At 73.5% G+C, this 55,903-nt stretch carries 53 protein-coding genes (2 of these 53 only partly in view); 35 read left to right on the forward strand and 18 right to left on the reverse strand.

What is annotated here, in order from left to right; genetic code table 11:
- Positions 1 to 327: the 5' portion of a DUF1697 domain-containing protein gene (locus GA0074704_RS08865; protein WP_088970055.1), read on the reverse strand. 213 nt of this gene lie to the left of the window's left edge; the window shows 327 of its 540 coding nt (coding positions 1-327); the start codon lies at positions 325 to 327; its stop codon lies off the left edge, out of view.
- Positions 328 to 435: 108 nt separating this feature from the next.
- Here GA0074704_RS08865 and GA0074704_RS08870 point away from each other — a divergent pair, with 108 nt between their 5' ends.
- Positions 436 to 1,536, forward strand: coding sequence for a hypothetical protein (locus GA0074704_RS08870; protein WP_088970056.1), 1,101 nt, complete (start codon positions 436 to 438; stop codon positions 1,534 to 1,536).
- 16 nt (positions 1,537 to 1,552) lie between these two features.
- On the opposite strand, the gene GA0074704_RS08875 is transcribed toward GA0074704_RS08870, so the two are convergent.
- Both GA0074704_RS08875 and GA0074704_RS08880 read right to left on the reverse strand, forming a co-directional pair.
- Positions 1,553 to 2,035: a hypothetical protein gene (locus GA0074704_RS08875; RefSeq protein ID WP_088970057.1), complete on the reverse strand. Its 483-nt coding sequence runs from the start codon at positions 2,033 to 2,035 to the stop codon at positions 1,553 to 1,555.
- A 253-nt stretch (positions 2,036 to 2,288) separates the two neighbouring features.
- Positions 2,289 to 2,852, reverse strand: a complete 564-nt coding sequence (locus tag GA0074704_RS08880) for an SOUL family heme-binding protein (protein WP_088970058.1) — start codon at positions 2,850 to 2,852, stop codon at positions 2,289 to 2,291.
- Between the two features lie 217 nt (positions 2,853 to 3,069).
- On the opposite strand from GA0074704_RS08880, the gene GA0074704_RS08885 reads away from it, so the two are divergent.
- Positions 3,070 to 3,477, forward strand: a complete 408-nt coding sequence (locus GA0074704_RS08885; protein WP_231926795.1) for a hypothetical protein — start codon at positions 3,070 to 3,072, stop codon at positions 3,475 to 3,477.
- Between the two features lie 115 nt (positions 3,478 to 3,592).
- Here GA0074704_RS08885 and GA0074704_RS08890 read toward each other — a convergent pair whose 3' ends face one another.
- The gene (locus GA0074704_RS08890) at positions 3,593 to 4,375 is read right to left on the reverse strand and encodes a D-Ala-D-Ala carboxypeptidase family metallohydrolase (protein ID WP_088970060.1); all 783 of its coding nucleotides are present in this window, start codon (positions 4,373 to 4,375) and stop codon (positions 3,593 to 3,595) included.
- A gap of 219 nt (positions 4,376 to 4,594) precedes the next feature.
- Between GA0074704_RS08890 and GA0074704_RS08895 the strand changes: the two genes are divergently transcribed.
- Both GA0074704_RS08895 and GA0074704_RS08900 read left to right on the forward strand, forming a co-directional pair.
- Positions 4,595 to 5,236 (forward strand): DUF6642 family protein, encoded by a 642-nt coding sequence (locus tag GA0074704_RS08895; protein WP_088973551.1) that lies wholly within the window; start codon positions 4,595 to 4,597, stop codon positions 5,234 to 5,236.
- 48 nt (positions 5,237 to 5,284) lie between these two features.
- A complete protein-coding gene (locus tag GA0074704_RS08900; RefSeq protein WP_088970061.1) occupies positions 5,285 to 5,749 on the forward strand; it encodes a PPOX class F420-dependent oxidoreductase in 465 nt (154 codons plus the stop codon).
- Positions 5,750 to 5,752: 3 nt separating this feature from the next.
- Here GA0074704_RS08900 and GA0074704_RS08905 read toward each other — a convergent pair whose 3' ends face one another.
- Both GA0074704_RS08905 and GA0074704_RS08910 read right to left on the reverse strand, forming a co-directional pair.
- Positions 5,753 to 6,394: an NAD(P)-dependent oxidoreductase gene (locus GA0074704_RS08905; RefSeq protein ID WP_088970062.1), complete on the reverse strand. Its 642-nt coding sequence runs from the start codon at positions 6,392 to 6,394 to the stop codon at positions 5,753 to 5,755.
- 46 nt (positions 6,395 to 6,440) lie between these two features.
- Positions 6,441 to 7,673, reverse strand: coding sequence for a serine hydrolase domain-containing protein (locus GA0074704_RS08910; RefSeq protein WP_088970063.1), 1,233 nt, complete (start codon positions 7,671 to 7,673; stop codon positions 6,441 to 6,443).
- Positions 7,674 to 7,746: 73 nt separating this feature from the next.
- On the opposite strand from GA0074704_RS08910, the gene GA0074704_RS08915 reads away from it, so the two are divergent.
- On the forward strand, positions 7,747 to 8,340 hold the full coding sequence (locus tag GA0074704_RS08915) for a pentapeptide repeat-containing protein (RefSeq protein ID WP_088970064.1): 594 nt from the start codon (positions 7,747 to 7,749) through the stop codon (positions 8,338 to 8,340).
- 7 nt (positions 8,341 to 8,347) lie between these two features.
- Here GA0074704_RS08915 and GA0074704_RS08920 read toward each other — a convergent pair whose 3' ends face one another.
- Positions 8,348 to 11,182 carry a hypothetical protein gene (locus GA0074704_RS08920; protein ID WP_088970065.1) on the reverse strand — a complete coding sequence of 945 codons (2,835 nt, stop codon included), beginning with the start codon at positions 11,180 to 11,182 and terminating at the stop codon, positions 8,348 to 8,350.
- A 143-nt stretch (positions 11,183 to 11,325) separates the two neighbouring features.
- On the opposite strand from GA0074704_RS08920, the gene heR reads away from it, so the two are divergent.
- From heR to GA0074704_RS08945, 5 genes are all read left to right on the forward strand, one after another.
- The gene (gene heR, locus GA0074704_RS08925; protein ID WP_088970066.1) at positions 11,326 to 12,087 is read left to right on the forward strand and encodes a heliorhodopsin HeR; all 762 of its coding nucleotides are present in this window, start codon (positions 11,326 to 11,328) and stop codon (positions 12,085 to 12,087) included.
- Between the two features lie 143 nt (positions 12,088 to 12,230).
- Positions 12,231 to 13,175, forward strand: a complete 945-nt coding sequence (locus tag GA0074704_RS08930) for a hypothetical protein (protein WP_157743631.1) — start codon at positions 12,231 to 12,233, stop codon at positions 13,173 to 13,175.
- A 70-nt stretch (positions 13,176 to 13,245) separates the two neighbouring features.
- Entirely contained in the window at positions 13,246 to 13,683 is a 438-nt protein-coding gene (locus tag GA0074704_RS08935; protein WP_088970068.1) for a nitroreductase family deazaflavin-dependent oxidoreductase, read from the forward strand.
- Positions 13,684 to 14,403: 720 nt separating this feature from the next.
- Positions 14,404 to 14,769, forward strand: coding sequence for a hypothetical protein (locus GA0074704_RS08940; protein WP_088970069.1), 366 nt, complete (start codon positions 14,404 to 14,406; stop codon positions 14,767 to 14,769).
- A gap of 97 nt (positions 14,770 to 14,866) precedes the next feature.
- Positions 14,867 to 15,181 (forward strand): hypothetical protein, encoded by a 315-nt coding sequence (locus tag GA0074704_RS08945; RefSeq protein ID WP_088970070.1) that lies wholly within the window; start codon positions 14,867 to 14,869, stop codon positions 15,179 to 15,181.
- 48 nt (positions 15,182 to 15,229) lie between these two features.
- Here GA0074704_RS08945 and dacB read toward each other — a convergent pair whose 3' ends face one another.
- Positions 15,230 to 16,810: a D-alanyl-D-alanine carboxypeptidase/D-alanyl-D-alanine endopeptidase gene (gene dacB / locus GA0074704_RS08950; protein ID WP_088970071.1), complete on the reverse strand. Its 1,581-nt coding sequence runs from the start codon at positions 16,808 to 16,810 to the stop codon at positions 15,230 to 15,232.
- A 66-nt stretch (positions 16,811 to 16,876) separates the two neighbouring features.
- The gene (locus tag GA0074704_RS08955; protein WP_088970072.1) at positions 16,877 to 17,602 is read right to left on the reverse strand and encodes an MIP/aquaporin family protein; all 726 of its coding nucleotides are present in this window, start codon (positions 17,600 to 17,602) and stop codon (positions 16,877 to 16,879) included.
- Positions 17,603 to 17,703: 101 nt separating this feature from the next.
- On the opposite strand from GA0074704_RS08955, the gene GA0074704_RS08960 reads away from it, so the two are divergent.
- Positions 17,704 to 17,985, forward strand: a complete 282-nt coding sequence (locus GA0074704_RS08960; RefSeq protein WP_088970073.1) for an iron-sulfur cluster biosynthesis family protein — start codon at positions 17,704 to 17,706, stop codon at positions 17,983 to 17,985.
- Here GA0074704_RS08960 and GA0074704_RS08965 read toward each other — a convergent pair.
- Positions 17,969 to 19,054: a beta family protein gene (locus GA0074704_RS08965; protein ID WP_088970074.1), complete on the reverse strand. Its 1,086-nt coding sequence runs from the start codon at positions 19,052 to 19,054 to the stop codon at positions 17,969 to 17,971. The genes GA0074704_RS08960 and GA0074704_RS08965 overlap by 17 nt on opposite strands.
- Before the next feature lie 198 nt (positions 19,055 to 19,252).
- Between GA0074704_RS08965 and GA0074704_RS08970 the strand changes: the two genes are divergently transcribed.
- The 5 genes from GA0074704_RS08970 to GA0074704_RS08990 all read left to right on the forward strand — a co-directional run bounded on the left by GA0074704_RS08970 (position 19,253) and on the right by GA0074704_RS08990 (position 24,528).
- On the forward strand, positions 19,253 to 20,605 hold the full coding sequence (locus GA0074704_RS08970; RefSeq protein ID WP_088970075.1) for a cellulose binding domain-containing protein: 1,353 nt from the start codon (positions 19,253 to 19,255) through the stop codon (positions 20,603 to 20,605).
- A 220-nt stretch (positions 20,606 to 20,825) separates the two neighbouring features.
- Complete coding sequence (locus GA0074704_RS08975) at positions 20,826 to 21,230, forward strand: hypothetical protein (RefSeq protein ID WP_088970076.1); 405 nt, start codon at positions 20,826 to 20,828, stop codon at positions 21,228 to 21,230.
- Between the two features lie 61 nt (positions 21,231 to 21,291).
- Complete coding sequence (locus GA0074704_RS08980) at positions 21,292 to 22,089, forward strand: hypothetical protein (RefSeq protein ID WP_088970077.1); 798 nt, start codon at positions 21,292 to 21,294, stop codon at positions 22,087 to 22,089.
- A 204-nt stretch (positions 22,090 to 22,293) separates the two neighbouring features.
- Complete coding sequence (locus GA0074704_RS08985; RefSeq protein ID WP_088970078.1) at positions 22,294 to 22,686, forward strand: cupin domain-containing protein; 393 nt, start codon at positions 22,294 to 22,296, stop codon at positions 22,684 to 22,686.
- 57 nt (positions 22,687 to 22,743) lie between these two features.
- Positions 22,744 to 24,528 (forward strand): glycoside hydrolase family 15 protein, encoded by a 1,785-nt coding sequence (locus tag GA0074704_RS08990; protein WP_088973552.1) that lies wholly within the window; start codon positions 22,744 to 22,746, stop codon positions 24,526 to 24,528.
- A gap of 7 nt (positions 24,529 to 24,535) precedes the next feature.
- Here the strand turns inward: GA0074704_RS08990 and GA0074704_RS08995 are convergent, their stop codons facing one another.
- Together GA0074704_RS08995 and GA0074704_RS09000 are read right to left on the reverse strand one after the other, a co-directional pair.
- Positions 24,536 to 25,723, reverse strand: coding sequence for a threonine synthase (locus GA0074704_RS08995; protein ID WP_088970079.1), 1,188 nt, complete (start codon positions 25,721 to 25,723; stop codon positions 24,536 to 24,538).
- Between the two features lie 18 nt (positions 25,724 to 25,741).
- A complete protein-coding gene (locus GA0074704_RS09000; RefSeq protein WP_088970080.1) occupies positions 25,742 to 26,803 on the reverse strand; it encodes a DNA polymerase ligase N-terminal domain-containing protein in 1,062 nt (353 codons plus the stop codon).
- A gap of 58 nt (positions 26,804 to 26,861) precedes the next feature.
- Here GA0074704_RS09000 and GA0074704_RS09005 point away from each other — a divergent pair, with 58 nt between their 5' ends.
- Entirely contained in the window at positions 26,862 to 27,647 is a 786-nt protein-coding gene (locus tag GA0074704_RS09005) for an aldo/keto reductase (RefSeq protein ID WP_088970081.1), read from the forward strand.
- 67 nt (positions 27,648 to 27,714) lie between these two features.
- Here GA0074704_RS09005 and GA0074704_RS09010 read toward each other — a convergent pair whose 3' ends face one another.
- A complete protein-coding gene (locus GA0074704_RS09010; protein WP_088970082.1) occupies positions 27,715 to 28,878 on the reverse strand; it encodes a GH12 family glycosyl hydrolase domain-containing protein in 1,164 nt (387 codons plus the stop codon).
- 298 nt (positions 28,879 to 29,176) lie between these two features.
- Between GA0074704_RS09010 and GA0074704_RS09015 the strand changes: the two genes are divergently transcribed.
- The gene (locus GA0074704_RS09015; RefSeq protein WP_088970083.1) at positions 29,177 to 30,283 is read left to right on the forward strand and encodes an FAD-dependent monooxygenase; all 1,107 of its coding nucleotides are present in this window, start codon (positions 29,177 to 29,179) and stop codon (positions 30,281 to 30,283) included.
- Between the two features lie 137 nt (positions 30,284 to 30,420).
- Positions 30,421 to 32,178, forward strand: a complete 1,758-nt coding sequence (gene ctaD, locus GA0074704_RS09020) for an aa3-type cytochrome oxidase subunit I (RefSeq protein WP_088970084.1) — start codon at positions 30,421 to 30,423, stop codon at positions 32,176 to 32,178.
- 331 nt (positions 32,179 to 32,509) lie between these two features.
- On the opposite strand, the gene GA0074704_RS09025 is transcribed toward ctaD, so the two are convergent.
- From GA0074704_RS09025 to GA0074704_RS09040, 4 genes are all read right to left on the reverse strand, one after another.
- Positions 32,510 to 33,754: an MFS transporter gene (locus tag GA0074704_RS09025; RefSeq protein ID WP_088970085.1), complete on the reverse strand. Its 1,245-nt coding sequence runs from the start codon at positions 33,752 to 33,754 to the stop codon at positions 32,510 to 32,512.
- A 65-nt stretch (positions 33,755 to 33,819) separates the two neighbouring features.
- A complete protein-coding gene (locus GA0074704_RS09030; RefSeq protein ID WP_088970086.1) occupies positions 33,820 to 34,401 on the reverse strand; it encodes an isochorismatase family protein in 582 nt (193 codons plus the stop codon).
- A gap of 15 nt (positions 34,402 to 34,416) precedes the next feature.
- Positions 34,417 to 35,703 (reverse strand): nicotinate phosphoribosyltransferase, encoded by a 1,287-nt coding sequence (locus GA0074704_RS09035; protein ID WP_088970087.1) that lies wholly within the window; start codon positions 35,701 to 35,703, stop codon positions 34,417 to 34,419.
- Between the two features lie 17 nt (positions 35,704 to 35,720).
- Complete coding sequence (locus tag GA0074704_RS09040) at positions 35,721 to 38,399, reverse strand: helix-turn-helix transcriptional regulator (RefSeq protein WP_088970088.1); 2,679 nt, start codon at positions 38,397 to 38,399, stop codon at positions 35,721 to 35,723.
- A 195-nt stretch (positions 38,400 to 38,594) separates the two neighbouring features.
- Between GA0074704_RS09040 and GA0074704_RS09045 the strand changes: the two genes are divergently transcribed.
- The 16 genes from GA0074704_RS09045 to GA0074704_RS09120 all read left to right on the forward strand — a co-directional run bounded on the left by GA0074704_RS09045 (position 38,595) and on the right by GA0074704_RS09120 (position 54,790).
- Positions 38,595 to 40,166 (forward strand): hypothetical protein, encoded by a 1,572-nt coding sequence (locus GA0074704_RS09045; RefSeq protein WP_231926796.1) that lies wholly within the window; start codon positions 38,595 to 38,597, stop codon positions 40,164 to 40,166.
- Between the two features lie 115 nt (positions 40,167 to 40,281).
- Positions 40,282 to 40,572 carry an ATP-dependent Clp protease adapter ClpS gene (clpS, locus tag GA0074704_RS09050; RefSeq protein ID WP_088973554.1) on the forward strand — a complete coding sequence of 97 codons (291 nt, stop codon included), beginning with the start codon at positions 40,282 to 40,284 and terminating at the stop codon, positions 40,570 to 40,572.
- A 61-nt stretch (positions 40,573 to 40,633) separates the two neighbouring features.
- Positions 40,634 to 41,134, forward strand: a complete 501-nt coding sequence (locus tag GA0074704_RS09055; RefSeq protein WP_172880882.1) for a DUF2017 domain-containing protein — start codon at positions 40,634 to 40,636, stop codon at positions 41,132 to 41,134.
- Between the two features lie 55 nt (positions 41,135 to 41,189).
- Entirely contained in the window at positions 41,190 to 41,678 is a 489-nt protein-coding gene (locus GA0074704_RS09060) for a Mov34/MPN/PAD-1 family protein (protein ID WP_088970090.1), read from the forward strand.
- 67 nt (positions 41,679 to 41,745) lie between these two features.
- Positions 41,746 to 42,159, forward strand: a complete 414-nt coding sequence (locus tag GA0074704_RS09065) for a MoaD/ThiS family protein (protein ID WP_231926797.1) — start codon at positions 41,746 to 41,748, stop codon at positions 42,157 to 42,159.
- 11 nt (positions 42,160 to 42,170) lie between these two features.
- Entirely contained in the window at positions 42,171 to 43,136 is a 966-nt protein-coding gene (locus GA0074704_RS09070; protein WP_088970091.1) for a PLP-dependent cysteine synthase family protein, read from the forward strand.
- Positions 43,137 to 43,372: 236 nt separating this feature from the next.
- Entirely contained in the window at positions 43,373 to 44,119 is a 747-nt protein-coding gene (locus GA0074704_RS09075) for an MBL fold metallo-hydrolase (protein ID WP_088970092.1), read from the forward strand.
- 93 nt (positions 44,120 to 44,212) lie between these two features.
- Positions 44,213 to 45,352, forward strand: a complete 1,140-nt coding sequence (locus tag GA0074704_RS09080) for a glycosyltransferase family 4 protein (protein WP_088970093.1) — start codon at positions 44,213 to 44,215, stop codon at positions 45,350 to 45,352.
- Complete coding sequence (locus GA0074704_RS09085; protein WP_088970094.1) at positions 45,349 to 46,539, forward strand: glycosyltransferase; 1,191 nt, start codon at positions 45,349 to 45,351, stop codon at positions 46,537 to 46,539. The genes GA0074704_RS09080 and GA0074704_RS09085 overlap by 4 nt, the downstream gene beginning before the upstream one ends.
- A gap of 59 nt (positions 46,540 to 46,598) precedes the next feature.
- Complete coding sequence (gene rph, locus GA0074704_RS09090; RefSeq protein ID WP_088970095.1) at positions 46,599 to 47,327, forward strand: ribonuclease PH; 729 nt, start codon at positions 46,599 to 46,601, stop codon at positions 47,325 to 47,327.
- Positions 47,324 to 47,941, forward strand: coding sequence for an RdgB/HAM1 family non-canonical purine NTP pyrophosphatase (gene rdgB, locus GA0074704_RS09095; RefSeq protein WP_088970096.1), 618 nt, complete (start codon positions 47,324 to 47,326; stop codon positions 47,939 to 47,941). Before rph ends, rdgB begins: the two co-directional genes overlap by 4 nt.
- 258 nt (positions 47,942 to 48,199) lie before the next feature.
- Positions 48,200 to 49,468 (forward strand): alginate lyase family protein, encoded by a 1,269-nt coding sequence (locus GA0074704_RS09100; protein WP_088970097.1) that lies wholly within the window; start codon positions 48,200 to 48,202, stop codon positions 49,466 to 49,468.
- Positions 49,469 to 49,818: 350 nt separating this feature from the next.
- Entirely contained in the window at positions 49,819 to 51,315 is a 1,497-nt protein-coding gene (locus tag GA0074704_RS09105) for a hypothetical protein (RefSeq protein ID WP_088970098.1), read from the forward strand.
- The gene (locus tag GA0074704_RS09110; RefSeq protein WP_088970099.1) at positions 51,315 to 52,271 is read left to right on the forward strand and encodes a glycosyltransferase; all 957 of its coding nucleotides are present in this window, start codon (positions 51,315 to 51,317) and stop codon (positions 52,269 to 52,271) included. Before GA0074704_RS09105 ends, GA0074704_RS09110 begins: the two co-directional genes overlap by 1 nt.
- 7 nt (positions 52,272 to 52,278) lie before the next feature.
- The gene (locus GA0074704_RS09115) at positions 52,279 to 53,643 is read left to right on the forward strand and encodes a lipopolysaccharide biosynthesis protein (RefSeq protein ID WP_088970100.1); all 1,365 of its coding nucleotides are present in this window, start codon (positions 52,279 to 52,281) and stop codon (positions 53,641 to 53,643) included.
- A 4-nt stretch (positions 53,644 to 53,647) separates the two neighbouring features.
- A complete protein-coding gene (locus GA0074704_RS09120; protein WP_088970101.1) occupies positions 53,648 to 54,790 on the forward strand; it encodes a polysaccharide pyruvyl transferase family protein in 1,143 nt (380 codons plus the stop codon).
- Positions 54,791 to 54,840: 50 nt separating this feature from the next.
- Here the strand turns inward: GA0074704_RS09120 and hutH are convergent, their stop codons facing one another.
- Positions 54,841 to 55,903, reverse strand: partial view of a histidine ammonia-lyase gene (gene hutH / locus GA0074704_RS09125; RefSeq protein ID WP_088973555.1) — the 3' portion only. The gene runs 476 nt beyond the window's last position; the window shows 1,063 of its 1,539 coding nt (coding positions 477-1,539); its start codon lies off the right edge, out of view — the gene reads right to left on this strand; its stop codon occupies positions 54,841 to 54,843.

A 55,903-nucleotide genomic window follows, 5' to 3' on the forward strand; every position in this document is an offset into this window, starting at 1 on the left:
CTGTTCGGCGAGGAACGCCACCAGCAGCCGGGTCGGGTCGTCCTGGTCCGGGTACGGGTTGCCGTCCACGATGGCCGCCAGCTCCGCGGCGGTACGGATCAGCACCGGCACGCGCAGCCCGAACTCGTCGGCGATCGCCTTCTCGATGCCGCCGGCCACCTTCGCCGGGTCGCGGGTGGGGCTGCCGAGGATCACGTTGCCGGACTGGAGGTGGGTCTTCACGTCCTCGTGCCCGAGGTCGGTGACCACCCGGCGCAGGTCGGCCATGGCGATCCGGGTGCTGGCGCCGACGTTGATCCCGCGCAGCAGGGCGACGTACCGATCCATGCCGTCAGCCTAGGCAGCCGCGCGCCGGCCGGCACGATCGCAGCGCCGGGCGCGGGCCGCCCGTTCGCCGGCCGGCCGCGCGGGCTCCGACCGACTACCGTCGTGCCCATGCGCGCTGACCTGCGGTACGCCACCGGGCTGGCCCTCGCCGGACTCGCCGCCGTCTGGTGGGCGGTCGGCGTGACCGAGCTGCAACCGCTGACCGAGCCGCTCGGCCCGTGGTCGGAGCGGCTGCTCGGCGGCCACCCCTACTGGGCCCGGGAGCTGCGGCTCAGCACGATCTTCCTGGCCGTCCTGGCGCTGGTGCTGGCCGCCGGTGGGGACCACCGGTGGACCCGGGCGGCCGTGCCGCTGGGCGGAGTGTGGGTGGTCGCCGACATCGCCGTCGACCGGGTCGACCCGCAGGGCGTACCGGCGACCGTGCTGCTGGTCGCCGTGGCCTGGGCGGGGATCGCGCTGGTGGTACTCCTGCTGGGGCGGAGGTGGGGGCGGCCCGGCGCGGTCGGCGGCTGGCGGGAGCGGCGGAGCCTCACCGGCGCCGCGTGCGTGGCCGCGGCCCTGCTGGCCACCGCGGCCTCGCTGACCGCACCGACCGGCCGGGAGCAGACCCTGGACCCGGCGGCGTACGTCACCGGGGTCCTGGCCCTGGGCCTGACCCTGGGCTGCGCGCTTGCCGCCGCCCCCGGCGCCGGCCGGGCCCGCACCGGCATCGCGGCCGGTGCGGGCGTCGTCGCGCTGGTCCTGCTCTGGCTGGCCCGCACCCGGGTCTACGACCCGAGCGGCGTCCAGTTCGGCCAGGGTGAGGCGTCGGACCGGCCGCTGATCGCCGTGCTCCTGGGTGTCGTGGCGCTGACCGCCCTGCCGCTGGTGGCCTGGGACTGGCCGGGGGGCCGGCCGCACTGGCGACGGCACCTGCTGGCCGCCGTCGGCGTGCTGCTCGGCCTGCCGGCCGTGGCCCTGCTGGCCGGCGTCGCGGTCAGCGGACTGAGGCTGGGGGCGCTGGCCACCGCGCTGGCCGGCAACGTGGTGGTCAGCGGCCCGGACGGCACCGGTGACGTGCTCTTCTCCGTCGTCGGGCTGCTCACCGGCCTGGTGATGGCGCTGCTGCTGGCCTGGCCGAACGCGCTCGGCTACCGCCGGCCGGCCGCGACCGCGGCGCCGGCCGGACCCACCGGGCCGCCACCGCCGACCGACGCCGGCCTCGGCTGACCCTCTCGGCGGTGGGTCACCACGCCGAGCGGCGGCGGTAGCCGGCGACCACCACCAGCGCGGTGCCGAGCGCCAGGGCGGCTCCACCGGTGCCGCCGAGCAGGTGCAGCGACGTGATCGACGGGCCGGTACGCGGCAACTGCGGCCGGGCGCCGGGACGCCCGCCCCACTGGCCGTACGCCCCGCCCGGGCCCTGGCCGGGCGTGGCACCCGGGCCGGTGCCCTGGCCGTACGCCTCGCCGGGGCTGGTGCCCTGGCCGATCTCGTCCGGTCCGGCGGTGCCGCGTCCGGCCCCCGGGGGCAGCCCGTCGGGGCCCAGCGGGTCACCCTGGTCCGGGTCGACCGGCTGGCTGCTCTCCAGCAGCCCGGTCAGCGCCGGTGCGGCGTTCTGGCCGGCCTCCTCGGGGGCGGCGACGGCGGCCGGCGGGTTGGTCAGCGACAGGCACAGGCCCACGGTCGCGGCGGCCATGTACAGGGTGCGGTTGCGGGTCGGGTTCATCAGCGGGTTCCTCGAACGGGGGACGACGTGTCCCCACCATTCAAGGAGTTTCGCGCCTATTGTCCCTTTCGTTCCCGGGGGCGTTCACCCGATCGGGTGGACGCCGCAGGCGCGCGGGACGCGAACATCGTTGCGAGCGAGATACCTCAGAGTCATTTTGATACCTCTGAGGCATCACGCTCACAGTTCTTGTCGCGCCGCCCGCCGTCCGACGGCCTCACCGCAACCCGCAGTCGCACCGTCGGCCGACCCGTCACTGGGCGACCGGCAGCACCACCTCGTTGCGGCGCAGGAACCACGGCTTCCACGGCGGGTCGAAGCGGGCGTAGCGGACCGCGCCGGTGGGGCTCAGGCCGGCGGCGGTGACCGCCCGCCCCAGCGCGGTGGCCCGCGCGTCGAACCGCCGGGCCGACCAGCGGCCGGAGAACCGGTCGACCGCGGCGAGCTGCTCGGGCACCTCGCGGACGGTGATCCGCGGGTCCTCCGGCTCGGGTGCGGTCGCGGCGGTCAGCTCGGCCGGCAGCACGAACCGCACCAGCCAGCAGTCCGGCTGGTCGCCCTCCTCCTGGACCACCGGCGCGGTCATCGCGATCTTCTCGGAGCCGCCCGGCTCCTGGACCACCGGCGCGGTCATCGCGATCGACCGGCGGGACCGGTTGGCGCCCCCGATGTAGCCGGCGAGCGGCCGGAACGCCTCGTTGCCGGCCTGCTCGAACGCGCCGGACACCCGGACCTCGGCCACCAGGTGCGCCGGGTAGCGGCGCAGCTCGAATCCGGGGTGCCGGGAGAGCACCTGGTACGGCTGCTGCTCGGTCATGCGCGCTCCCGGTGCCTACGGTGGGTCACCCGTCACGCTACCGCCGCCGGGCCCCGCCGGCTCGTCGACCGCGATTGAACCGTCGACCGTCACCGTCCGTACCACTGGCCGAGGATGCGGGACGGCGGGTCAGCCGTCACCGCTGCCGAGCTGCGGGAGGCCTGCCGTGCGAGTTGGTGAGCAGTCTACGGATCCCATCGACCTGATCCTGGGTGAGGTGCCGGTACCGGCACCGCTGACCCCCGAGGACGTCCGGCTCGCGGTGCGGGCGGTCGTCGTGCACGCCGCCGAGGAGTGGCCCAACGGGCCGCTGTGCCGCAACGACGGCGCCGCGTACCCGTGCCGCCTGCACCGCTGGGGCCGGCGGGTGCTGGAGAACCACGGGCTCAACCAGCGCCAGATCGAGGCGCTGATCCGGCACGGCAACCCGTTCGTGCACGTACCCTTCCCGTTCGTCCTGACCGGTGCGGCGCCCGTGCGCGCGGACCGTCCCATCCCCTCCAGCCTGCGCGGCCAGGCCGGCCGGGGCGCCGCACCAGGGGTGCGGCCCGCAATCCGGCCCGGCGGTCCCGGACGGCCGGTGGCGCCCGCCGCCACCACGCCGCGCTGGCCCCGGGCGAGCTGACGACCGCGCCGGATCGCGCCGCAGCGGCACCTCGGGGGTACGCCCGAGAGCTCGCCCGGGCCGACGCCGGTCCGACCCGGGATCCCCCACCCCGGGTCGGGCCGGCGTCCCCCGCTCACCTGCCGCGGATGCCGCAGTCCGGCGCGGACCAGCTGGTCGTGTTCGAGGAGCGGTCGTCGTTGTTCTCCCGGCGGGAGTCGCCGTGCACGTGGTCGTCATGGTTCGGGTAGCCCGGGCCGTAGAGCCCGCTGAAGCCGTGGTTGCGGGCCTCCCGGGCGATCCGGCAGAGCGACGCGCCACGGGAGGTCACGTCGGCGGCGTTGCCGTAGAGGTGCTGGCTGTCCCGCACGCCCCCGGTCCGGCTGTTGCAGGACGTGCTGCGGAAGCCGCTGATCACCCGCAGCGGCCGGTCGCCGAGGCTGTGACGCAGCGCCTCCAGCTTCCACATGGTGCGCAGGGCGTTGGCCCGGGTCCGGGCGGTGGAGAGCGGCCCGCCGTCGAAGCCACTGCCGCCGCAGCCGTCGTCCAGCTCGCCGTAGGAGAAGTGCCGTGGCGTGCAGTCGTCGTCCTGCAACTCGTAGATCTTGCCGAACGTCTGCGGTCCGGCGATCCCGTCGACCCGCAGGCCGTACGCGGCCTGGAACCGCCGGACGGCGGCGACGGTCTTCGGCCCGTACCGGCCGTTGACCTCCACGACGTCGCGGTAGCCCGCCCAGCCGGCGACCCGGATCTGGAGCTGGCGGACGTCGTCGCCGGAGCGGCCCGGCGACAGGGTGCGTTTCCAGGTGTAGCAGCCGTCCGCGTGGGCGGCCGGCGCCCCGACCACGGTGGCGATCGCGGCGCCCGGCAGGGCCAGGGCGAACGCTACGGCGACGCGCTTGCAGATGCTGACCCGCACAGGAGTCCTCCCGGTAGGAGAGCGTGGAACGGGGCGGCCCGGACCGGTCTGTCCCGTCCCTCCACCTTCGCAAGCATCTAGTGTTGTTGGCGGCTAATACCGGAATAGTCCTCATAATCTGCGTTTCCTGGGCGTTCGCTGGCAATTGTGGGCCTCCGCCGTCCCGTCGGTGCCCCGGAGTAACCTCACCGGCGGGCTGACGGACGCGCGGAGGTGACGGTGGCTCGGGGAGGCGTCTTCTGCGTCGAGGGCCAGTGGCACCGCGACCTCAACGAACGGGGCTCTGTGCTGCCCACCCTCGAGCTGCTGGAACGGCTCGGCCGGATCCGGTTCATCCACAAGGACGCCGCCACCCGCGACGAGCTCTTCTACTTCCTCGACCGCTGGCTGCTCAAGCAGTACGCCGACTACCGGGTCGGGTTCTTCGCCATGCACGGCGAGCCCAGCCGGCTCTGCCTCACCGACTGGGACTCGGTCGACCTGACCGACGTCGCCGAACGGATGGCCGGTCGCTGCGACGGCCGGCGGCTCTACTTCGGCAGCTGCTCCGTGCTGCGCGCCCCCGACGCGGTGCTGCGCGACTTCCTCGACGTCACCGGCGCCGCGCTGATCTGCGGCTTCACCCGCGAGGTCGACTGGGTGGAGTCCGCCGCCTTCGAGACGGTGCTGCTCGACGTGCTCGCCAACGGCCAGCGCCACAACGCCGCCGAGCTGCGGATGGGCTCGGCGCACTGGGCGCCGCTCGCGTCGTACCTCGGCTTCCGGGTGATCTACGCCAACGGCCGGGCCTGGCGGCCCACCGTACGCCCGCGGGTGCCGGCCCAGCCCACCGCGCGCCGCGCCGCCGGCCGCCCACGCTGACCGCCCTCGGCCCGGCGGTTGTCCGCCCGGCCTGGTAGAACCGGGGGCATGGCACGCAGCATCGCGACCAACACCAAGGTCGACCGGGACGCCCTCACCGAGTTCCTCCGCCCCCGGCACAAGGTCATCCTGATGACCACCCGCGCCGACGGCCGCCCCCAGTCCTCGCCGGTCTCCTGCGGCGTCGACGCGCAGGGCCGGCTGGTCATCTCCACCTACCCCGAGCGGGCCAAGGTGACCAACATCCGGCGCAACCCGCAGGTCTCGGCGTGCGTGCTCTCCGACGACTGGAACGGCCCCTGGGTGCAGGTCGACGGCGCCGCCGAGGTGCTCGACCTGCCCGACGCCCTGGACCCGCTGGTGGAATACTTCCGCAGCATCTCCGGCGAGCACCCCGACTGGGACGAGTACCGGGCGGCAATGGTCCGCCAGGGCAAGTCGCTGATCCGGGTCACCGTCGAGCACTGGGGGCCGATCGCCACCGGTGGCTTCCCCGCCCGCCTCGCCGACTGAGCCTCAGTACGCGGCGGTGAACCGCATGTTCTCGAAGCGCGGGTTCTCGATCTCGTCGACCACCGCCACCGCCAGGTCCTCGTAGGTCAGCACCGACCGGCCCTGCGCGTCGGTCACCGGCTCCTCGGTGCCGGTCCGGTAGTGGCCGGTGCGCTCACCCGGATGGAACTCCAGCGGCGGCGGGGAGACGTACGTCCAGGTCACCCCGTCGGCCGAGGAGCGGTACCAGGCCAGCGCGTCGGCCTGCCCCAACGCGGACTCCCGGTACTCCGCCGGAAAGTCCGGCTCGTCCAGGAACGGGGTGCCCTTCGCCGTCAGCAGGGTCGAGCCGCCGCCGACGTGGATGATCCGCGGCGCGGCCGGGACGTCGCGCAGCACCGTGGTCAGGGTCTGCGCCGCGTCCCGCCACAACGCCCGCTCACCGCCGCCCACCGCCACCACCATGACGTCCGCGTCCGGCGCCAGCTCCCGCACGCTGCGCGCCGAGGTGACGTCGCCGGTGACCACGCGTACGCCCGCCGGCAGGTAGCTGGTCGCCTCCGGGCGGCGCACCGCCGCGATCACCCGGTGCCCCCGGTCGAACGCCTCCGCCGTGATCCGCGACCCCGCGGTGCCCCCGGCACCGAACACCACCACGTTGCTCATGGCTCCCAGGCTAGGGAGGCCGACGGCGGCGGCGGGCGGTAACGGCTCAGTCGACCAGCGCGGAGTAGACCAGCTGGCGCAGCTGCGAGCGCAGCGGGTACGTGCTCGACGGCATCAGCTGGGTGAACAGCAGGGCCGTGACCTCCTCCACCGGGTCCACCCAGAACGCCGTCGAGGCCAGCCCACCCCAGTAGTACTCGCCGACGCTGCTCGGCACCCGCGCCGGCACCGGATCCTGCACCACGGCGAAGCCCAACCCGAAGCCGATCCCGTCCATCACCGTCTCGGCGAACCCGGTCGGGGCGAACGACGCCAGGTCCTGGCCGCCGGGCAGGTGGTTGCGGGTCATGAAGCGCACCGTGCGCGGGGAAAGCAGCCGCACCCCGTCCAGCTCGCCGCCGCGCAGCAGCAGCTGGGTGAACCGGTGGTAGTCCGCCGCGGTGGAGATCAGACCGCCGCCGCCGGAGAGGAAGAGCGGCTGCGCCAGCGCCGCGCGGCCGATCCCGTCGGCCCGCACCAGGCGCCCGGTCGCCGGGTGCGGGGTGTAGAGGGCGGCCAGCCGCTTCGCGTCGGCCTCCTCCACCCACCAGCGGGTGTCCGACATGCCCAGGGGCCGCAGGATCCGCTCGGCGAAGAACCGGTCCAGGGACTGCCCGGAGACCACCTCGACCAGCCGGCCCAGCACGTCGGTGGCCACGCTGTAGTTCCAGCCAGTGCCCGGCTGGAACATCAGCGGCAGCTGCGACAGCCCCACCGACGCCGCCGCCAGATCCTGACCCGGCGGCACCCACAGGTCGTACCCGGCCGCCCGGTACAGGCCGTCGATCAGCGTGCTCTGCGCGAAACCGTAGGTCAGGCCGGCGGTGTGGGTGAGCAGGTGCCAGACCCGGATCGGCTCGACCGCCGGCACCGTGTACGGCTTGAGCAGCGAACCCTTGTCGAAGACCCGGACGTCGGCGAACTCCGGCAGCCACCTGCTGATCGGGTCGGTCAGCTCGAACCGGCCCTCCTCCCACAGCATCATCGCCGCGACCGAGGTGATCGGCTTGGTCATCGAGTAGATCCGCCACAGGGTGTCCGGCTCCACCGGGGTGCCGGCCTCCACGTCCCGCTGGCCGTACGTGCTGGCGTGCGCGATCTCGCCACGCCGGGTCACCACCACCTGCCAGCCGGCCAGCCTGCCGTCGTCGACGTACCTGCCGAAGTGCTCGTCGATCCGCGCCAGCCGCGCGGGGTCGAAGCCGATCCGATCCGGGTCGATGGTTCGTGCCACAGTCACCCGCCGAACCTACCGGCCGGTACGCCGCTCCGGGAAGAGTGCCGTTGTCGGTGGTCGCCGCTAGCCTGGGCCGATGCCGGAGACGACCGAGGACGCCACCTTCCACGACGAGGACTGGTATTCCGAAGAGCTGGTCGACCGGCACTTCGTCCGCTGCTCGTTCCAGCGCGTCGACCTGACCGAGGCGCTCACCCGGGGCGCGGTCTTCACCGAGTGCGACTTCGGCAACGTGAAGTTCAACGCCTCCCGGCACGCGGACTCCGCGTTCACCCGCTGCACCTTCCGACGGTGCAACTTCTTCGACGCCGAGTTCACCGGCTGCAAGCTGGTCGGCAGCGCCTTCACCGACTGCGACCTGCGCCCGCTGCGGGTCGACGGAGGCGACTGGTCCTTCACCACGCTGGTCCGCGCCGACCTGCGCGACGCGGTGCTGACCGGCGTACGCATGCGCGAGGCCGACCTGACCGGCGCCGATCTGACCGACGCCACCGTCACCCGGGTGGACCTCTCCGGCGGGCAGCTCGACGGGGCCCGGCTGACCGGCGCCGACCTGCGCGGCAGCGACCTGAGCGCGCTGGACCCGACGACGGTGGAGCGGGCCGGGGCGCTGGTGGACCCGGAGCAGGCGGTGGTGCTGGCCCAGGCGCTCGGCTTCCGGATAGGCTGACCGGCCGTCACGGCTCGGTCTGCTCGTCGGCAGGATCGACCGACCGGACGTTCATGCCGACGTCCCGGAGCAGATCGACCAGCTCCTGCCAGCTGCCGGCGTAGAGCATGCACAGCCGCGAGTAGTCGTCCGCGGAGAACGGCTCGTCGCGCACGTCGCGGCCGCGCAGGTACTCGGTGGTCGCCTCGTCCCGGCGCCGGCCGATCGCGGCGATCGCCGAGCCCCTGACCCGCAGTTGGTCGAGGATGTCCTCGACTTCGTCGCCGGTCAGTTCTCCCACCCGCACCGCCAGGTCCGGCCGGTCGTCGCGCAGCGCGTCCAGACCGTCGATCACCAGGTCGTCGTAGATGGCGATCGGTGGCGGAAAATGCTTCTCCGCGGTGGTCACCAGCCTCGCCGCCTGGGTGACCAGGCGACCGAACTCGGCGCGGTCCTCCCAGAACAGCCCCCCGTCCTGGGCGATCCGCTGCACGACCCGCCACGTGTCGGTGTCGAGTCGCACCAGGCGGCGGAACTCGTGGAAGTCCATCTTGCTGCCCTTGTCCCGTCGACAGTGCCAGTTGCTCTCCAGCAGCCTGGCACCCTCCACCAGCAGCCGCTTGGTGTACGCGGCCACCCGTACCCGGCTGACGTCCTCCGGTCGCAGCAGGACCGGTTTCATCGGTTGGTACGCGTCCTGCTGGAAGAACCGGAACTCCACGTGGTTGCGCAGCCGGGCCAGGTCGGGATCGCTGCTGGCAATCCACGTCCGCAGCCGGGACGCGGTACCCGACTTGGTGTCGGACTGCACACCGAGCCGTCCGGCCAGACCGCTCTCGGTGCGCATCAGCGCCGCTCGCAGGCTCTCCACGGCCCGGTACGTCAGCGCCTCGACATCCGGCTGCGGCGCACTGTCCCGCACGCACGGTCCGAGGGCCCGACTCCGGTCGCTCACGGTGGTGTAGCCGCACAGTGCGAACGCGGACACGCAGCCGGCCGCGTAGTAGTCGAGGTAGTCCAGGGGTATCAGCCTGTTCCTCCGGCGCTGCGCGCGGCCGACGACGTAGTCCAGCAGGTTGGGGCTGGCCGGCCAGCCGACGGCGAGGGCACGGGCGGCCTTGCGCCGCCGGCCCCACACCCACCACGCGCTCAGGCATCCCGCGTCGGCGAGCGTGAAGACCATCTCCGGCGGAGTCCGCCACTCGTCGGTCTCCTCGTCACGCCGCTGACGGAACAGGGCGTGCATGAACCGCAGCGGGACCCAGACGTCCCGCAGCATTCGCAGCCGCCGCCAGCTGACCCCGGTCTCGCCACCGAGCCGCAGCACCCGGACGAGGCGGGCGTCCTCGTAGAGCCGGTGCGCCTCCTGCCAGGACGCGAGCAGCAGCAGCACCCGGGCGCTGCGGGGGTCGTTCAGCATCCGCCGCACGGTCGACTTCGCCTGGTCGCGGATGCCGTCGGCGGTCCGGTCGAGCACCGCTGGCCAGTACCGCTCGGCCATCGCCGCACAGAGGCGCTCCCGGTTCTGGGCCCGGGCCTTCTCCCGGCCGGAGTGCGTCTCGTCCGGCTGGAACACCACGGGTGGCGGCCCGGGCGGGAAGAGGTCGTCGACCACCCGGTCGGCGTAGCCGAGCGCGCGGGCGTACTGCAGGCGCAGCTTCACCCACTCCGGATGCCGGCGACTCAGGCGCCAGGTGGTGGCCGCGTACCGGAGCGGATGCAGCAGCCGCTGCCGCTTACGGGACCAGAGCGCCCCGGTGTAGCGCCCCTCGAGTTCTACGATGCCGAGCGCGCCCTGATAGGTCTCGAGCGCGTCGAGGAACAGGCCCAGGTCCTCCTGGACGCTGCCGACCATCAGCCGGATGTCGATGTTGAACGGGTCCAGCAGCAGTGCCTCGCGGTACCACCAGAGCGCGTCGTCCAGCTGCTGGGCGTCGTGTCGCTTCTTCGCCTCGTTGTACGTCTCGAACAGCTGCGCCGGCATGTCCCGCCCCCGCCACTTGCGCCACGGCGGGGTGTTCGCCAACTGGGTGACCGGCACGATCTTGGCCATCGCCCAGTAGGCCGCCTTGCAGGTGGCGTCCTCCCAGCTGTAGCCCCACTCGGTGGTGGTGGCGCTCCCGCTCGCGCCGACGAGCGAGGTCACCGTGACAGAGAGGCCGTACTGCGGCTTCTGCGTTCGCATCTGCAATGTGCCCTTGATCTGGTACGCCTTCTTCGGCCAGAGCCGGCCCATCAGTTTCATCAGGACGCCCGGGTCGAGAAGGTTGCCCCCGCCCTGGCCAAGGACGTCGAAGAAGCCCTGCGGCGGGGGATCGGACGGTCCGGCGTACGGCGGGTAGACGCTGGTCTCGGCGATCTGCCGGCAGAACCGGCTGCGTAGGTAGGTCCTCTGGTTGTCGGGCTCACCAGTGCCGTTGTCGAATTCCTGCACGTCCACCGGGCCCGGCCGGTACACCCAGCTGTCCTGGCGCCACCGGCGCCACACCATGAAGGTCACCACCAGCACGAACGAGGCCACCAGCCGCTGCCAGACGGCCTTGTCCGCGGCGAACGGGATCGCCACCCCCTCCATCGTCCGTCTGAACAACCGGCCGAGGAAGGCCACCGTCGCGTCCAGGTCCGATCCTGGCCTCCCCAACGGTGTCGGCTTCGACGTGTCGCCGGTCGAGGCGAGGATCGTCAGGGCAACCAGCGCCGCGAGCGAGGTGACCAGCGCGGCGGTCAACCACCGGTGGGGATGGGGGACCGGCAGCTGGGACGGGGCGGTCCGGGACTCCCGGTTGAACCGGTGCGGGCTGCGCTCGTCCCAGGACAGCGGCCGGTCCATGTCGCACGGGTCCGGCCCCCGCAGCCGCCACATCCGACCGTCGCCTCCCTCCGAGGGCCGCCCTGACCTGCGCCTTCAGCCTAGGGAGGCGGTCCGGCCGGCGGGCCGGAAACGCGGACGGCCGAATCCTCCCGATCGTCCGTCGCGGGCACCGACCGGGACCTAACGTCGGGCAGGTGGGAGACGCCGAGGCAGCGGACCGCTACCGGCGGCTGCGATGGTTCAACGTCGTGGTCGGCCTCCTGCTGGCCGCCGAGGGGCTGTTCATGTGGGCGGCGAGCAACGACCTCGCGCTGCCGGTCACCGCGTCGTATCTGACCGCCGACCCGGTGACGTTGCGCGACGGCACCCTGCCCGAGACGGTGTTCCGGATCGCCGTCGGGCCGGCGGTCGCGGTGTTCCTGCTGCTGGCCGCCGTCGACCACTTCGCGGTGGCCGCGCCGGGGGTGCACCGCTGGTACGAGCGGCGACTGGACCGGCGGGCCAACTACGCCCGGTGGATCGAGTACTCGGTCAGCGCCTCCATCATGATCGTGCTGATCGGGCTCTTCGTCGGGATCCGCGACCTGGCGGCGGTGATCGGGCTCTTCGCCGCCAACACCGCCATGATCCTGTTCGGCCTGCTGATGGAACGACAGCAGCAACCGGGCCGCGCCGACTGGAGTGCCTTCTGGTTCGGGTCGCTGGTCGGGCTGGCGCCCTGGCTGGCGATCGCCATCTACATCGCCCAGCCGCCCGAGGTGCCGACCTTCGTCTACGCGATCACCGTCGTGCAGTTCGTGCTCTTCGCCGGGTTCGCGGTCACCATGGCCCTGCAGTACGCGCAGGTCAGGCGGTGGCGTGACTACCGGGTCGGCGAGGTGACGTACATCCTGCTCAGCCTGGGTGCGAAGTCGGCGCTGGCCTGGCTGATCTTCGCCAACGTGCTGCGGACCTGAGTCGGACGACCGCTCCCGGTCGGTAACGAACAGGACACGGCCACCGTTCGATCCGTGGCGAACCGGGCGTTCCGGTGACAACGTGAGACGGCTTGAGTCGTCCTCGCGACCGCGGGACGGGCCGGGGCGTGGCGGAGGTGCGGATGGCCGCGGGGGAGCGCAACTGGTCCGGCGTACGAGGGATGGCCGGCGATCGGCGGCAGCCGGCACCGGCGTCGCACCGGTCCGCCGGTCCGGTGCCGTGGCGCCGCCTGAACCGCCGGTCCGGCGTCCACCTGCTGGTCGGCTTCCTGGTCTTCGGCTGTCTCGTCGCGCTGGTCTCCTACCTCGGTGCGGCCCGGGATCCCGAGCCGGCCGGCACCGAACCGGCCGGTCCCGGTGCCGGCCCGGAACGCCCCGGCGCCGCCTTCCCCGGCAACCCGACGATCGGCGCGGCGGCTCCCGCCTCCCCGGGGCTGCGCCCGCGTCAGCGGCCCACCCGGCCGCCCACCCCCACGCCGCGGCCCAGCCCCACGCCCACGGCGGCTCCCACCTCGGCGGCGCCACCCCCGGCGCTCACCGTGGTCGGGGCCGACGTGCCGGCGACGGTGGACCTGACCGCCGTCGGCACCACCGACTGGGTGCACTGGGGACCGGTCGACGGGGTGGACGTCGTCCGCCGCCGCGGCGGCTCGGGGGAGATCGTCGACGAGGGCGGACCCGGGCCGCGCGGCGGCTACGACGCCAACCCGGAGGGGTTCGGCTGGCGCGACGGCGACCCGGTGGAGCGGGTGGACTCCACCATGGCCGGGGCCAACTCCTGCGGCGTCGGCAACGGCTTCCGGCTGGCGGTCGCCGGCAACGGCGCGGAGCGTACGGCGGTGGTCTACGCCGGGGTGTGGATGGCGCGCGGACGGCTCGACCTGCGGCTCTCCAGCGGCGGACCCACCACCAGCCTGCGGCTGGAGGATCCGCACACCAGCCACACGGCCCAGTTCACCGTCCGGTTCCGGGCCGCCGCGGGCGTTCGGCTCCAGATCGGTTGGACCGTCGAGGAATCCTTCACCGGCTGCGGCAACGTGGGCCTTCAGGCGGTCGCGCTGCGCTGATCGTCGCCCCGCGGCCGGTCGGTCGCGGGTAGCGTGAACCGGACGAGAAGGTCAGATCCGGGAGGCGACGATGACGTCGAGCGAGCAGGTGCTGGACAGCCCCGAGGGGTGGGTGGCCGACCACATCCGGCGGTACGTCGAGACCGACGGCGCCGAGGGGCACGAGTGGCGGCCCGGTGTTTTCACCCTGCTGCTGACCACCCGGGGCCGGCGCAGCGGCAAGCTGCGCCGCACGGCCCTGATCTACGGGCGCGACGGCGACGCCTACCTGGTGGTCGCCTCGCAGGGCGGCGCCCCGCAGCACCCGGCGTGGTATTTGAACTTGCTCGCCGACCCCCAGGCCGAATTGCAGGTGGGCGCCGAGACGTTCCCGGTCCGGGCGCGTACCGCCGGCCCGCAGGAGAAGCCGCGGATGTGGTCCACGATGACCTCGATCTGGCCGGCGTACGACGAGTACCAGACCAAGACCGACCGGGAGATCCCGGTGGTGGTGCTGGAACGCGCCTGACCCCCGGCCGGGGGAGCGGTCACCCCCCGACTGCGGGAGGGGCCGGTCGCCGACCGTCGCGAGGCTGGACGGCATGCGACTCACCCGCCCCGAGCCCGCCGCGCCGAAGCCCGCGGTCCTGCCCTACGCCGTGCTGGCCTGGGCCGTCGGCTACGGCGCGCTGCGGCTGTGGTGGGCCGTCACCGGCGGGCAGCCCTTCCCGCCGTTCGGCTCCGACCTGGTGGTGTTCACCGGCTGGTGGTCGGTCGGGCTGTGTGCCGCCGCCGGACTGGTCGGTGCCGGGCTTGCCGGTGCGCGTCGCTGGCACCCCGCGCTGGCGGTCGCCGGGTGGGTGGTGTGCGGCGCGGTCGTGGTCGCCTGCGTGCTGCTCCTGCTCGACCTGGTCGGGCTGCTGATCCTGCACCCCACGCCGGCGTTCACGGTGGGTGGCTTCCTCGGCCGGCTGGGCTGCCTGACCGGCGGGTTGCTGCTCCACGCGGCCGTGCTGGACCATCGCCGCCGGTACCGGGGCGGCTGCCCCGACTGCGGTCGGACCGGGCCGGGCCGGTCCGCGGCCGGCGGCGAAGCGGTCGAGCGGGACGGCGTTCCGGGTGGGCGGGCCGGCTCGGTGCCCGGCTGGGCCCGGGCCGCCGCGTGGGCGGCCGTCGGTGGTTGCCTGCTGCGGCTGGCCGCCCAGGTCGCGGTGGGCTTCGACGGCATGCCGCTGGCCCGGGCGCCTCCATGCTGGTCTTCGAGGTCGGTTTCCTGCTGGCCGGGGTGCTGCTGCCGCTGGCGCTGGTGCACCGGTGGGGTCGGATCTGGCCGGGCTGGGTGCCGCTGCTGGCCGGCCGCCGGATCCCGCCGGCCCTGCTGCTGGTCCCGGCGGCGGTCTTCGCCGTGGGGCTGGTCGGCTACTTCGGCGTCGGGCTGGTCGACCTGGCCGTCGAGACGGTCACCGGCACCTTCGACCCGGGCGACGGCCGCTTCCCGCTGGGGTTCTTCTGGGTGGCCGAGCCGGCGTACTGGGTGTGGGGGTGGGGACTGGGTGTGGCGGCGCTCAGCTTCCGCACCCGTACCCGGCCGGTGTGCCCGGGGTGCGGGCGCTGAGCACACCGCCGGGACAGTTTGTCCGTCGCGGTGCGTCGAGCGGGTCGTAACTTTCTGCTGTCGACATCCCGACGATCCCCTGTGGAGGCTCGTTCCGATGACCAGCAGTGCCGTCCGACCAGTCCCACCGACCGCCGGTCGCGAGGTGCTCCGGGAGATCCCGATGCCCCCGCAGGTGACCGGCGAGGACGTCCAGTTCGCCGTCCGGGCGGTGGTGGTGCACGCGCCACGGCGCTGGTCCGGGGGCACGATCTGCCGCAACGACGCCCACCCGTTCCCCTGCCGGCTGCACCGGTGGGGGCGACGCGTGCTGACGCTGCGCGGGCTGCGCCCGGCCGAGATCGACGCGCTGGTCGAGCGGGGCGACCCGGGCGCGGTCGTGTCACCCCGACCCACCCGGCCGGTGGCCTGACGCCGACCCGCCGGTGCCCCGTCCCGCCGACGAGGCACCGGCGGGAGCTCAGCAGGCGATCGGCTTCACCCAGGAACACTCCAGGCCCTCCGGCACCCGCGGCGCGTCCGGCGCCGCCGCCGGCGCCACCCGCACCGTGGTCCCGCTCTTCTCCGAGTACGCCGCCAGCGCGATCGCGATCTGGTCCTCCAGCCCCTTCACCGACGAGGCCAGGTAGTTGTTCAGCACGATCGAGAAGGCCAGCACGTGCCCGTCGGCGTCGGTGGCGTAGCCGGAGAGGCTGGACGCGCCGGTCAGGCTGCCGGTCTTGGCGTGCACGTTGTCCGCCGCCGCGGTGCCCCGCATCCGGCTGCGCAGCGTGCCACCGACGAACCGTTCGGCGTTGCCGGCCACGGGCAGAGCCGCGTACCAGGTGGGGAACCAGGGTGCGGTGCGGACCGCGGCGAGCAGGTCCACGAACTCGGCCGGTGGGATCAGGTTGCGCCGGGACAGGCCGGAGCCGTCGCGCTGGCGCAGGGTGCCGGTGTCCATCCCGGCGTCGGCGACGTACTCGCTGATCGCGGCGAGGCCGGTCGACCAGCTCCCGGTGCCGGAGATGATCCGCCCGATCTCCTTGGTGAGCACCTCGGCGTGGCCGTTGTTGGAGAGCTTGAGGAACGGCGTCATCAGCTCGGCGAGGGTCATCGAGTCGTGCCGGGCGACCGGAGCGGCGTCGGTCGGGGTGGCCCGGCCGAGGACGGTCGACCCCAGCACCCGTACGCCGTGCCGGCGCAGCGCGGCCCGGAAGACGTCGGCGGCGTACCCGGTCGGCTCCCAGACCGTCATCCACTCGTCGACCGGGTCGTCGCCGGCGGCGATCTGGCCGGTGACCACGATGGTGTTGGTGCCGTGCCGTCGCTCGATCGTGAGGTCGGTGCGGCCCTCGGCCACGGTCTCGGCCCGGTTGTCGATCCTCAGGTATCCGTTGGGCGGGGTCATCGTGACGGCCGGTCGGTCGCCGGCGGTTTTGCCCGGCGCGGCGTGCACGATGACGGTGCCGGCGTCGTAGTCGGTGTCCGGGGCCACGGTCAGCGCGGAGACCTGCGCCGCGTAGTAGTACGACTCGTCGTCCCAGGTCCAGTCCGGTCCGAGCCGGCTGTCGTCGTAGCGGGTGTCGTCGGCGACCAGGTTCCCGGTGACCACCCGTACGCCGTCCGCGGCGACCTGCGCGGCCAGCGCGTCGTAGTCGCCGGCCAGCATCGTGGGGTCGCCGCCGCCGCGCAGGTAGAGGTCGCCGGCGACCAGGCCGGCCCGCCGGCTGCCGGTGCTGCGCACGTCGGTGGTGAAGCGGTGACCGGGGCCGAGCAGGGCCAGGGCGGCGGTGGAGGTGAGCAGCTTGGTGTTGGAGGCGGGCACCAGCCGCCGGTCGCCGTTGCGGTCGTAGAGGGTCTGCCCGGTGCTGGTGTCGACCACCACCACGCCGGCCTGCGCGCCGTCGAGCCGTGGGTCGGCGAGGACCGTGTCGATGGTGGCGTGCAACCGTGTCTGGGCGGGGCTGGGGGACTCGGCGGTGGCGGGTGCGCCGGTGGTGGCCGTGGCGACGAGCAGCGCGGTCAGCGCCAACCCCCGCCCATAGTGACGACGATGCATGCGTCGATGGTCGCACGGAGCTTTCCTCCAGTGAACCCTCGGTGATGAAAATTTGTTACCGACGGCTCAGAAGGCACGCGGGGCGTGCCCGGGTGGCTCTTCCGGTTCGGCCCGGTAGTGCGTGTTCGCCCCGGTGAACAGGGGTGCCACCAGCGCGGCGAGCGCCCCGCCGACCAGCGGGAAGACGATGAAGAGCCAGAGCTGGCGCAGCGCGCTGCCACCGGCGAACACCGCCGGGCCGAACGACCGGGCCGGGTTGACCGAGGTGCCGTCGAGGGTGATGGCCACCAGGTGCGCGGCGGCCAGCGCGAGCCCGATCGCCAGGCCGGCGACGCCGGCGCGCTCCGCCCGGCTGGTCACCACCAGCACCACGAGGACGAACAGGAACGTCAGGATCGTCTCCAGCACCGCGGCCCCGCCCGCGTTGATGTGCGCGCCGTAGCCGTTGCTGCCCAGTGCCCCGGTCTGGTCCACCACGTCACCCCATCGGGTGAGTGCCCAGATGACGAAGCTGGCGACGGTGGCACCGGCGAACTGGGCGATCCAGTACGCGACCGCCCCGAGCGGGGAGATCTTGCCGGAGAGCAGCACCCCGAGCGTCACCGCCGGGTTGACGTGACTGCCCGACAGCGGGCCGATGGTGTAGACCAGCGCCAGCAGGACGAAGCCGAAGGCCAGCGCCACCACCACCACGCCGCCCTGGACCCGGGCGAAGACGGCGCTGCCGACGCCGAAGAAGACCAGCAGCAGCGTGCCGAGGAACTCGGCGGCGTACCGGCGGGCTGCGTCCATGGGCCGAGCATATGGATAATCCCGACATCCCGGGGTAGGAATGCCGAGCCGTCCGACCAGGTCGTACGGCCGATGACCGCAACCGACGAGGAGATCCCCGCATGCTCACCATGACCGACAACGCCGTGCTCGTGATCCGCGACCTCGCCGCGCAGCAGGACGTCGCCCAGGCCGGTGGGCTGCGCATCGCCGCCGACACCGACGCCGGGTCGCTCACCATCGAGCTGGTGCCCGAACCGGTACAGGGCGACCAGGTGGTCGACAACCAGGGCGCCCGCATCTTCCTCGACTCCGACGCCGCCGAACTGCTCGGCGACACCTCGGTCGACGCCGAGGTGGACGAGGAGGGCGTCGTCCAGTTCGGGTTCACCGAGAAGGAGTGATCCGTCGGGCGGGCCGCCCCCGGTCGGCGTCGCGGCCCGTCCGCCACGGCCCGGGCGTCTCGTCGCGCTCCGGGCCCGCCAGCGTGCCCAGCACGTACGCCAGGTGGTGCGAGGTGCTCCACGCCGTCCAGTTCGCCGGGGAGCCCGCGCCGGCTCCCCGGCGGGCCCGGCGCAGCAGCTCGTGGTCGCCCCAGGAGAAGGCGGCCCCGGTGGCCGGCCAGTAGGGCGCCGACACCAGCTCCCGGCACAGGTCGGCGAAGCGCTCGTCGCCGCGCCCGCCGCGCCGCGCCCACCGGTGGACCCACCACTCCCCGTCACCGGTGTACGGCACCGTGGGCAGCCGGTCGCCCGACGGCTCGGCCCCCGGCACCGCGCTGCCCACCCCGTAGTCGCCGTACCCGACGCCCAGCTCGGCCAGGCGCTGCCAGAGCAGCCAGTCCCAACGGGGCAGCCGGACCGGCTCGTCGGTGGGCAGCCGGGACAGCGTCGGCGGCATCCCGCCCGCCGCGACGGTCACCGAGCGCCAGGCGTGCCGGCGGGCCCAGTCCAGCAGCCGGCGGATCCGCGGCTCGGCCTGCCGGACGTCCGCCGCGCAGCACACGTCGCCCGCGTCGACCAGCAGGTCGCACTGCTCCGGCACCAGGCCGGTGAGGCGCCAGATCCGCTCCACGGCCGCCGTCGTGGCGTCCGGGCCGGCGCGCACCTGCCCGGTCCGCAGCCGGACCACCGCCCGCCGGGCGTACGCCCGGGCGGTCGCGCCGTGGGCCAGCAGCGCCCGGTGACCGCAGTCGGGACCGATCACCGGTACCACGGGTACGCCCCAACCGGCCACCGCGCCGGCGACGCCCTCCGGCAGCAGGCTCACGTCGACCGCCGGGAGCAGCCCCTCCGGCAGCCGGCGCAGCGCGTCCACAACGGACGTGTCCACGGTCGACAGCTCGATGATCGGGGCGAGCAGGGCGGCGGTGGCGCGGTCGAGGTGACCGAGCGCCTCCAGTTCGCCCCGTCGTCCGGGGAGGACGGGGCGGTAGACCGGTTCCGCCGTCCGGCCCCCGTGGGCGGGCACCATACCTCAATGTAGCCAGGTCGTGGCGTTCGGCACAGGGCCTTCCGGCCCGGAACCCGTTTCGTGGCAGGGAATCCGCCTGGCAGGCTTCGAATTGACACCGATCGACGCAGGTGATGCCATGGGCGGGCGGGCACTGCCGGGCATGGATGGGCACCCATGACCACGTCGACTCGGTCGACCCTGCCCGAAAGGCACCCCATGACCACCCCGCGCAAGCGGGCCGGCCTGGTCGCGGCGCTCGCCGCCGCCGCCGTCGCCCTCCTGCTCACCGGCCAGCTCCCGGCCCTGGCGCTGGTCCCCGGCGACCCGCCCGCCCCGGTCACCGGCAACGCCACCCACTTCGACGGCCTCGGCGCCCCGTACGGCGGTTGCGGGCTGCCCCAGTCCGAGCTCGACTCGCCGCACTTCGTCGCCCTCAACGTCTACGACCTGCCCGGCGACTACACGTCGTACCCGGTCCGGCCGATCCCGCCGGACCAGGCCGCGAGGATCGGGCTGTGGAACAACGGCCTCAACTGCGGCCGGTACGTCCGCGTCTCGATCGGCGACTACTGCACCGGCGTCAACGACGGCGCCCCCGGGCAGCCGTTCTGCCGCAACGGTTCCTGGGTGGCCGACGCCTACGACGGCGCCACCCTGACCATGCTGGTCGCCGACAGCTGCGGCGACGGCAACGCCTGGTGCCGGGACGACCCGTACCACCTGGACCTGGCGACCGCCTCGCTCAACCAGTTCAGCCGCAACGGCACCGCCGTGGGCGACATGTACCCGAACCACTGGAACAACCGGCACGTCTCCTGGTCCTTCGTGCCCGCCCCGAACTACTCCGGGGACATCCGGATCGGCTTCCTCCAGGGCGCCCAGCGGTACTGGCCGGCGATCGCCGTGTCGCACCTGGCCAACGGCATCCACGGGGTGGAGTACCTGGCCGACGGGGTGTGGCGGCGGGCCACGATGAACAGTGACATGGGCCAGTCGTACGTGCTGGGCGCCACCACCTCCGGCGGCACCGACTTCCAGATCCGGGTCCGCGACGCGGCCGACACGTTGATCAACAACGGTCGGGTGTACCGGTTCTCGCTGCCCGGCTCGTGCGGCGGCACCTGCTCGGCGGCGTACACCCAGGTCGCGTACACCACCTCGGACGGCACCGGGCCGACGGCCAGCCCGACCCCCACGGCGAGCCCGAGCCCGACGGTGAGCCCCAGCCCGACGGTGAGCCCGAGCCCGACCGGCACCACCGGGCCCGGCCTGGCCTGCTCCGCGAGCTACCGGGTCACCTCGTCGTGGAGCGGCGGCTTCCAGGCCGAGGTGACCGTCCGCAACACCGGTACGTCTCCGCTGACCGGCTGGACCACCGACTTCGGCTGGCCCGGGCAGCAGCGGATGTCGGGCTCCTGGAACGCCACCGCCAGCCAGTCCGGCCAGCAGGTCACCGCCACGAACGTCAGCTGGAACGGCGCCGTGGCCCCGGGCGGCACCACCGCCTGGGGACTGACCGTGAACGGCGACGTCGCGGCGCCCTCGGGCCCGCGCTGCGCCGCCCGCTGAAGCCGTCGGCCCGTCCGGTGCCCACGCACCGGGCGGGTCGGCGTCTGCCCAGGTCAGGGCCTTGTCAACTGTCCTAGATCGGACAGCGTCGTTACTGGCTGGTCGCCCGATCCCCGCAATACGTTCGGTAACCCAGGGGGCTCGATCACCGCGGATCGCCCCGGCTCACCACGCAGCACCTCGGCCGGTCCGGGCCACGGCCGGTGGAGAAGGGACCACCATGTCCAGCACCAGATCCAGGCGGGTGCCCGGCCAGCCCGAAGCGGACGAGGAGGAGGTGCACCGGGCCGACGCCGAGCTGACCACCTGCGGCACGATCGGGATGCCACCGAGCGCCCGGGTGCTCTTCGCCGTCGTCGACGCCGACGGCACCCTCGTCCGAGGGCTCGGGGCCGCCTCGTCGGCCCGCCTCGCCACCGGGATGTACCAGGTCACCTTCGACCAGGACGTGACCCGGGCCGGCTACCTCGGCACCCTCGGCCGGGTCGGCAACCTCGGCGTCTCCCGGGTCGGGGACATCGCCGTGGCCGGCCGGACCGGCATCCCCAACGGGGTGTTCGTCGAGACCTTCGCCGACGACGGTAACCGCGCCGACCGTGCCTTCCACCTGGCCGTGCTGGCCTGACCGGGCCGGGCGGACGCCCACGGGACAGCATGGCGAGGTCGGCCGTGGCAGCATCGCGCCCGTGCGTACCCATCGCTGGCTCGCCGCCGCGGCGCTGCTGCTCGCCGTGGCCCACCTGGTCGGCCTCCGGTTCGATGCGCCGATCCTGCCGGCCGCCGGCGGGCTCGCCTGGCTCGCCGCCGCCGGCTACCCGCTGGCCGCCCCCGGCAGCGCTTCCCGCCCGGTCCGGATCGGGGTGGCGGTGGCGCTGGCCGCCCTTGGCGTACGCGAACTGCTCGGCCTGCCCGCCCACGACGCGGCCGGCGGGAGCGAACTTCGGTTCCTCAGCGCCGAGCAGTACCTGGAGCAGTACGCGGCGCGGGCGGTCGAACCGTGGTGGAGCACGGCCTGCCTGGCGGTGGCCGTGGTGGGCGTGGCCGTGGCGGTGTTCGCGCTACCGCCGCGGGCCGCCGACCGGAGGCGGACCGCAGTGACGACGGCGGTCGGCCTGATCGTCGCGGGTGCGGCGGTGCTCGGTCCGCGGCCGGTCTCGCCGCTCTACCTCGTACTGGCCGGGGCGGCGCTGGTGGCGTTGCTACGGGCCGGCGCGCTCACCGTGGCGGCCGGACTGGGGCTCGGCGCGGGGGCCGCTCTGATCGGCCCGGTCCCGGGGCTGCCACTGCGCCCGCAGCCGCTGCCCCGCTCCGGCGACGCGTTCCTCGAGGTCGGCCTCAGCTACGCGCCGCCGCCCGGTCCGCTGCTCCCCGAGGAGGAGGTGGTGGCGATCCTCTGCCTGGTGGCGGTCGCCCTGGTGCTGACCGGCGTGCGCGGGTGGAGTACGGGCAGACGAGCGCACGGCGCCGCAGGACCGGAGTCCTAACGTCGCCGCGCTCGGCCGTCTCCCACCACCGCAGCCCCGACGGCGGTACGTCAGCGGGGACCTGGCACCGACCGGTCCGGGAAAACCGCACCGGTCGGAACACTCGATGCCCGTCCTGACGTGGGGCAAACCTGCATCACGTGGGGAATTCCACCATCTGCCACTCCCGGCGTGATCGTCCGCCACACCGGGTATGTGCGCGCCATGGAGCATTACACGATCGCGACAGTGGCCGAGAAGAGCCCGGACTTCCGGCGGGTGCTGTGGACCGGCACCAACACCCAGCTGGTGGTCATGACCATCCCGCCCGGCGGCGAGATCGGCGAGGAGGTCCACGAGGGCATCGACCAGATCCTGACCTTCGTCAGCGGCGCCGGGGAGGCCCGGGTGGGCGGCGAGAAGAAGGAGGTCGTCGCGGGCGACCTGGTGGTCGTACCGGCCGGCACGAAGCACAACTTCGTCAACACCGGCCCGAACCCGCTGGTGCTCTACACCGTCTACGGGCCGCCGGAGCACGCCGACCAGGTGGTGCACCGCACCAAGGAGGAGGCCGACGCGGCCGAGGCGGCCGGCGAGGACGAGCCGCCCACCGCCTGACCATCAGCCCGCCGGCCGGCCCGCGTGATCCGGGCCGGCCCGGGTAACCCGGCGGGCGTGGGGCAACCGGCGATCTCCGACTACGCGTTCCTCTCCGACTGCCGCTCCGGCGCGCTGGTCGGCCGGGACGGCTCGATCGACTGGTGGTGCCCCGACCGGTTCGACAGCCCGTCGGTCTTCGGCCGCCTGCTCGATCCGCAGGCCGGCTACTGGCGGCTCGCGCCGCTGGCCACCGGCCGGGTGGAGCGGGCGTACCGGCCCGACACGCTGGTCCTGCGCACCGTGCACCACACCCCGCAGGGCAGCGTCGCGGTCACCGACGCGCTCGCCGCCGAACTGGGCGCCCGCGGCCACGAGCTGGGGATGAACTCACCGGCCGTGCTGCTGCGGGTGGTCGAGGGGCTCAGCGGGCGGGTGCCGATGGAACTCGACTTCGCCCCCCGACCCGAGTACGGCCTGCTCACCCCGTACCTGCACGAGCAGCCCGACGGTGGGGTGCTGGCCGACGCCGGGCCGGTCGCGTTGACCCTGCGCGGCGGCGCCGGGCCGCTGCGACCGGACCGGGACCGGGTCCGGCACACCTTCGAGATCGGCGCCGGCCAGGTGGTCGGCTTCGACCTGGCGTACGCGCCGGGACACGGGCGCCCGGCCGCCCGCCTCGACCCGGTCGCCGCCCTGAACGACACCGTCGCCGCCTGGGAGGCGTACCGGGAGACCCACGGCTACGAGGGCCGGTACGCCGAGCAGGTCCGGCACAGCGCCGTCGTCCTCACCGGCCTGACGTACGCCCGCAGCGGCGCGGTGGCCGCCGCGCTCACCACCTCGCTGCCCGAGCGGGTCGGCGGTGACCGTAACTACGACTACCGCTACGCGTGGCTGCGCGACTTCTCGATGACCATGCGGGCCTTCTGGGTGGCGGCCTGCCCCGACGAGGCCAACCGGCTCTTCGCCTGGGCCGCCCGCTCCATCGGCCGGATGGGGGACCGCCCGGTGCCGGTGCTGTTCGGCCTGGAGGGGGAGCGGGACATCTCCGAACACGAGCTCGACCACCTCCAGGGCTGGGCGGGCAGCCGGCCGGTCCGGGTCGGCAACGACGCGTGGCGGCAACGGCAGCTCGACGTGCCCGGTGAGGTGATCTCGGCGGTGTGGCGGCTGCACGACTATCTCGGCGAGACCTTCGACGAGGAGCTGCGCGAGATGGTGGTCGGGCTGGCCGAGCAGGTCGCCACCACCTGGCGGCTGCCGGACCGGGGGATGTGGGAGACCCGGGACGCCGAGCGGCACTACGTGTCGTCCAAGGTGCTCTGCTGGGTGGCGCTGGACCGAGCGGTGGAGCTGGCCCCCCGGCTCGGTGAGCGGGCCGACCCGCGCCGGTGGGCCGCGATCCGCGACGAGATCCGGGCCACCGTGCTGCGCGAGGGCTGGAACGACCGGATCGGGGCGTACACCGGGGCGTTCGGCTCGGCGGAGCTGGACGCGTCCGCGCTCTTCCTGCCGGTGCTGCACTTCCTCGACGCCCGCGATCCGCGGATGCGCTCCACGATCGACGTGGTGGAGCGGGAGCTGGGCACCGACGACGGGCTGGTCCGGCGCTGGGCCACCGACCCGGCCGGGTTCGTGCTCTGTTCCTTCTGGCTGGTCGAGTGCCTGGTGCTGGCCGGCGAGCAGGAACGCGCCCGGGTGCTGTTCGAGAAGGTGCTCGGGCACGCCAACGACGTCGGGCTCTTCGCCGAGCAGATCGACCTGGGTACCGGCGCCCAGCTCGGCAACACCCCGCAGGCCCTGTCGCACATCGGGCTGATCAACGCCGCCTGGCGGCTGACCGACCCGACCACCGCCTGAACCGGCCTCACACCACGGGCACGCCGGAGACGTCGATCGTCTCGGGATACTTCAGGCCGGCGCCGGTGTTGAGCACCACCACCCGCTCGCCGGCCCGGATCCAGCCGCCGGCCCGCAGGTGCTTCGCCGCGGTCAGGCAGGCCGCTCCCTCCGGGCAGAGCAGCAGGCCCTCCCGGGCCGCGAAGTCCCGCAGGTCGGCCAGGAGCTCGGCGTCGTCGACCGCGAGGGCGGTGCCGGAGCTCTCCCGAAGGGCGGTCAGGATCAGTTCGTCGCCCAGCGGTGCCGGCACGGTGATCCCGAACGCGACGGTGTGCGCGTCCGCCCAGGGCGTGGCCCGCTGCTCGCCGGCGGCGAACGCCCGCACGATCGGCGCGCAGCCGGTGGACTGCACCGCCACCAGCCGGGGCAGCTTGTCCCCGATCCAGCCCAGCTCACGCAGCTCGTGCATGGCCTTGTGGATGGCGATCAGCCCGACCCCGCCACCGGTCGGATAGATGATCACGTCGGGCACCTGCCAGCCGAGCTGCTCGACGATCTCGTACCCCATGGTCTTCTTGCCCTCGAGCCGGTACGGCTCGCGCAGCGTGCCGGCGTCGAAGATCCCGCCCGCCGACTCGGCCACCAGCCCGGCCACGTGCCGGCCGGCGTCGCTGATCAGCCCGTCGATCAGCCGCAGGTCCGCTCCGGCGGCCACGCACTCCCGCCGGCAGATGGTGGGGGCGGACAGCGGCATCACGATGGTCGCGCCCAGCCCGGCCCGCGCCGCGTACGTCGCCCACGCCGCGCCCGCGTTGCCGTTGGTCGGCATGGCGATCCGCTTGACGCCCAGCTCCCGGGCCCGGCTCACCCCGACCGCCGCCCCGCGGGCCTTGAACGACCCGGTCGGAATGAGCCCCTCGTCCTTGACGATCAGGTCCGGGATGCCGATCTCCGCCCCGTACGCGGGCGCCCGCAGCAGCGGCGTCCAGCCCTCGCCCAGCGTGGTGACGTGCCGGGGGTCGGCCACCGGCAGCAGCTCCCGGTAGCGCCACAGGTCGGCCGGGCGTAACGCGAACCGCTCCGGGGTGACCGCCGCGCCGGCCGCGCCGAGGTCGTACCGGGCCAGCAGCGGTGAGTCGCAGCCGCAGAGGTTCGCCAACTCGTCCGCCGGATGTCCCGTGCCGCAGCGCGGGCACTCCAGGTGGGTCAGGTACACGTCGCTCCTCGGGAGTTCTCAGCTCGCGTCGATGGTGCGCCAGTTCCGGCTGCTCCGCCCCGGCTCGTAGCCCGAGGCCAGGCGTTTCGCCACCACCCCGGGCAGGCCCTGCTCCCGGGCGGCCCGCAGGGCGTCCGCCCCGCCACCGGGAAACCACGGCGGAGTCTGCCAGTGCGGCCCGGCCAGCGCCAGACCGTCGAGCAGCTCCCGGCGTTGCGCGTACGGCAGGTCGACCGTGCTCGCCCCCTCCAGCCAGAGCAGGTCCACCAGCAGGAACTGGGCGTCCGGCGCGGTCGCGCGGGCGGAGCCACGGGTCGGTTTTCCCCCGGTGGCGGGCCGGACCCGGCCGGCGGCGTCGATCCGGACCAGGATGCCGTCCAGGACCGCCTCGGTGGGCGCCAGCTCCTCGGCCAGGTCCCGCAGCCACGGGTACGCCGCAGTGACGTCCTCGCCGTCCGCCGAGCGCAGCAGCAGCCGGCCGCCGGAGACGTGGGCGACCGCGCGTACGCCGTCCCAGCGCAGCTCGTACCCCCAGGCGGCGTCGTCGCTGGGCAGCCGGCGGGCCGGCGTGGCGTGCATCGGCGCGACCCGCTCCGGCATGCTCGTCCAGCCCGGCGGCGGCGGGTCGGTACGCCGGATCATCCAGTCCCGGCCGCCGGTGGCGAAGAGCGCGTACCGGCCCCGGGTGCGGTTACCGGCGAGCACGACGATCACCTCGTCGTCGCGCCACTTCTCGGTGCGGTACGTCCCGGTGTCGTGCACGGTCATCCGCCCGCCGCCGTATTCGCCGGCCGGGATCTCGCCGTGGAAGGTGAGGTATTCCATCGGGTGGTCCTCGGTGTGCACGGCGAGGTGGTTGCGTCCGGTGTCCCGGGGCAGGCCGCGCGGCACCGCCCAGGACACCAGCACCCCGTCGCGCTCCAGCCGCAGGTCCCAGTGCAGCCGGCGGGCGTGGTGCTGCTGGATGACGAACCGGGCCTCGCCGGCCCGCCGGGGCCGGCGCGGCGGGCGCTGCGGGACCGGCTCCGGGGTGCGCGCCGCGTCCCGCCGGCGGCGGTACTCCTCCAGCGGGTCGGCCACCTCCGCATTCTCCGCCCACCCGGGCATGCGCGCCGGGATGCCGGGTACAACAGCCGCCATGACCAGCCCTGAACAGCCCACCGTCGCGCTCCCCGGCGACGTCCGGATGCCCCTGCTCGGCTTCGGCACCTGGCAGGCGACCGGCGAGGCCGGGTACGACGCCGTGCTCGCCGCCCTCGACGCCGGCTACCGGCACATCGACACGGCCACCATGTACGGCAACGAGAAGGAGGTGGGCCGGGCGGTCCGGGAGAGCGGCCTGCGTCGGGAGGACCTCTTCGTCACCACCAAGCTGCCCCCGGACCGGGTGGGCCGGGAACGGGAGACCATCGAGGCGAGCCTGGACGCCCTGGGCCTCGACCACGTCGACCTGTGGCTGATCCACTGGCCGCCGTCGTCGCCGGGCGACAGCATCCCGGTGTGGCGGGAACTGCTCGCCGCCCGCGACGAGAACCTGACCCGGGCGGTCGGGGTCAGCAACTACTCGATCAGCCAGATCGACGAGCTGATCCAGGCCACCGAGGAGACCCCGGCGGTCAACCAGATCCGCTGGAGCCCGTCGCTGTACGACCGGCAGACGCACGCCGCGCACCGCGACCGGGGGGTGGTGCTGGAGGGCTACAGCCCGTTCAAGACCAGCGACCTGGCCGACCCGGTGCTGGCGCGGATCGCCGGAGCGCACGACGTCTCCCCGGCGCAGGTGGTGCTCCGCTGGCACATCGACCACGAGATCGTGGTGATCCCCAAGTCGGTCACCCCGGAGCGGATCCGGGCCAACGCCGACGTGTTCCGGTTCTCGCTGACCGCCGAGGAGATGCGCGACATCGACGCCCTCGGCGGCTGAGCCTCGCCGTACGCGCACGGGGCGCGGTCCGCGGGTGGCGGACCGCGCCCCGTGGCGTCGGGGCTCCTCAGACCTTGGCGCAGTTCACGCCGTTGAGGGCGAACGCGCTCGGCGCGGAGAACGCGCCGCTGAGCGTGCTCTGGTAGCCGAAGGTCGTCGAGGCGCCCGGGGCGATGGTGCCGTTGTAGTCCACGTTGCGGGCGCTGACCGCGCTGCCGCTCTGCGTCACCGTGGCGCTCCAGGCGTTGGTCACCTGCTGCCCGGTGGGCAGGTTGTAGGTGAGGTTCCAGCCGTTGATCGTGTTCGACCCCTTGTTGGTGATCGCCACGTCGACCGTGTAGCCGTTGTTCCACACGCTGGTGGCGGTGTACTTCACCGTGCAGGCGGCGCCGGACGGCGGCGGGGTGCTGGTGGTCGGCGAGGGCGTCGGGGTCGTCGGCGACGGGGTCGGCGACGGCGGCGGGTTGGTGCCGCCGGTGCGGACGTCCTGCGAGAAGTTGGTCACCGCGAGGCCGACACCACCCTGCCACGGCTCGAAGCCGGCCTGGATGCTGGTCAGGTACCAGTCGTTGGTGATGGCGCCCCGGTTGCGGGTGTCGTTGATGAACTCCAGGGCGTCGAAGCTCATGCTCGGGATCGGCGACGAGGCGACGTACGAGATGACGTTGTTCTGGCCGTTGCTGCCCCGCCAGACCTCCCAGCTGCGGCCGGCGAGGGTGGTGTTGCCGACCGGCGAGCCGATGGGCTGGATCGGGCCCTGACGGTTCATCCAGATCATGATCTCCATCTGGTTCACCCCGTCCTTCTTGGGCGTGGGGTCGAGCCAGATGTCGTACGCGGCGTCGTAGGTGGCGCCGCTGATGTAGTTCCAGCTGATGCTGGCTGGCGCGCTGCTGATGCTCTTGACCTGGATCGGCATGTTGGTGCCGGGGGAGCAGTTGGTGTAGTGGCAGCCGGCGAAGATCGACGGGTACGACACCGGAGCGCCGTTGGTCGGCGAGACGCCGTCCTGGCGGGTGATCGAGAACCCGGTCGCGGTGGCGTTGATGCAGTGGGTGGCGGTGGTGCCCCAGCGGTTGTTCTGCACGACGTACTTGTTGCCGATGACCGTCGAACCGTACTGGTCGCAGATCTGGGTGTCGGCGGACGCGTTGCCGCCGAGGGCGACGGCGACGATCGTGCCGGCGGCCAGCAGGCCGGCGGCGGCGATGGCCCGGAGTGGACGTCTCATGATGCTCCTTGGCTACGGCGTGGGGGCGCCGGACATGTCGGGAGATACGAGCGGGAGCGCTCCCAGGTTCAGCCGACACATTTACATGTCTGAAACAGTTGCGCAACTGTACCGGTTAAGCGATTTCATCTTCGCGCCGTCCGGGGTCGCCGATCGACCAGCCGTCGGACGTAAAGATGCTGGTCATCGCGGCGGAGCGGCGTGCCGCGCGGGCCGAACGGCCCTGGCGTGCCCAGATCGCTCCGAGTAACGTCTTGCCTCCAACGCGTTCCGACCCCCTCCGGAGGCGTACACCGCAATGCGTGGTTCAGCCCTGCGCGTCCTCGTCGTCGGCGCGGGCATCGCCGGCCTCGCCGTGGCCCGGGCGCTGCGGATGGCCGGCCTCCGGCCCGACGTCACCGAGAAGCTCCCCCCGGCCGAGCGCGGAGACACCGGCCTCTACCTGCCCGGCAACGCCGAGCGGGCACTGCGCCGCCTCGACCTCGACGGCCCCGTCGGCCGGCTCGGCCAGGTCATCCACCGACAACGCTTCCTCGACGCCGCCGGGGCGCCGCTGTGCGAGGTGGACCTCGACGCGCTCTGGGCCGGGGTCGGGTCGTGCCGGGCCCTGCCCCGCCGCGAACTACACCGGGTGCTGCTGACCGGCGCCGGTGGCGCCGTCCGGCACGGCGCCGAGGTCAGCTCCGTCGAACCGCTGCCGGCCGGCGTCGGCGTCACCTTCACCGACGGCACCACCGGCGAGTACGACCTGGTCGTCGGCGCCGACGGACCCCGCTCGTCGGTCCGCGCGCTCGCCGCTCTCGGTGGACCGCCCCGCCCCGCCGGGCAGGTGGTCTACCGGGGCGTCCTGCGCGACGGCCCACCGGTGCGGGACTGGACCGCCCTGCTCGGGCAGCGCTCCGGCTTCCTGGTGGTGCCGATCGGCGCGGGACGGCTGTACTGCTATGCCGACGAAGCCGGCGACATCCTGCCCGCCGACCCGCTCCGCCGGCTCCGCGAGATCTTCGGCGGGTACGGCGGGCCGGTGCCCGAGGTGCTCGCCGCGCTCGACCACGTCGACGTGGGGCTCACCGACGAGGTCGAACTGGGCCGGTGGTTCCACGGCCGGGTGCTGCTGGTCGGTGACGCCGCGCACGCCACCGCCCCGTCGCTGTCCCAGGGCGCCGCCATGGCGCTGGAGGATGCCGTGGTGCTCGCCGAGTCGCTGGCAGCGGCCGGCGACGTCGACTCCGCGCTGCTGGCGTACGAGAGTCGCCGGCGCCCGCGTACCCGCTGGGTGCGGGACCGGACCCGGGACCGCAACCGGACCCGCGACGTGCCGCCGGCGCTGCGCGACCCGCTGCTGCGCGGGCGCGGCGGACGGATCTTCCGGGAGCACTACCGACTGCTGGTCGGCCCGCTGTGAGCACGCACCACGCGCGCCGATCGTCCCACGCCACCCCGATCAGCGTGGCCACCTGCCGGGGACTATCCTCCTTGCGGATGACGGCTCGCAGATAACCACCGCGCGCCGAGCGGGACAACCAGAACCGGAGGCCATTCGTGACCACCGTCGCACCCAAGCCGGTCGTGACCCGGCCCTGGCCGGTCCGAGAGCCGGTCAAGGGGTCGGCTATCGCGCGGCTGCTGCGCACCACGGACGCGAAGCAGATCGGGATCATGTACATGGTCACCGCGTTCGTGTTCTTCATGGTCGGCGGCCTGATGGCGCTGATCATGCGAGCCGAGCTGGCCCGGCCGGGCCTGCAGTTCCTCTCGGCCGAGCAGTACAACCAGCTCTTCACGATGCACGGCACGATCATGCTGCTGTTCTTCGCGACGCCGATCGTGTTCGCGTTCGCGAACTACGTGGTGCCGCTGCAGATCGGCGCGCCGGACGTCTCCTTCCCCCGGCTGAACGCCTTCGCGTACTGGCTGTACCTGTTCGGCGGCACCATGGCGACCGCCGGCTTCATCAGCCCCGGTGGCGCGGCCGACTTCGGCTGGACGGCGTACACGCCGCTGAGTACGGTCGAGCACTCGCCGGGCGTCGGCGCCAACATGTGGGTGGTCGGCCTGGCCATCTCCGGTCTGGGCACGATCCTCGGCGCGGTGAACCTGATCACCACGATCATCACCCTGCGCGCGCCCGGCATGACCATGTTCCGGATGCCGATCTTCACCTGGAACATGCTGGTCACCAGCCTGCTGGCGATCCTGGTGTTCCCGCTGCTGGCCGCCGCGCTCTTCGCGCTCGCCGCGGACCGCCTGCTCGGCGCCCACGTGTACGACCCCGCGACCGGCGGACCGATGCTCTGGCAGCACCTGTTCTGGTTCTTCGGTCACCCCGAGGTCTACATCATCGCGCTGCCGTTCTTCGGCATCATCACCGAGATCATCCCGGTCTTCTCCCGCAAGCCGGTCTTCGGCTACAAGGGCCTGGTGGCCGCGACGATCTCCATCGCCGCCCTGTCGATGAGCGTGTGGGCGCACCACATGTTCGCCACCGGCCAGGTGCTGCTGCCGTTCTTCAGCTTCCTGAGCTACCTGATCGCGGTCCCGACCGGTATGAAGTTCTTCAACTGGATCGGCACCATGTGGCGGGGCCAGGTCAGCTTCGAGACCCCGATGCTCTTCGCGGTCGGCTTCCTGGTCACCTTCCTCTTCGGTGGCCTGACCGGTGTGCTGCTGGCCAGCCCGCCGCTCGACTTCCACCTGCACGACTCGTACTTCGTGGTGGCGCACTTCCACTACGTGCTCTTCGGCACGATCGTGTTCGCGGTCTTCGGCGGCATCTACTTCTGGTTCCCGAAGATGTTCGGCCGGATGCTCGACGAGCGGCTCGGCAAGATCCACTTCTGGCTGACCATGATCGGCTTCCACACCACCTTCCTGGTGCAGCACTGGCTCGGCGCCGAGGGCATGCCCCGGCGGTACGCCGACTACCTGCCCGGCGACGGCTTCACCACACTGAACACGATCTCCACGATCGGCGCGTTCATCACCGGTATCTCGACCCTGCCGTTCATCTGGAACTGCTGGAAGTCGTACAAGACCGGCCCGGTGGTCGAGGTCGACGACCCGTGGGGTCACGGCAACTCGCTGGAGTGGGCGACCAGCTCGCCGCCCCCGCTGCGCAACTTCGACCGGATGCCCCGGATCCGCTCCGAGCGGCCGGCCTTCGACGCGAAGTTCCCGGAGCTGGCCGCCGGCCAGTCCATCGCCGGCCCGCCGGAGGGTGGCGCCAAGCCGCTGACCAGCGAGTCCAACGGTGGCGCCAGCTACCGGGAGGACACCTCCAGCACCATCGACCGGAGCTGACGCTCCCGACGATCGCCCGACGGGCGCCGCACCCCTCCCGGGGTACGGCGCCCGTCGCCATTTCCATCTCCCGGGCCCGGGCCGCAGCCGTTCGGAGTCGTCGGTCACGGGACGCGTGGACTTCGACGAGCGTGATACCTCTGAGGTATCAATATGACTCCGAGGTATCACGCTCGCCGGCGAGGTTGTTTCCGGCCGGGGCTCGTCCGTCCCCCCTCGGCGCTACCGGGCATGTCGTTGACGTCGTCAGGCCCACCGGCAACGAAACGGCGAATGCGAGAGGACCGTCTGCCCGGGGCGGGGCGGGGCGGGTGGCGGTGGACGGGGACTGTCAGGCGGCGGTGGGGGAGGCCAGCTCGGCGGGACGGTCGGTGGGCTGGGCCGGTGAGGTGGCCGGTGGCCCCTCGGCGGTGCGACGGCGGCGCAGCTCGACCGGCAGCACCAGCAGGGTCACCAGCAGCCCCACCGCGCCGGTGACCACGAAGCCCCAGAACGGCGCCGAGGCGTCGATCACCACCCCGGCCAGTGGCGCGCCCACCGCGATCCCGACCGTGACAGCCGAGCCGTGCAGGCCCATCGCCATGCCGCGTACGGCGGGCGGGGCGAGCCGGCTGACCGCGTCCGAGGTGGCGGCCAGGGTGGGCGCGCAGAGCGCACCGGCGGGGATCAGCGTCAGGCAGAGCAGCCACCAGTGGCCGCCGCCCAGGCCGACCGGGATGGTGCACAGGCTCAGCGCGGCGGCCAGTGCCAGGGGAGAGAAGGAACGGCTGACCGCGCCGTACGCGAAGCCACCCGCCAGCGACGCGACCGCCCACATCGCGAGCACGGCGCCGGTCCAGCCGACCTCGCCGTCGGCCCGCAGCACGGCGACCACCGCGACGTCGGTGCCGCCGAGGACCAGGGTCGCGCCGGCGCTGACCGCCAGCACGGCGAGCAACCTCGGGGTCAGCCACTCCCGCCGGGGGATCCGGGGCAGTGGCCCGGCCGCCTCCTCGGCGCCGCGGGTGGGCGGGTTCAGCACCAGCAGCGCGATGCCGGAGGCGACGATGCCGGCGCCCACCGCCCAGAGCGTGCCCCGGGGCGACACGGCGGTGGCCAGGGCGACGGCCAGCGCCGGGCCCACCATGAACGACAGCTCCACCGACATCGAGTCCAGCGCGTACGCCGGGCGGCGCTGGCTCTCCGGCACCATCGCGGCGATGGACTGGCGGATCACCGAGAAGACCGGCAGGGCGAGCAGCCCGGCCACGAACGCGGCGGGCAGCAGCAGCGCGTAGTCCAGGGCCGGCGCGGTGGCCCAGAAGACCGCCTCGGCGGCGGTGGTGAGCAGGAGCACCGGCCGCAGGCCGTACCGGTCGACCAGGCGGCCGAGCAGCGGTGAGCCCAGCGCGTTGCCGACGGTCAGCGCGGCGCCGACCAGGCCGGCGGCGCCGTAGCCGCGACCCAGGTCGAGCACGACGAAGAAGGTGAGGGTCACGCCGGTCGCGGTGAGCGGGACACGGGCCAGCACCGACACCAGCAGCAACGACCGCAGACCGGGCAGGGCGAGCGCCCGCCGGTAAGGCGTCAGGTTCATGATGGTCCGTACCTCCGGCCGTTCATCCTCGGCCGGGGGTACGACATCGGCAAGCGATTACCGGGTCAAGCGGCCCTGATCACAGGCTTGCCGACCATGGTGATCTCGGCGCCGTCGAATGCCCGCAACGCCACGTCGAGCGTGTCCGGCGCGACGGCGGCGGTGAGGTCCAGCAGCACCGTGGTGTCGAAGCCCTGCTCGGCGGCGTCCAGCGCGGTGGCCCGGACGCAGTGGTCGGTGGCGATGCCGACCACGTCCACCCGGTCGACGTCGTGCCGGCGCAGCCAGTCGGCCAGGCACTCGCCGTCGTCGGCGTGGCCCTCGAAGCCGGAGTACGCGGCCGCGTGCTCGCCCTTGTGGAAGATCGCCTCCACCCGGCCGGTCTCCAGCTCGGGGTGGAACTCGGAGCCGGGGGTGCCGACCACGCAGTGCGCCGGCCAGGAGTCGACGTAGTCCGGCGGGTTGCCGAAGTGCGCCCCCGGGTCGACGTGGTAGTCCTTCGTCGCGACGACGTGGTCCCACCGGCCCGGCTCCGCGGCGAGCAGCCGGGAGATCCCGGCCGCCACCCCGGCGCCACCGGCCACGGCGAGGGAGCCACCCTCGCAGAAGTCGTTCTGCACGTCGACGATGATCAGCGCGTTCGCCATCGTGGTGTCCCTTCCTCAGCTGGCCGGTACGACGGTGACCGGGACGGCCGGGTCGCCGCCGGAGAGCTTCAACCCCTCCCAGGGGATCGAGATCAGGCACTCCCGCAGGTGTTCCCGGGACTCGTCGAGCGAGGGCAGCGGCACCGGCTCCCCGCCGGCCACGAACGAGCGCTGGAGCAACCGGTCGTTGGGCTTCCGGTCCGGCACGCCCTGCGGCACGATCACCTCTTCGGTGGCGGTGCCGGTGGGCTTGTGCCGGCGTACGGCCACCTTCCGGCCACCGATGGTCGCCTTGTGCTCGGAGCGCTTCACCACCGGGCGCCCCTCCACTTCGACCAGCTTGTAGACCAGGCCGGCGGTGGGCGCACCGGAGCCGGTGACCACGGCGGTACCGGCGCCGTACATGTCGACCGGCTCGGCGGCGAGCGAGGCGATGGCGTACTCGTCGAGGTCACCCGAGACGATGATCTTCGTCTCGGTGGCGCCGAGGGAGTCGAGCAGCTCCCGGGACTGCTGGGCGATCACCGCCAGGTCACCCGAGTCGATCCGGACCGCCCGCAGCTCCGGCCCGGCCACCTCGATCGCGTTGCGGATGCCCTGGCTGATGTCGTACGTGTCGACCAGCAGCGTGGTGTCCTTGCCCAGCGTGGCGACCTGTGAGGCGAACGCGGCCTTCTCGTCGTCGTGCAGCAGGGTGAACGCGTGCGCGGCGGTGCCGGCGGTGGGGATGCCGTAGCGCTGCCCGGCGGCGAGGTTCGAGGTGAACCGGAAACCGGCCAGGTACGCCGCCCGGGCCGCGGCCACGGCGGCCTCCTCGTGCGCCCGGCGCGACCCCATCTCGATCAACGTCCGGCCGCGGGCGGCGGTCACCATCCGGGCGGCGGCCGCGGCCACCGCGCAGTCGTGGTTGAGCACCGAGAGCACCAGCGTCTCCAGTACGACGCACTCGGCGAAGCCACCGGAGACGGTGAGGATCGGCGAGCCGGGGAAGAACAGCTCACCCTCGGCGTACCCGTCGATGTCGCCGGTGAAGCGGTAGTCCGCCAGCCAGCGGGCGCCGGCGTCGTCGACCACCCCGGTGCGGCGCAGGAAGTCCACCTCCGCCTCGTCGAACCGGAAGTCGCGGATCAGGTCGATCAGCCGCCCGGTCCCGGCGACCACGCCGTACCGGCGGCCGGCCGGCAGCCGCCGGCTGAACACCTCGAAGGCGCAGCGGCGGTCGGCGGTGCCGTCGCGCAGGGCGGCGCTGACCATGGTCAGCTCGTAGTGGTCGGTCAGCAGCGCGGGGCGAAGGGTGCTCACCCGTCCCAGCCTAGAGTTCACTCCGGTTCCGCGCCGGTCCGGCCCGCGATCGCCCGCAGGGCGGCCGGCAGCTCCGCCCGCCCGCTCACCCCGAGCTTGCTGTAGACCCGCTGCAGGTGGTTCTCCACCGTGCGGCTGGACAGGTAGAGCTGCTCGGCGATGATCCGGCTGCTGGCACCCTCGGCGGCCAGCCCGGCGATCTCCCGTTCCCGGCTGGTCAGGGTCGGCCGGACCAGCCGCAGCGCCGGGGTGTCCAGCCGGTCGCAGCGGGCGAGCAGGGCGCCCAGCCGCTGGTGCGCCGCGCCGGCCGCCCCGGAACGGATGCGCCGCAGCCGGTGCAGCGCCATCGCGGTGGCCTCCGCCGCGTACACCGGCAGCCCCAGCCCGGTGAAGTCGTCGGCCACCGCCAGCAGGTCCGTGGGGGAGTCCTCGACGCAGGCCCGGGCCTGTCGGGCCAGCAACGGCGCCAGCGGGCCGTCCACCCGTTCGCTGAGCTCGGCGAGGCGCTGGGCGACGCTGCGGCGGCCGCCGTCGGTGCAGGTCGGGCCGACCGGCTCGGCCGCCCGGTCGTACCGGACGAGCTCGTGCAGCACCAGCACCTCGTGCCCGGCCAGCCCGTCGGCGCGCAGCCGGTCGGCGAGCCCGGTCAGCTGGGTGGTGGCCGCGGCCAGGTCGCCGGCGGCGGCCAGCGTCGCCCCGCGGGCCTGTTCCAGCCACGGATAGAGCACGGCCATGCCGGGCGCGTGCGTACGGTCCGCCTCGGCCATCGCCTCGGCGGCGTGCCCGGCGTCACCGCGCAGCGCCGCCGCCTGGGCGCGTTCGGCCTGGGCGAGACCGGCGTAGACGCGGCTGGTGGCGAGCACGGCGCAGGCGCCCAAGCTGGTCTTGAGCGCGTCGTCGCTGCGTCCGCGCAGCCGCGCCGCGTACGCCCGGAGGATGGCCAGGTAGCCGGTGCCGAGCCGGAAGTCGCCGGCCCCGGCCAGGTCGGCGAACTCGTCGGCCACGATCGCGTCGATGCCGGCCAGGTCGCCGGCCAGGGTGAGCCGGGTGCCCCGGGCCAGCTCCATGGCGAGTTGCAGGTAGGGCATGTCGTTGCGCCAGGCCGGTGCCTCGGCCGCCACCCGGGCCACCGCCTCGGCGCTGCGCCGGAAGAGGCCCTGCGCGGCCTGCAGGTGCGCGATCGTGCAGCGGGCCAGTTCCCGGGCGGCCGTGCTGGCGGCGGGGCGGTCCAGGACGCCGCGCCCGAGCCGCAGCGCCGTCTCGGTGTCCAGCCGGTGCAGCCGCATGATCGCCTCGAAGGCGCGTACCCGGGCCAGGTCGGCCGGGTCGGTCAGCTCGTCGGCCCGGGCGGCGATCTCCTCCACGGTGGACTCCCGGCTGAGCCCCCAGTAGTCGACCATTCCCCGCACGGTGAGCCAGCGGGCCCGCCGGCGGTCGCAGTCCAGGTCGTCGGCGACCGCGTCGAGCACCCGCAGCGCCTCGGTGGGCCGGTCGGCGAACATCAGGATGGTGGCGAGCAGCTCGGCCGCGTCGTACCCGCCGTCGGCGTCCAGCGCGGCCCGGGCCAGCCGGGTGGCCAGCGGCACGTCGTAGCGGGTGAACGCCTGCACGGCCGCGGCCAGCAGCAGCGCCGGGTCCTGCGCCGTGCCGGAGTCCAGCCGCCACACGGCGACCCGGAGCAGGTCGTCGCGGCGCCGCTTGCCGGCCTTCTCGATCAGGTCGGCGAGTCGGGCGTGCAGGCGGCGGGTCCGGCTGACCGGGCAGCGGCGGCGCATCACCTCGCCGTAGAGCGGGTGGGCCAGCCGTACGTTGACCCGGCGGTCGTGCCGGACCACGGTGATCAGGCCGCGTTCCTCGGCGGTCTCCACGTCGGTCGGCGCCACGGCCTCGTTGAGCAGTTGCAGCCCGAGGGGCTCGCCGAACGCGACCAGCTCCACCACGGTACGGACGCCGGCGCTGAGCTGCCCGACGCGGGTGTCGATCAGCTCGGTCAGGGTGGGCGCCAGCTCGAGGCGCCCGGTCCAGCTCCACGCCCCGTACGTGCGGTGCAGCTCCCCGCCGCCCGTGGCGGCGAGCACCAGTTCCCGCAGGAGCAGGGGGTTTCCTCCGGAGAGCCGCCACAGCCGCTCGGTGGAGCCGTCGTCGACCGGACCGTCCAGGATGGCCGCCAGCAGGGTGCCGGTCTCGGGGCGGTCGAGCGGGGTGAGCTCGGCGAGGTCCACCAGGTCGTCGGTCCAGAGGGCGCGGATCGGCAGCGGCAGTTGCTCGCCGTCGCGCAGTGTGCCGACCACGGTGGTGTTCTCGGTGCGGGCGAGCAGGTGCACCAGCGCCGCCGACGGCGGGTCGAGCAGGTGCGCGTCGTCGATGGCCAGCACGATCGGTCGGCCGGCGGCCTGCTCCCGCAGGGCCTGCACCGCCCAGCGCAGCAGGCCGGCGGGGGAGAGCCCTTCGGGTTGTTCGGCGGGGAGGACCTGCACCAGCCCGCCGAAGGGGAGCGCCGCCGTGGTGGCGCTGGCCGCGACGGTGAAGATGGCGTACCGGTCGGTGGGGAGGGTGGCCAGTCCCTCGCGGAGCAGCCGGCTCTTGCCGATGCCGGCGCTGCCGCTGAAGAAGATGCCGTGCCGGTCCGCGCTGGCGACCGCCGACCGTAACCGGCCCAGTTCAACCGTTCGGCCGACGAAGCTCCACCGACTCATCGGAGCAGCATATCGATGTGATTCGGTCCGCGCGGACAGCGTCACGCAGTGAAGTTGAGTAGTCTGGCCGTTACCGGTGAGTATCGGAGGTATTCGTCACGGCGCGGCCCCGCTCCGTAGGCTTCCGTCATCCGGTCCTCACCACCGGACATGTCCACGCGACCGCCCCAGGCCGCCCCTCCCGGAGGGCACCGGATGAAGCCCCGTCCTCTTCCCTCGGTCTACCGGTCGGAGACCGCCGCCGCAGTTGGCGACGACGACGAGACGACGATCGAGCTGCCACGCTGCGGGCCGCTGCCCGCCCGGCTCGGCGTGACGACGCCCGGTCCGGACGAGCCGCTGGCCGTGGTCGTCGCCGGGCCGGCCGGAGCCCGCCGTCAGGAGGTGCTCGCCGCCCTGCTCACCCAGCCGGCCGGCATGCTCGCCGTACCGACCGGCGCCTGCCTGCTGGTCCGGCACGCCCGGGAGGCCACCCGGGTGGCGTACGTGCCGGGCTACCGCCAGCCACTGGTGTACGGCGCCGACCAGCTGGCGGCCGGTCCGGCGCTGGCCCGGCCGCCGCGCCGGGTGGAGCTGGGGCTGCCGGTGCCGCTGCTGCGGCACTTCGCCGTGCTGGACACCCCCGACACCGGTTCGCTTGGCGTGGCCGGTGGCCGGCTGCTGCTCGACGCCGCCGGCCGGGGCGGCGCGCTGCTCTTCGTGATCGCCGCCGCCCAGGCGTTCAGCGCCGCCGAGCTGGACCTGCTGGCCGAGGTCTCCCGGTCGGCGGTCGAGGTCTTCTTCGTGGTCACCCCCGGGGCGGCCGACTGGGAGCCAGGGCCGGACGGCGCGGCGACGGGGGACACGGGGGCGTCCGTGCCGCCGCCCGTCCGGCCCGCCGTCCCCACCGACGGGGTCGAGTTGAGCACCGAGGCGCACCGGGCGGCCCTCCTGGCCGCGGTGCCGGCGCTGGCCGGCGCGCAGTGGTTCCCGGCCCCCCGGCCGGACCTGCCCGCCCTCCAGCGGGCGCTGGTCGGCTGGTCGGCCGGCGAGGGGCTGCGCCGGGCCAGCGTCGAGCCGCCCGTGCTGGCCGGTGAGCACGGGCGGGTGCCGGTGGCGCCGGAGGCGGCCCGCGGCGACTGGGCCGACCAACTGGACCGCCAGACCCGCGCCTGCGCCCAGCGGATCCGCCAGGACCTCGCCCTCGAGCTGGCGAACGTGCACCTGCGGGTCGTGCAGGAGATCGTCTTCGGGGTCGGTTGCGCCGGCCTGCCGCAGCTGCTGGACCGCGAGATGGAGGCGCTGTCGGCGCTGGCCACCGCCCAGTGCGACCTGGCGGTGCGCAGGTTGCTCGACGAGTCGGCGGGCCAGGTGCTCGGGGAGCCGCTGGCCGAGGGGGTGCGCCGGCGGATCGTCACCGCGGTGCGCTGGGGGCTGGCCGACCACGCCGCCGGGCAGGAGCTGGACCGGGTGCTCCTGGTCACCAGCACCGCGGGGGTGGCCGGCCTGGCCGGCGCGGGCGCGATCGACGCGTTGGCCGGCTCGCCCGGCGCCCCGCGTACGGAGGTGCTGCCGCCGATCGCGGTGGCTCTCTCCGGCGGCTGCTGGCAGCACTGGCGCAGTCCGGGCAACGACGATCCGGGCGGCGCGCGGGCCTGGGCGCAGCGGGCGCTGCGCGAGGTCGAGCTCGAACTGACCCGGGAGGTCTCCCGTCGGTTCGAGGTGATCCGCCTCTCGATCTCCACGGTGCTCGCGGATGCGATCGACCACGGCATCCTGCTCGCCTGAGCGCGGCGCCGACCGCCCGGCCGGAGTGCCCGCTCCGGCCGCCCGGGACGCCGATCCCGACCCACCGGGCGTTCCGGTTCATCGGTTCGCCGACTCCGGTGGCACGATGGGGGGCATGGCGGCTCCGCAGGTTGCACCGGTCGAGACGCCGGACACCGAAGAGGTGCCGGTCTCCGACCGGCCATGGGTGACGATCGTGTGGGACGACCCGGTCAACCTGATGACGTATGTGACCTGGGTCTTCCAGAAATGCTTCGGCTACAGCCGGGAGAAGGCCGAGAAGCTCATGTTGGACGTGCACCACAAGGGTCGGGCGGTGGTCTCCACCGGTGCCCGGGAGCGGATGGAGCACGACGCGTCGCAGCTGCACGCGTACGGGCTGTGGGCGACGGTGGATCGGGCGTGAGCGCGAGGAGTGAGCCGGTGTTGCGAGCCCCGCAGTCGCGATCAAGGGTGGTGCTGTGAGCATGTTCCGCCGGCAGGGCGACCGGTACGTCGCCAGTTTCGCCGTCGACGAGGTGCGGGTGCTGCGCAAGGTCGCCGGCGAGGTGGTCGGCCTGCTGACCGACGGCTTCGACCACGGCGACCCGGTGGTCGGCCGGCTCTTCCCGGAGGTCTATCCGGACGACTCGGCGGGCACGGCGGAGTTCCGCCGCTACACCGAGGGCGACCTGAAGACCGCCAAGATCGACCAAGCCGGGGCGATCCTCGCGGCGCTGCCCGACACGACCGACGCCGGCGGTGAGGTACGTCTCGACGCGGAGGCGGCCGAGGCGTGGCTGCGGGCGCTCAACGACGCCCGGCTGGCGATGGGGGTCAGGCTGGACATATCCGACGGCACCGACCTCGGGGAGGAGCTCGACGAGGCGATGGCCGCCGACCCCACCTCGTCCCGGGTGTTCCAACTATCGGTCTACGCGTATCTCGGTTATCTCCAGGAATCCCTGCTCAACGCCCTGGTCGACTGAGCCGTGAGGGCCGCCACCTCGCGGCCCGGGTGGCTCAGGCGCTAGGCTTGCCGACGTGCTGAGCATCGACCGGTCGATCGTCGACGCGATCGTCGCCCACGCCCGCCGGGACCATCCGGACGAGGCGTGCGGCGTGGTCGCCGGTCCCGTGGGCAGCGACACCCCGACCCGGCACATCCCGATGGAGAACTCCGCCCGCTCGATGACGTTCTACGAGTTCGACTCGATGGAGCACCTGCGGGTGTGGCGGGAGATGGACGACCGCGACGAGGAACCGGTCGTCATCTACCACTCGCACACCGCCACCGAGGCGTACCCGTCCCGGACGGACGTCTCCTTCGCCGGTGAGCCGGGAGCGCACTACCTGCTCGTGTCGACCCGTGAGCCGGACACGGAGGAGATCCGCTCCTACCGGATCGTCGACGGCGTGGTCACCGAGGAGCCGGTGCGGATCGTGGAGCCGGCCGTGGACCCGCACGCCGTCCAGTCCTACATGTTCGGGCAGAGCCCGGCGACGGTCGACTACGAGTGTTCCGGCCGCTGACCTCCAGCGCCCGTTCACCCTCTTCCTTCCCGTCACCGCGGCACACCCGTTCCAGGAGGACGTCACCATGGCCATCGAAGTTCGCATCCCCACCATCCTGCGCAGCTACACCGGCGGCGCGAAGGTCGTCGAAGGGGCCGGGGACACCCTCGGCGACCTGCTCACCGACCTGGACTCCCGGCACGCCGGGCTGAAGGGCCGGCTGGTCACCGACGCCGGCGCGCTGCACCGCTTCGTCAACGTCTACGTCAACGACGAGGACGTACGCTTCCTCGGCGCGCTGGACGCCAAGCTCAACGACGGCGACAGCGTCACCATCCTGCCGGCGGTCGCCGGTGGCGCGTTCGGCTTCGCCGCCGCCGCGGCGATCAGCCAGCACCGCGCCGCCGCCGCGGCGATCAGCCAGCACCGTGCGGCGGGGACCGTCGCACACCGTGCGGCGACCACCGCCGCCCGCAACGCGGCCGTCGCCGCCCGCTGAGGGCGGTCACCATGGCGCGGTACGAAAGCCTGCTCGACGCCTGTGGCGGCACCCCGTTGGTGGGGTTGCCGCGGCTGTCGCCGACGGTGCCCGAGGGCGCCCCGCCGGTGCGGCTGTGGGCGAAGCTGGAGGACCGGAACCCGACCGGCAGCATCAAGGACCGGGCGGCCCTGTTCATGGTCCGCGCGGCGGAGGAGGCCGGCCGGCTCCGGCCGGGTGACACCATCCTCGAGCCGACCAGCGGCAACACCGGCATCTCGCTGGCCATGGTGGCCAAGCTGCGGGGCTACCGGCTGGTCTGCGTGATGCCGGAGAACGTCTCCACCGAGCGGGTCCAGCTGCTCCGGATGTACGGCGCGGAGATCATCTTCTCGCCGGCGGCCGGTGGTTCGAACCAGGCGGTCGCCACCGCGAAGCAGATCTCGGCGGAGCACCCGGACTGGGTGATGCTCTACCAGTACGGCAACGAGGCCAACGCCCGGGCGCACTACGAGACCACCGGTCCCGAGCTGCTGCACGACCTGCCGACCATCACCCACTTCGTGGCCGGCCTGGGCACCACCGGCACCCTGATGGGCACCGGGCGCTACCTGCGGGAGAAGGTCGACGGCATCCAGATCGTCGCCGCCGAGCCCCGCTACGGCGAGTTGGTCTACGGCCTGCGCAACATCGACGAGGGGTACGTCCCCGAGCTGTACGACGCGACCGTGCTGAACCGTCGGTTCTCGGTGGGCACCCGGGACGCGGTGCTGCGTACCCGTCAGCTCGTGGAGGTGGAGGGGATCTTCGCCGGCTTCTCCACCGGTGCGATCCTGCACGCCGCGCTCGCCGTGGCGCACGAGGCGGTACGCGACGGCCGGGGCGCCGACGTCGCCTTCGTGGTCTGCGACGGCGGCTGGAAGTACCTCTCCACCGGCGCGTACGGCGGCACTCTCAGCGACGCCGAGGACGCGTTGGAAGGCCAGCTCTGGGCCTGACCGGGAGCGACGAGCGGGCCGGCCGGACACGTCCGGCCGGCCCGCTGCGCATCGGGTCGGTCGGACACGCCCGGTGACCCGGACTCTGTGTCACCTTGATGACAACTTCGGTCAGATGATTCTGGCTGGCCGTCGACGGAGCGTAGGCTGCGCAGCGTGGCGTACGCGTCGGTAGAGATCATCGGCGGCACGAGGGCCGGGGCGGCGACTACGGCGCGTGACAATGGGGCGACCGGATGCGACTGACCGTCCTGGGCTGCGCCGGGAGCTTCCCGGGCCCCGAGTCCCCCTGCTCGGCCTACCTGATCGAGGCGGACGGCTTCCGGCTGCTGGTCGACTTCGGACCCGGTTCGCTGTCCAACCTCCAGCGTTACGTCGGGCTGCACGCCCCGGACGCCATCCTCCTGACCCACCTGCACTGCGACCACTTCCTCGACGCGCTCAACTACGTGGTGGTCCGCCGGTACGCCCCGGACGGCCCGTACCCTCCGCTGCCGGTGTACGCCCCGTCCGGCGCGCCGGACCGGCTCACCACCGCGTACGGGCAGGAGGACAGCTCGCTCGACGACGTCTACCAGTTCTACGGTCTGCAGCCGGGCACGTTTCCGATCGGCCCGTTCACCGTCACCGTCGACCGGATGAACCACCCGGTGGAGACGTACGGGGTGCGGCTGGAGCACGAGGGCCGGGTGCTCTGCTACTCAGCCGACACCGCGCCCTGCGAGGCGTTGCTGCGGCTGGCCCAGGGCGCCGACGTGTTCCTCTGCGAGGCCAGTTACCTCGACGGGGTGGACAACCCGCCGGACCTGCACCTGACCGGCCGGGAGGCCGGCGAGTTCGCCACCAAGGCGGGGGTGGGCCGGCTGCTGCTGACCCATCTGGTGCCGGCGTGGGGCAGCGAGGCGCACACGGTCGAGGCGGCCACCGCCGCGTACGCCGGCCCGCTGGAGGTCGTCCGGCCCGGCGCCGGCTACGACGTCTGACCCGCCGACCGACGGCCGTCTTGTCCGGCACTGTTCGCCGGTTGGTCAGCCGGCGGTAGCCTGCCGCACCCGGGCGGCCCCCACGGTGAGGCCATGCGCATCGCCATCGTCACCGAGTCGTTCCCGCCGGACGTCAACGGCGTGGCGAACTCCGTCGTCCGCACCGCGGAGCATCTGGTGGCCCGGGGTCACGAGCCGGTGGTCATCGCCCCGACGCCGCCCGCCGGTCGCCGGCACGTCGGTGAGCGGTACCCGTACCCGGTGGTCCGCATCCCCAGCGTGCCGCTCCCCGGCTACCAGGGTTTCCGGTTGGGGATGCCGAGCGCCCGGCTGACCGAGACGCTGACCGGGCACGCGCCGGACCTGGTCCACCTCGCCAGCCCGTTCGTCCTCGGTGCGCGGGCCGCCACGTTGGCCGCCCGGCACGGCGTGCCGACGGTGGCGGTCTACCAGACCGACGTGGCCTCCTACGCCCGCGAGTACCGGGTCGGTTGGGGGGAGGCGGCGGCGTGGCGGCGGATCCGGGAGATCCACAACTCGGCGCAGCGCACCCTCGCCCCGTCCACCCGCGCCGCCGCCGACCTGATCGCCAACGGCGTGCAGCGGATCTGGCTCTGGCGACGGGGCGTGGACGCCGAGCGGTTCGACCCGAGCCGGCGCTGCGAGCGGCTGCGCCGGGAGTTGGCCCCCGGCGGGGAGCTGCTGGTCGGCTACGTCGGCCGGCTCGCCCCGGAGAAGCGGGTGGACCTGCTGACCGAGGTGTCCCGGCTGCCCGGGGTCCGGCTGGTGATCGTCGGGGACGGTCCGGCGCGGCGGCAGCTGGAACGGGTCCTGCCCGGGGCGCTCTTCCTCGGCGTGCGGCACGGCGCGGACCTGGCCCGGCTGTACGCCAGCCTCGACGTGTTCGTCCACACCGGACCGCACGAGACCTTCGGGCAGACGATCCAGGAGGCGCTGGCCAGCGGCGTACCGGTGGTCGCGCCGGACGCCGGCGGGCCGGTGGACCTGGTCGAGAGCGGCGTGACCGGGCAGCTGGTACCCCCCGGTGACCCGGCCGTGCTCGCCGACGCGGCGGCGGCGCTGCGCGCGGATCCGGCCCGGCGGGCGGCGTACGGGCTGGCCGCCCGGGCCACCGTCAGCCGGCGCAGTTGGGCCGCGGTGGGCGACGAGCTGATCGGGCACTACCGGGCGGTGCGGGCCGGGGCGGCGGCCGCGGACCCGCTGGTCGCATGAGCGGAGCCGACCGCCCCGACCACGCGGCGCGGCGCGGGCTGCGGATCGTCCGGCTGGCGAACTTCGTCACCGGGCGCTCCGGCGGCCTGCGGACCGCGCTGCGCCACCTCGGGGAGGGCTACCTCGCCGCCGGGCACGACCCGGTTCTGGTCATCCCCGGAGACCGGTACGCCGACGCGCGCCGCCCCTGGGGAAGGGAGGTGACGCTGCCGGGGCCCCTGCTGCCGGGCACCGGCGGGTACCGGGTGCTGGCCGCGCGCCGCCGCCTCGCCGCGCTCCTGACCGAGCTGGCGCCGGACCGGTTGGAGGTCTCCGACCGGTCGACCCTGCGGTGGGCGGGGGACTGGGCCCGGGCGCACGGCGTCGGGTCGGTGATGGTGTCCCACGAGTGCCTGACCGGCCTGCTCGGCCAGTGGCGGGTTCCCGCCGGGCCGGCCCGCCGGATCGCCGACCGGCTCAACCGGGAGACCGTCCGGAGGTACGACCGGGTGCTCTGCACCACCCGGTGGGCGGCCGAGGAGTTCCACCGGATCGGCGCGACCAACGTCGGGCTGGTGTCGCTCGGGGTTGACCTGGCCACCTTCCACCCCACCCGCGCCGACCCGGCGCTGCGCGAGCGGTACGCCGACGACACCGAGCTGCTGCTGGTGCACTGCGCCCGGCTGTCCCCCGAGAAGCGCCCCGAACTGGCGGTGGACGCGTTGGCCGCGCTGCGCCGCGCCGGCGTACCCGCGGTGCTGGTCATGGCGGGGGACGGGCCGCTGCGGCCGGCGCTGGCCCGGCGGGCGGCCGGCCTGCCGGTGTCCTTCACCGGTTTCCTGCCCGGCCGGGACGCCGTCGCCGCGCTGCTGGCCAGCGCGGACGTGGTGCTCGCGCCCGGCCCGGTGGAGACCTTCGGGCTGGCTGGCCTGGAGGCGTTGGCCTGCGGGACACCGGTGGTGGTGAACGCCGCCAGCGCCCTGCCGGAGGTGGTGGGCGACGGCGGCCTGGCCGCCTACGGCACGGCCGAGTCGATCGCGGCGGCGGTCACCCGGCTGGTGGCCCGGCCCCCCGCGGAGCGGAGCCGGACGGCCCGCTGCCGGGCCGAACAGTTCGGCTGGGACGCGGCCGTGGCGGACTTCCTGCGCGTGCACGACGCCATCGGGGCAGGTGAGGGAACCGTCCGGAATCGCCGCGCACCGGGCTGATCCGCCACAGGCGGGGCACCCGGACACCGGTCGATCACCGCACCGCATAGGGTGCAGGCATGGCGCGACCTGACGGGCGGCGACCCGACCAACTCCGACCGGTGACGCTGACCCGGGGCTGGAGCACCCATCCGGAAGGCTCGGTGCTCGTGGAGTTCGGTGGCACCCGGGTGCTCTGCACGGCGAGTGTGACCGAGGGGGTGCCCCGCTGGCGCAAGGGCTCCGGGCTCGGCTGGGTGACCGCCGAGTACGCGATGCTGCCCCGGGCCACGAACACCCGGTCGGACCGGGAGAGCGTGCGCGGCAAGATCGGTGGCCGGACCCACGAGATCTCCCGACTGATCGGGCGCAGCCTGCGGGCCGGCATCGACCTCAAGGCGCTCGGCGAGAATTCCGTCGTGCTCGACTGCGACGTGCTCCAGGCCGACGGCGGCACCCGTACGGCGGCGATCACCGGCGCGTACGTGGCGCTGCACGACGCGGTGACCTGGCTGGCCGGGCGCAAGGCGCTGGCCGGCAAGGTGGAGAAGGTGATGCACCGGTCGGTGTCCGCGGTGAGCGTCGGCATCATCGCCGGTGAGCCGCGGCTGGACCTGTGCTACGAGGAGGACGTGGCCGCCGAGGTGGACATGAACGTGGTCTGCACCGGCGAGGGGGAGTTCGTCGAGGTGCAGGGCACCGGCGAGGACGGCGTCTTCTCCCGGGCCCAGCTCGACGCCCTGCTCGACGTGGCCACGTTGGGCTGCATGGAACTGGCCGACGCGCAGCGGAAGGCACTCGCATCATGAACAAGGTCCTGCTCGCCACCCGTAACCGCAAGAAGCTGGTCGAGCTGCAGCGCATCCTCGACGGGGCGCTCGGCGCGCACCGGATCGCCCTGATCGGCCTGGACGACGTCGAGGAATATCCGGAGCTGCCGGAGAGCGGCCTGACCTTCGGCGAGAACGCGCTGATCAAGGCCCGGGAGGGCTGCCGGCGTACCGGCCTGCCGACCATCGCCGACGACTCCGGGATCGCGGTCGACGCGCTCAACGGCATGCCGGGGGTGTTCAGCGCCCGCTGGGCCGGCTCGCACGGCGACGACCAGGCCAACCTCCAGCTGGTGCTGGACCAGATCGCCGACCTGCCGGACGAGAACCGGGGCGCGTCGTTCGTCTGCACGGTCGCGCTGGTGCTGCCCGGCGGTAAGGAGCACCTGGTCGACGGCCGCCAGTCCGGCCGGCTGCTGCGCGCCCCGCGCGGCGAGGGTGGCTTCGGGTACGACCCGATCTTCCTCGGCGACGGTCAGGAGCGGACCAACGCGGAGCTGACCCCGCAGGAGAAGGACGCGATCAGCCACCGCGGCAAGGCGCTGCGCGAGCTGGCGAAGCTGGTCGCGAAGGTGCTGCCCACGGCCACCTGAGCCGGCCGGGCCGGTTCGCCCCGGCCAGCGCTCGGATCAGCCGGTGTCCGCCCTCGAGGTGCGGCGCCGGCCCGGTGACGAATCCGTTCTCCATGACCGCTCCGAAGGCCTGGGCGATGCCCGCCGGATCGCCCACCCGGCCGCCGGGCAGCCGCGCCATGGGCCGGTCCGCGCGCCCGCCACGTCGTCGGGCCATCTACTGTTGGCGCAGGAAACTCGTCCGGTCGGTCCGTACGGGTGTGGCATCGGGGAGACACGATGGCGGGGGCCGGGGCACGTGGCGCCCTCGCGGTGCTGGTGGCCGGGGTGGTGCTGGCGGTGGGCGTTAGCCTGGTGGCCGCCACGACGACCAGCCGCAGCGAGAGCCAGGCGACCGGTGTCTGGGCCACCCAGTCGCCCACGAGCGGACCGGTCGTCGGCTCCCTCCGGGACGCCGGTAGCGGCTTCGTCCACCCGGGCGTACTGGTCAGCAGCGGCCAGCTGGAGTTCGTCGCCGGCAAGGTCCGGGCCCGCGAGGAGCCCTGGTATTCGGCCCTGCGCGCCGTCCAGCGCAGCCGGTACAGCCAGCTGGACTGGCAGCCGAAGCCTTACGCCACCGTGGACTGCGGCTTCTACGGCAAGCCGGCGGTCGGCTGCACCGAGGAGACCGACGACGCCACGGCCGCGTATCTGCACGCGCTGTTGTGGTACTTCACCGGGGACCGTCGCCACGCGAAGAAGTCGGTCGAGATCATCGACGCCTGGTCCGAGGTGCTGAAGCGGCACACCAACACCAACGGCCCGTTGCAGGCCGGTTGGTCGGGGGCGTCCTTCTCCCGGGCCGCGGAACTCATGCGGTACACCTGGACCGGGTGGCCCCAGGAGCGGATCGACCGGGCGGAGCGGATGTTCCGCAAGGTCTACCTGCCGACGCTGTCGCAGCCGTTGAACTGGAACCGGGCCGGTAACTGGGAACTGATCATGATGGACGCCGCGGTCGGCATCTCGGTCTTCCTCGACGACCGGTCCGCCTTCGGCAAGGCGGTCAACCGCTGGCGGAAGCGGCTGCCGGCATACATCTACCTCCCCTCGGACGGCCCGGTGCCGAAGTCCCCGCCGGGGAAGCGGCTGGACCGGCAGGAGGTCGTCGCGTACTGGGGCGACCAGAGCCGCTTCGTGACCGGCCTCGCCCAGGAGACCTGCCGGGACTTCCTGCACACCGGGTGGGGGCTGGCCGCGGCGGCGCACGTGGCGGAGACCGCCTGGATCCAGGGCTTCGACCTGTACGCCGAGGCCCGTCCCCGGCTCACCGCCGCGATGGAACTGCACGCCGCGTACGAGTTGGACGAGCCGGTGCCCAACTGGCTGTGCGGTGGACAGTTGGCCCTCGGCCTAGCGCCGTCGCCCGAGGTGGCCTACAACCACTACACCACCCGGATGGGGCTGAAGCTGCCCCGGACCACCGAGCTCGTGGTGGCCGCCCGGCCCGCCCAGCCCGGGATGTTCTACGCGGCCGAGACACTGACTCACGCGGGCAATCCGAGCTGATCCTCCTCCTGGGCCGGTCGGATCCGCCGCCTGATCGGGTACGTAGTCGACTACCGGGACAGTCACCATCTCACGGCCACCTTCGCGCGCACCCTCGGCGGCCGGCTCGTCGACCTGGTCGCCGGAGGGCTGGCGCCGTGACCCCGGCCGCTCCCGGTCTGCGGGTCGGTGCCGCCGGCCGGCCGCCGGCACCGGTCCGGGCCGGGAAGGACCGCCGGCATGGCCCGGAAGTCTCACCCTCCTCGCGTATAGTGCCCCCGATCGGTTACAGCGAGAGGATCGCGGGTGGACAGTAACCTCGGCAATCTCGGCCGGGAGTGGTCGTCCGAGACATGTTTGGTCGGCCACGGGTGAGCCGTTCATCCTCCGCCCTCACCCGGCACTGGCAGCGCGGGGACGAGGCGGCCGGATCGGGCCGCCTCGGCCGGTTCGCCTGGTACCTGATCGTCGTCTCGTTGCTGATCATCGGCCTGAAACCGCTGCTGGACATTCCGGGCAAGAAGGTCCCGTACGACACGGTCGACGCCGGGATGATCGCGACGACCATCGGCGCCGGCCTGATGGGCCTGGCCCTGCTGCTGCTCTTCGTCGTCCACCGGGGTGTCCCGGCGAGACTGCTGCCGGTGGTCGTCGCGCTGGTCGGGCTCGGCCTGCTCTCCGTGGTGGACCTGCTGCTGGTGCCGGCCCGTGACGGGTTCCTCCAGCAGTTCGAGGTGGACGGCCTGCGGGACATCTTCGGCTCGTACGTGCCACCGACGAAAGGCACCATCACCCAGGCCGCCCAGCTCGTGGTCGGGTTCGCCCCGGTGGCGCTGCTCGTCGCCATGGTGTTCACGCCGCACTGGTTCCCCGCCGAGCGGATCCGCCAGGTGCTGCTCCTGGTGCTCCTCGGGACCGCGGTGCACTGCCTGATCGCGTGGCTCCAGGTGGCCGGGGTTGTGCCGTACACGTTCTTCTTCAAGCTGCCCGGCGGCAACATCGGCCGGGCCTCGGGTGGCTACTTCCACCCGGCGTCCCTGGGCCGGCTGCTGATCTTCGGGGTGTTCCTGATCTACGCGGTCGGCGCCCGGCTGCGGTTCCGGCTGCCGGCCCGCCTCGGACTCATCGTGCTCCTCGTCGGCACCACCTTCGTCACCACCCACCGGCTGACCCTGCTATGCGTGGGGCTGGTCATCGCGGCGATGGAGCTACGGCGCCTGCCGCAGCTGCTCGCCTGGCTCCGCGGCCTGCCGCTGCGGGTGGCCGTCCCCGGTGCCGTGCTCGTGCTCGCGGCGGTCGTCGTCCTGCTGGTGATCTGGGGCGACTTCCTCTGGCGCCGGGTGGCCTTCCTGCTCACCCAGGTCGGCTCGCTCGACGTCACCGACAAGGACTTCATGCGGGGCCGGGGAGAGATCTGGGCGGCGATCGCCGACGCCTGGGGGCACGCGCCGTTGGACGTCTGGCTGTACGGTCTTGGCTACGAGCCGTGGAACACTCACAGCGACCCGGTACGGATCTTCGTGGTCTGGGGTCTCTTCGGCGTCGTGCTGATGTCGGTGCTCTTCGTCACCCTGTGGCGGGCCACCCGGCCGCTGCTGGACGCGGAGGGCCGGTGGGCCCTGGGCGTGCTCTACGTGGCGACCGCCTTCTTCGCGCTGACCCAGAAGCCGACCTCCTACTCGTACTACATGTGGCTGTTCCTCTTCGCGCACCTGCTGCTCGTCGTGGTGCGCCCGCGGCGCGTCGAGCCGGCCGGTGCCGGCCACGGCACGACCCCCCACGACCCGGACCGGCCGCCCACGCCACCCCCCACTCGCCCGGGCCCGGTACGGACCGCGCCCGGGGTCTATCGAAGCGAGGGATATTGATGAGCCACCCCCTGTTCATCTCCTGGAAGCGTTACCAGCGCCGCTCCGACGTCCTCGCCGAGGCGCTGGGCGCCGAGATCGTCTGGCGGCCGCACAAGGCGACCTCGAAGTTCCTGCGCCCCACCGACTACCTGTCCCACGTGCGCGACGACCTGGAGTTGCTGCGCCAACGCCGGCCCCCGTACGTGGTGGTGCAGACGCAGCCGCACTTCACCGCCCTGGCGCCGTACCGCGCACGGGTGCCGTACGTGGTCGACGCGCACAACGGGCAGTTCCAGTCCTGGTGGCGGAAGGTGCCCGGCACCGAGCGGGTGCTGCGCGGGGCGGCGCTGGTGCTGACCCACACCCGGGAGGCCGACGCGATGGCGCACGAGGCCTTCCCCGGCCTGCGTACGCTGGTCGTGCGTGACCCGCTGCGGGAGATCGCGCCGGCGGCGCCGCGCGGCTGGGTCTTCGTGGTGGCGACCGCCGCCCCGGACGAGCCGATGGACGTGCTGCTCGACGCGATCGCGGCGACGCCGGACGTCACCTTCGCCACCACCGCGCCGCTGCACAAGCTGCCCGACGGGCTGCGGGAGCGGGCCCAGGCGATGCCGAACCTGATCAGCCTCGGCTTCCTCGACCTGCCCGACTACGAGGCGGCCCTGGCCGGCGCCCGAGCCGTGGTGGTGCTGACCGACCGGGAGGGCTGCCAGCCGAGCGGCGCCTGCGAGGCGCTCAGCGCCGGCCGGCCCCTGGTGCTGTCGCACACCCGCACGACCGAGGAACTCTTCGGCGACGTCGCCGTCCTGGTACGCAACGAGGCGCCGGCGCTGGCCGCCGGGGTGCGGGCGGCGCTGGCCGCCGAGCCGATGGCGGCGGCGCGGGCCGCGGTGGCGCGGGCGGCCTGGCGGGCCCGCACCGCGGTCGAGCTCCAGCAGCTGGTGGCACACGTCTCGACGGGAGCGATCCGGTGACCCGGCCATGACGGGGACGGCGGTGCGCAGCGGGCCGGTCGCCCCGCGCCGCTCGGGCGGCGGGCTGAGCCGTCGGCTGCGCCAGCTCGGCATGCTCGGCATCAGCCAGGTCGGGCTCACGGTGATCGCCTTCGTCACCCAGTTGCTGCTGGCCCGTAGCCTGCCGCAGGCGCACTTCGGCGCCTTCATGTCGGTGATGTCGCTGGTCACCCTGGCCGGCCCGCTGGCGCTCTTCGGCGTCGCGGAGTTCTGGCTGCAGCGGTTCGGCCGGGAGGGGCCACGCGCGCTGCGCTGGGTCCTGCCGTCGGTGGTGCTGGTGCTGGTCTGCTCCGGCGTGCAGACGGCCGTGCTGGTCGCCTGGGGCCTGCTGGACCGGACCGACCCGCTCGTCGGCGACCTGCGGATCGCATTGGCGCCGGTGATCCTCGCCCAGGCCGGCATGGCGCTGGCGGTGTCGGCGATGCAACTGCGCGGCGCCTACGGGCAGCTCTCCGTGCTGCAACTGGTACCGCAGGCCGGACGGCTGCTCGTCGCCCTGCTCACCTGGGTCGCCGGGCTGACCGCGCTCGCCGCCGCCACCGGCTACGCACTGGTCGCGGTCGGCACCGTCGCGCTGAGCGCGGTGGCGCTGGCGCCGCTGCTGACCGGCCGCAGTCGGTTCGAGGGACACCGGTCCGCCCCGGTGCGGCCCGGCCGTCCGCCCCGTCCCGCGCACCTGGTCGGCGGGGCCATGCCGTTCATGCTCGGCAGCCTCTTCTACCTGCTGGGCATGCAGCTCGGCGTGGTGGTCTCCGGCGAGTTCCTCAGCGTGGAGTCGGCGGCCGTGCTTGCTGTCCCGATGACGCTGCTCACCGCGATCTACGTGCTGCCGCGCGTGGTCTACCAGCAGTACTTCCTGGCCAAGCTGCACCGGTGGTCGCGGTCGGACCGGGACGCGGTCCTGGTCGCGTACCGCGCCGGCACGGTCGGCATGATCGCCCTCGGCCTGCTCATCGCCGCCGCGATGGCGCTCGTCGCCCGGTTCGCCATCCCGATGGTCTTCGGCCCCGAGTACGCCGAATCCGTCCCGGTGATGGCCGTGCTGGCGCTGGCGGTTCCGTTGCGGTTCGGCTCGGCCAGCGTCGCGTCGCTGCTGACCAGCGGGGGGCTGCTCCGACGCAAGGTCTTCTACCAGGGTGTCGGCGCGGTCGTCTACCTGGTGACCCTCGCCGTGGGCATCCAGCTGGCGGGGGTGACCGGGGCGGCCTGGGCCACCGTGCTGGCGGAGGGGGTGCTGCTGGTGCTCTTCTGGACCGCAGTCAGGCGTGACGTGGTCGCCGATGCCGAACTGCCGTCCTGGGCCGAGATCCGGCGACGGCTGACGAAGGAGTGACGTGATGAGGGGCAATCCGGCCCGGCGACCACTGGTCGTCGGGTACTACGGGATGCGCAACGTGGGCGACAACGCGTTCTGCGTGATCGTCGACTGGGCGATGGCACGGTACTGGGGCACCGAGGAGCCGATCTTCGCCGCCCCGCCGCTGGTGGACCTCCCGTCGGCCCGGTCGACGATGAGCCAGTCGTTGTTCGAGTCGGCCGACCCGCTGAGCCGGGCGGGCAAGCTGCTGACCAAGGCGACCATGCTCGGTGGCGCGTCGATGCTGGTGTTCGGCGGCGGCTCCGTCTTCCGGGACATGGGACCGTTCAGCGAGAAGAAGGTCTTCGCCACCTGGTCGCGGGTGTCCGGCCGGCCCATCGCGGCGGTCGGGGTGTCCGTCGGGCCGTTCGTCTCCGACTCGGCCCGGCAGCGGCTCGGCGAGGTGTTCCAGCACATCGACTACGTCGGGGTGCGCGACACCGCCTCCGTACACCGGCTGCGGGAGCTGGGCTACCCGGGCATGCTGGTGCCGGCCGGCGACCTCGCCGGGCTCCTGCCGGAGGTGCTCGGTGACGTGCCGCCCGCCCCGGTGCCCCGCCCGCACGGCCGGGTCCGGCTGGGCGTCACCCTGCTCGGCTCGGACACCGACCTGCCCAACCCCGAGCAGTTGCGGCGGGAGCATGCGCTGATCGCCGGCATCCGTTCGTTCGTGGAGACCGAGCCGGTCGACGTGACCATCTTCGCGTTCAACACCCATCCGCAGCGCGGCGACGTCGGCCCGAGCGAGCGGCTGCGGGCGGCCCTGCAGGGGCTCTGCGACATCCGTACGGTCAGCGCGGACGACGGCGTCCGGGCGGTGTGGTCGGAACTGCGGGCCTGTGACGCCGGGCTGCACATGCGGATGCACGGCGGCATCTTCTCGTACGTGGCCGGGATGCCGTTCGCGCTGGTGCCGTACCACCGCAAGTGCGCGGACTTCCTCGACGAGATCGGACAGCCGGCGAGCCGGCTGCTACCGGTGCAGCCCGACGACCCGGCCGAGGTGCACAAGGTCCTGCTGCGGCTGTTCACCGACGGCGCGCGGCCGCGGCTGCACCTGGCCGAGTTCGCCGACCGGGCCCGGTTGAACTTCGTCCGGGCGCCCTGGGCCCGCCCGGCCTGACGTCGCCCCACTGGGCGACCGCCGGTAGCGCCGGCGGTCGCCCGAGGGGTTCAGCTCAGCGGGCCGACCGCACGTTCGATCGCGGCCCGCAGCTCCGACCCGGCCACCACCGCCCGGGCCGCCTCCAGCACCGGCGCGAGGAAGACGTCCGGCCCCGGCTCGCCGGCCGCCGCCCCGAGCGCCGCCACCGCCGCCCGACCGGCCGGCGACGGCTCCAGCGGCGCCCGCAGCTGCAGCCCGCGCACGCCGGCCAGCAGCTCCACCGCGAGCAGGCTGGTCAGGTTGTCCAGCACGGTGCGCAGCTTCTTGGTCGCCGCCCAGCCCATCGACACGTGGTCCTCCTGCATGCCGCTGGTGGGCAGCGAGTCCACCGAGGCGGGCGCGGCGAGCCGGCGGTTCTCCGCGACGATCCCGGCCGCCGTGTACTGGGCGATCATCAGGCCGGAGTTCACCCCTGCGTCGGGGGAGAGGAACGCCGGCAGCTCCCGGTTGCGGGCCACGTCGAGCAGCCGGTCCACCCGACGCTCGGCGATCGCGCCCACCTCGGCGGCGGCGATGGCCAGGTAGTCGGCGGCGAAGCCGAGCGGCGCGCCGTGGAAGTTGCCGGTCGACTCGACCCGCCCGTCCGGCAGCACCACCGGGTTGTCCACCACCGACAGCAGCTCCCGACCGGCGACCAGTTCGACGAAGTCGAGGGTGTCCCGGGCCGCCCCGGCGACCTGCGGCGCGCAGCGCATCGAGTACGCGTCCTGCACCGCGTGCGCCAGGTCGTCGCGGTGCGAGTCCATCACCGCCGAGTTCTGCAGCAGCCGGTGGATGTTCGCGGCCGACGCGGCCTGGCCGGGGTGCGGCCGGATGGCGTGCAGCTCCGGCAGGAACGGCCGCTCCGAGCCGAGCATCGCCTCGATGGCCAGGGCGGCGGTCACGTCGGCCATCGCGAACAGGTGGCGGGCGTCGTGGATCGCCAGCAGCAGCATGCCGAGCATGCCGTCGGTGCCGTTGATCAGCGCCAGCCCCTCCTTGGCGGCCAGCGACACCGGGGCGAGCCCGGCCCGGCGCAGCGCGTCGGCGGCGTCGAGCCGCTCACCGGCCGGGCCGAGCACCCAACCCTCG

Source organism: Micromonospora siamensis (assembly GCF_900090305.1).
GTDB classification, from domain to species: Bacteria; Actinomycetota; Actinomycetes; order Mycobacteriales; family Micromonosporaceae; genus Micromonospora; species Micromonospora siamensis.

Excerpts from the sequence above, each read along its gene's own strand:
- GA0074704_RS08870 (WP_088970056.1), top strand. The coding sequence starts at position 436 with ATGCGCGCTGACCTGCGGTACGCCACCGGGCTGGCCCTCGCCGGACTC.
- GA0074704_RS08875 (WP_088970057.1), bottom strand. The coding sequence starts at position 2,035 with ATGAACCCGACCCGCAACCGCACCCTGTACATGGCCGCCGCGACCGTG.
- GA0074704_RS08880 (WP_088970058.1), bottom strand. The coding sequence starts at position 2,852 with ATGACCGAGCAGCAGCCGTACCAGGTGCTCTCCCGGCACCCCGGATTC.
- GA0074704_RS08900 (WP_088970061.1), top strand. The coding sequence starts at position 5,285 with ATGGCACGCAGCATCGCGACCAACACCAAGGTCGACCGGGACGCCCTC.
- GA0074704_RS08905 (WP_088970062.1), bottom strand. The coding sequence starts at position 6,394 with ATGAGCAACGTGGTGGTGTTCGGTGCCGGGGGCACCGCGGGGTCGCGG.
- GA0074704_RS08915 (WP_088970064.1), top strand. The coding sequence starts at position 7,747 with ATGCCGGAGACGACCGAGGACGCCACCTTCCACGACGAGGACTGGTAT.
- GA0074704_RS08920 (WP_088970065.1), bottom strand. The coding sequence starts at position 11,182 with ATGTGGCGGCTGCGGGGGCCGGACCCGTGCGACATGGACCGGCCGCTG.
- GA0074704_RS08930 (WP_157743631.1), top strand. The coding sequence starts at position 12,231 with ATGGCCGCGGGGGAGCGCAACTGGTCCGGCGTACGAGGGATGGCCGGC.
- GA0074704_RS08935 (WP_088970068.1), top strand. The coding sequence starts at position 13,246 with ATGACGTCGAGCGAGCAGGTGCTGGACAGCCCCGAGGGGTGGGTGGCC.
- GA0074704_RS08940 (WP_088970069.1), top strand. The coding sequence starts at position 14,404 with ATGCTGGTCTTCGAGGTCGGTTTCCTGCTGGCCGGGGTGCTGCTGCCG.
- GA0074704_RS08945 (WP_088970070.1), top strand. The coding sequence starts at position 14,867 with ATGACCAGCAGTGCCGTCCGACCAGTCCCACCGACCGCCGGTCGCGAG.
- dacB (WP_088970071.1), bottom strand. The coding sequence starts at position 16,810 with ATGCATCGTCGTCACTATGGGCGGGGGTTGGCGCTGACCGCGCTGCTC.
- GA0074704_RS08955 (WP_088970072.1), bottom strand. The coding sequence starts at position 17,602 with ATGGACGCAGCCCGCCGGTACGCCGCCGAGTTCCTCGGCACGCTGCTG.
- GA0074704_RS08960 (WP_088970073.1), top strand. The coding sequence starts at position 17,704 with ATGCTCACCATGACCGACAACGCCGTGCTCGTGATCCGCGACCTCGCC.
- GA0074704_RS08965 (WP_088970074.1), bottom strand. The coding sequence starts at position 19,054 with ATGGTGCCCGCCCACGGGGGCCGGACGGCGGAACCGGTCTACCGCCCC.
- GA0074704_RS08970 (WP_088970075.1), top strand. The coding sequence starts at position 19,253 with ATGACCACCCCGCGCAAGCGGGCCGGCCTGGTCGCGGCGCTCGCCGCC.
- GA0074704_RS08975 (WP_088970076.1), top strand. The coding sequence starts at position 20,826 with ATGTCCAGCACCAGATCCAGGCGGGTGCCCGGCCAGCCCGAAGCGGAC.
- GA0074704_RS08985 (WP_088970078.1), top strand. The coding sequence starts at position 22,294 with ATGGAGCATTACACGATCGCGACAGTGGCCGAGAAGAGCCCGGACTTC.
- GA0074704_RS09005 (WP_088970081.1), top strand. The coding sequence starts at position 26,862 with ATGACCAGCCCTGAACAGCCCACCGTCGCGCTCCCCGGCGACGTCCGG.
- GA0074704_RS09010 (WP_088970082.1), bottom strand. The coding sequence starts at position 28,878 with ATGAGACGTCCACTCCGGGCCATCGCCGCCGCCGGCCTGCTGGCCGCC.
- GA0074704_RS09015 (WP_088970083.1), top strand. The coding sequence starts at position 29,177 with ATGCGTGGTTCAGCCCTGCGCGTCCTCGTCGTCGGCGCGGGCATCGCC.
- GA0074704_RS09025 (WP_088970085.1), bottom strand. The coding sequence starts at position 33,754 with ATGAACCTGACGCCTTACCGGCGGGCGCTCGCCCTGCCCGGTCTGCGG.
- GA0074704_RS09030 (WP_088970086.1), bottom strand. The coding sequence starts at position 34,401 with ATGGCGAACGCGCTGATCATCGTCGACGTGCAGAACGACTTCTGCGAG.
- GA0074704_RS09040 (WP_088970088.1), bottom strand. The coding sequence starts at position 38,399 with ATGAGTCGGTGGAGCTTCGTCGGCCGAACGGTTGAACTGGGCCGGTTA.
- GA0074704_RS09045 (WP_231926796.1), top strand. The coding sequence starts at position 38,595 with ATGAAGCCCCGTCCTCTTCCCTCGGTCTACCGGTCGGAGACCGCCGCC.
- clpS (WP_088973554.1), top strand. The coding sequence starts at position 40,282 with ATGGCGGCTCCGCAGGTTGCACCGGTCGAGACGCCGGACACCGAAGAG.
- GA0074704_RS09055 (WP_172880882.1), top strand. The coding sequence starts at position 40,634 with ATGTTCCGCCGGCAGGGCGACCGGTACGTCGCCAGTTTCGCCGTCGAC.
- GA0074704_RS09065 (WP_231926797.1), top strand. The coding sequence starts at position 41,746 with ATGGCCATCGAAGTTCGCATCCCCACCATCCTGCGCAGCTACACCGGC.
- GA0074704_RS09070 (WP_088970091.1), top strand. The coding sequence starts at position 42,171 with ATGGCGCGGTACGAAAGCCTGCTCGACGCCTGTGGCGGCACCCCGTTG.
- GA0074704_RS09075 (WP_088970092.1), top strand. The coding sequence starts at position 43,373 with ATGCGACTGACCGTCCTGGGCTGCGCCGGGAGCTTCCCGGGCCCCGAG.
- GA0074704_RS09080 (WP_088970093.1), top strand. The coding sequence starts at position 44,213 with ATGCGCATCGCCATCGTCACCGAGTCGTTCCCGCCGGACGTCAACGGC.
- GA0074704_RS09085 (WP_088970094.1), top strand. The coding sequence starts at position 45,349 with ATGAGCGGAGCCGACCGCCCCGACCACGCGGCGCGGCGCGGGCTGCGG.
- rph (WP_088970095.1), top strand. The coding sequence starts at position 46,599 with ATGGCGCGACCTGACGGGCGGCGACCCGACCAACTCCGACCGGTGACG.
- rdgB (WP_088970096.1), top strand. The coding sequence starts at position 47,324 with ATGAACAAGGTCCTGCTCGCCACCCGTAACCGCAAGAAGCTGGTCGAG.
- GA0074704_RS09100 (WP_088970097.1), top strand. The coding sequence starts at position 48,200 with ATGGCGGGGGCCGGGGCACGTGGCGCCCTCGCGGTGCTGGTGGCCGGG.
- GA0074704_RS09110 (WP_088970099.1), top strand. The coding sequence starts at position 51,315 with ATGAGCCACCCCCTGTTCATCTCCTGGAAGCGTTACCAGCGCCGCTCC.
- GA0074704_RS09115 (WP_088970100.1), top strand. The coding sequence starts at position 52,279 with ATGACGGGGACGGCGGTGCGCAGCGGGCCGGTCGCCCCGCGCCGCTCG.
- GA0074704_RS09120 (WP_088970101.1), top strand. The coding sequence starts at position 53,648 with ATGAGGGGCAATCCGGCCCGGCGACCACTGGTCGTCGGGTACTACGGG.